54 protein-coding genes, 2 tRNA genes and 1 pseudogene (2 of these 57 running past the window's edge) are annotated in these 56434 nt (G+C 64.8%); 22 read left to right on the forward strand and 35 right to left on the reverse strand.

Going from position 1 to position 56434, the window contains the following annotated elements; genetic code table 11:
• Both zapE and ACIQLF_RS05945 read left to right on the forward strand, forming a co-directional pair.
• On the forward strand, nt 1-463 hold the 3' end of the coding sequence (gene zapE / locus ACIQLF_RS05940; protein ID WP_400295575.1) for a cell division protein ZapE. 800 nt of this gene lie to the left of the window's left edge; 463 of the gene's 1263 nt are visible here — the last part of the coding sequence; its start codon lies off the left edge, out of view; its stop codon occupies nt 461-463.
• Nucleotides 460-1125 carry a peptide deformylase gene (locus ACIQLF_RS05945; RefSeq protein ID WP_400295578.1) on the forward strand — a complete coding sequence of 222 codons (666 nt, stop codon included), beginning with the start codon at nt 460-462 and terminating at the stop codon, nt 1123-1125. The genes zapE and ACIQLF_RS05945 overlap by 4 nt, the downstream gene beginning before the upstream one ends.
• 36 nt (nt 1126-1161) lie before the next feature.
• On the opposite strand, the gene ACIQLF_RS05950 is transcribed toward ACIQLF_RS05945, so the two are convergent.
• Both ACIQLF_RS05950 and ACIQLF_RS05955 read right to left on the reverse strand, forming a co-directional pair.
• The gene (locus ACIQLF_RS05950) at nt 1162-1638 is read right to left on the reverse strand and encodes a hypothetical protein (RefSeq protein ID WP_400295581.1); all 477 of its coding nucleotides are present in this window, start codon (nt 1636-1638) and stop codon (nt 1162-1164) included.
• Nucleotides 1639-1872: 234 nt separating this feature from the next.
• On the reverse strand, nt 1873-3948 hold the full coding sequence (locus tag ACIQLF_RS05955) for a S9 family peptidase (protein ID WP_400295584.1): 2076 nt from the start codon (nt 3946-3948) through the stop codon (nt 1873-1875).
• Nucleotides 3949-3988: 40 nt separating this feature from the next.
• Between ACIQLF_RS05955 and ACIQLF_RS05960 the strand changes: the two genes are divergently transcribed.
• The 4 genes from ACIQLF_RS05960 to ACIQLF_RS05975 all read left to right on the forward strand — a co-directional run bounded on the left by ACIQLF_RS05960 (nt 3989) and on the right by ACIQLF_RS05975 (nt 7016).
• On the forward strand, nt 3989-4852 hold the full coding sequence (locus tag ACIQLF_RS05960) for a putative RNA methyltransferase (protein ID WP_400295586.1): 864 nt from the start codon (nt 3989-3991) through the stop codon (nt 4850-4852).
• Nucleotides 4853-5004: 152 nt separating this feature from the next.
• The gene (locus tag ACIQLF_RS05965) at nt 5005-5472 is read left to right on the forward strand and encodes an NfeD family protein (protein WP_400295589.1); all 468 of its coding nucleotides are present in this window, start codon (nt 5005-5007) and stop codon (nt 5470-5472) included.
• Between the two features lie 70 nt (nt 5473-5542).
• On the forward strand, nt 5543-6475 hold the full coding sequence (locus tag ACIQLF_RS05970; RefSeq protein ID WP_400295591.1) for an SPFH domain-containing protein: 933 nt from the start codon (nt 5543-5545) through the stop codon (nt 6473-6475).
• A 181-nt stretch (nt 6476-6656) separates the two neighbouring features.
• Nucleotides 6657-7016 (forward strand): RNA polymerase-binding protein RbpA, encoded by a 360-nt coding sequence (locus ACIQLF_RS05975; RefSeq protein ID WP_400295594.1) that lies wholly within the window; start codon nt 6657-6659, stop codon nt 7014-7016.
• An 86-nt stretch (nt 7017-7102) separates the two neighbouring features.
• Here the strand turns inward: ACIQLF_RS05975 and ACIQLF_RS05980 are convergent, their stop codons facing one another.
• From ACIQLF_RS05980 to ACIQLF_RS06065, 18 genes are all read right to left on the reverse strand, one after another.
• Nucleotides 7103-7834, reverse strand: coding sequence for a polyprenol monophosphomannose synthase (locus tag ACIQLF_RS05980; RefSeq protein ID WP_400295596.1), 732 nt, complete (start codon nt 7832-7834; stop codon nt 7103-7105).
• Between the two features lie 456 nt (nt 7835-8290).
• Nucleotides 8291-9907, reverse strand: coding sequence for an amidohydrolase (locus tag ACIQLF_RS05985; protein WP_400295599.1), 1617 nt, complete (start codon nt 9905-9907; stop codon nt 8291-8293).
• 73 nt (nt 9908-9980) lie between these two features.
• Complete coding sequence (locus ACIQLF_RS05990; protein ID WP_400295602.1) at nt 9981-12785, reverse strand: DEAD/DEAH box helicase; 2805 nt, start codon at nt 12783-12785, stop codon at nt 9981-9983.
• Between the two features lie 63 nt (nt 12786-12848).
• On the reverse strand, nt 12849-13685 hold the full coding sequence (gene tatC, locus ACIQLF_RS05995) for a twin-arginine translocase subunit TatC (protein WP_400295605.1): 837 nt from the start codon (nt 13683-13685) through the stop codon (nt 12849-12851).
• Nucleotides 13686-13691: 6 nt separating this feature from the next.
• Nucleotides 13692-13919: a Sec-independent protein translocase subunit TatA gene (tatA, locus tag ACIQLF_RS06000; RefSeq protein ID WP_400295608.1), complete on the reverse strand. Its 228-nt coding sequence runs from the start codon at nt 13917-13919 to the stop codon at nt 13692-13694.
• A 34-nt stretch (nt 13920-13953) separates the two neighbouring features.
• Nucleotides 13954-14319 (reverse strand): hypothetical protein, encoded by a 366-nt coding sequence (locus ACIQLF_RS06005; protein ID WP_400295611.1) that lies wholly within the window; start codon nt 14317-14319, stop codon nt 13954-13956.
• The gene (locus ACIQLF_RS06010) at nt 14316-16271 is read right to left on the reverse strand and encodes a helix-turn-helix transcriptional regulator (RefSeq protein ID WP_400295614.1); all 1956 of its coding nucleotides are present in this window, start codon (nt 16269-16271) and stop codon (nt 14316-14318) included. The genes ACIQLF_RS06005 and ACIQLF_RS06010 overlap by 4 nt, the downstream gene beginning before the upstream one ends.
• Nucleotides 16272-16397: 126 nt before the next feature.
• On the reverse strand, nt 16398-16793 hold the full coding sequence (locus ACIQLF_RS06015) for an FKBP-type peptidyl-prolyl cis-trans isomerase (protein ID WP_400295617.1): 396 nt from the start codon (nt 16791-16793) through the stop codon (nt 16398-16400).
• 38 nt (nt 16794-16831) lie between these two features.
• Nucleotides 16832-17791: an FKBP-type peptidyl-prolyl cis-trans isomerase gene (locus ACIQLF_RS06020; RefSeq protein ID WP_400295620.1), complete on the reverse strand. Its 960-nt coding sequence runs from the start codon at nt 17789-17791 to the stop codon at nt 16832-16834.
• 138 nt (nt 17792-17929) lie between these two features.
• On the reverse strand, nt 17930-19291 hold the full coding sequence (pafA, locus tag ACIQLF_RS06025; RefSeq protein ID WP_400295623.1) for a Pup--protein ligase: 1362 nt from the start codon (nt 19289-19291) through the stop codon (nt 17930-17932).
• Between the two features lie 7 nt (nt 19292-19298).
• On the reverse strand, nt 19299-20009 hold the full coding sequence (gene prcA, locus ACIQLF_RS06030; RefSeq protein WP_400295626.1) for a proteasome subunit alpha: 711 nt from the start codon (nt 20007-20009) through the stop codon (nt 19299-19301).
• Nucleotides 20010-20786, reverse strand: a complete 777-nt coding sequence (gene prcB / locus ACIQLF_RS06035; protein WP_400295628.1) for a proteasome subunit beta — start codon at nt 20784-20786, stop codon at nt 20010-20012.
• Nucleotides 20783-20968 (reverse strand): ubiquitin-like protein Pup, encoded by a 186-nt coding sequence (locus tag ACIQLF_RS06040; protein ID WP_400295631.1) that lies wholly within the window; start codon nt 20966-20968, stop codon nt 20783-20785. The genes prcB and ACIQLF_RS06040 overlap by 4 nt, the downstream gene beginning before the upstream one ends.
• A 131-nt stretch (nt 20969-21099) precedes the next feature.
• Nucleotides 21100-22680, reverse strand: coding sequence for a depupylase/deamidase Dop (gene dop, locus ACIQLF_RS06045; protein ID WP_400296383.1), 1581 nt, complete (start codon nt 22678-22680; stop codon nt 21100-21102).
• 14 nt (nt 22681-22694) lie between these two features.
• Complete coding sequence (gene arc, locus ACIQLF_RS06050) at nt 22695-24422, reverse strand: proteasome ATPase (RefSeq protein ID WP_400295633.1); 1728 nt, start codon at nt 24420-24422, stop codon at nt 22695-22697.
• Between the two features lie 128 nt (nt 24423-24550).
• Entirely contained in the window at nt 24551-25621 is a 1071-nt protein-coding gene (locus tag ACIQLF_RS06055) for a tRNA (adenine-N1)-methyltransferase (protein WP_400295636.1), read from the reverse strand.
• Between the two features lie 98 nt (nt 25622-25719).
• Complete coding sequence (locus ACIQLF_RS06060; RefSeq protein WP_400295639.1) at nt 25720-26862, reverse strand: site-2 protease family protein; 1143 nt, start codon at nt 26860-26862, stop codon at nt 25720-25722.
• A complete protein-coding gene (locus ACIQLF_RS06065; protein WP_400295640.1) occupies nt 26863-27579 on the reverse strand; it encodes an HAD family hydrolase in 717 nt (238 codons plus the stop codon).
• A gap of 61 nt (nt 27580-27640) precedes the next feature.
• Here ACIQLF_RS06065 and ACIQLF_RS06070 point away from each other — a divergent pair, with 61 nt between their 5' ends.
• Nucleotides 27641-28597 carry a PAC2 family protein gene (locus tag ACIQLF_RS06070; protein ID WP_400295643.1) on the forward strand — a complete coding sequence of 319 codons (957 nt, stop codon included), beginning with the start codon at nt 27641-27643 and terminating at the stop codon, nt 28595-28597.
• 229 nt (nt 28598-28826) lie between these two features.
• Nucleotides 28827-29477 carry a GNAT family N-acetyltransferase gene (locus ACIQLF_RS06075; RefSeq protein WP_400295645.1) on the forward strand — a complete coding sequence of 217 codons (651 nt, stop codon included), beginning with the start codon at nt 28827-28829 and terminating at the stop codon, nt 29475-29477.
• 56 nt (nt 29478-29533) lie between these two features.
• Here the strand turns inward: ACIQLF_RS06075 and ACIQLF_RS06080 are convergent, their stop codons facing one another.
• A complete protein-coding gene (locus tag ACIQLF_RS06080) occupies nt 29534-30391 on the reverse strand; it encodes a hypothetical protein (protein ID WP_400295648.1) in 858 nt (285 codons plus the stop codon).
• A 160-nt stretch (nt 30392-30551) separates the two neighbouring features.
• Here ACIQLF_RS06080 and ACIQLF_RS06085 point away from each other — a divergent pair, with 160 nt between their 5' ends.
• The gene (locus ACIQLF_RS06085; RefSeq protein WP_400296412.1) at nt 30552-30749 is read left to right on the forward strand and encodes a hypothetical protein; all 198 of its coding nucleotides are present in this window, start codon (nt 30552-30554) and stop codon (nt 30747-30749) included.
• A 100-nt stretch (nt 30750-30849) separates the two neighbouring features.
• Here ACIQLF_RS06085 and ACIQLF_RS06090 read toward each other — a convergent pair.
• From ACIQLF_RS06090 to ACIQLF_RS06105, 4 genes and pseudogenes are all read right to left on the reverse strand, one after another.
• A pseudogene (locus ACIQLF_RS06090) lies at nt 30850-31182 on the reverse strand (sulfatase-like hydrolase/transferase); the annotation flags it as partial.
• 635 nt (nt 31183-31817) lie between these two features.
• Nucleotides 31818-33095 (reverse strand): cysteine--1-D-myo-inosityl 2-amino-2-deoxy-alpha-D-glucopyranoside ligase, encoded by a 1278-nt coding sequence (gene mshC / locus ACIQLF_RS06095; RefSeq protein ID WP_400295650.1) that lies wholly within the window; start codon nt 33093-33095, stop codon nt 31818-31820.
• Nucleotides 33096-33211: 116 nt separating this feature from the next.
• Entirely contained in the window at nt 33212-34036 is an 825-nt protein-coding gene (locus tag ACIQLF_RS06100; protein WP_400295653.1) for an undecaprenyl-diphosphate phosphatase, read from the reverse strand.
• 121 nt (nt 34037-34157) lie between these two features.
• Nucleotides 34158-34409 carry a hypothetical protein gene (locus tag ACIQLF_RS06105; protein ID WP_400295655.1) on the reverse strand — a complete coding sequence of 84 codons (252 nt, stop codon included), beginning with the start codon at nt 34407-34409 and terminating at the stop codon, nt 34158-34160.
• Between the two features lie 41 nt (nt 34410-34450).
• On the opposite strand from ACIQLF_RS06105, the gene ACIQLF_RS06110 reads away from it, so the two are divergent.
• On the forward strand, nt 34451-34705 hold the full coding sequence (locus ACIQLF_RS06110; protein ID WP_400295657.1) for a DUF5703 family protein: 255 nt from the start codon (nt 34451-34453) through the stop codon (nt 34703-34705).
• Nucleotides 34706-34795: 90 nt separating this feature from the next.
• Here ACIQLF_RS06110 and ACIQLF_RS06115 read toward each other — a convergent pair whose 3' ends face one another.
• From ACIQLF_RS06115 to ACIQLF_RS06130, 4 genes are all read right to left on the reverse strand, one after another.
• The gene (locus ACIQLF_RS06115) at nt 34796-35962 is read right to left on the reverse strand and encodes an acyl-CoA dehydrogenase family protein (RefSeq protein ID WP_400295659.1); all 1167 of its coding nucleotides are present in this window, start codon (nt 35960-35962) and stop codon (nt 34796-34798) included.
• A gap of 70 nt (nt 35963-36032) precedes the next feature.
• A complete protein-coding gene (locus ACIQLF_RS06120; protein WP_400295661.1) occupies nt 36033-37358 on the reverse strand; it encodes a M20/M25/M40 family metallo-hydrolase in 1326 nt (441 codons plus the stop codon).
• 145 nt (nt 37359-37503) lie between these two features.
• Nucleotides 37504-37586: transfer RNA gene (locus tag ACIQLF_RS06125), tRNA-Leu, on the reverse strand.
• Between the two features lie 195 nt (nt 37587-37781).
• Nucleotides 37782-37864: transfer RNA gene (locus tag ACIQLF_RS06130), tRNA-Leu, on the reverse strand.
• A gap of 356 nt (nt 37865-38220) precedes the next feature.
• Between ACIQLF_RS06130 and ACIQLF_RS06135 the strand changes: the two genes are divergently transcribed.
• The 4 genes from ACIQLF_RS06135 to crcB are packed head-to-tail and all read left to right on the forward strand — an operon-like array spanning nt 38221 to nt 40831.
• Entirely contained in the window at nt 38221-39471 is a 1251-nt protein-coding gene (locus ACIQLF_RS06135) for a glycosyltransferase (protein ID WP_400295664.1), read from the forward strand.
• A gap of 33 nt (nt 39472-39504) precedes the next feature.
• Nucleotides 39505-40020 carry a universal stress protein gene (locus ACIQLF_RS06140; protein ID WP_400295666.1) on the forward strand — a complete coding sequence of 172 codons (516 nt, stop codon included), beginning with the start codon at nt 39505-39507 and terminating at the stop codon, nt 40018-40020.
• A complete protein-coding gene (locus tag ACIQLF_RS06145) occupies nt 40020-40457 on the forward strand; it encodes a fluoride efflux transporter FluC (RefSeq protein WP_400295669.1) in 438 nt (145 codons plus the stop codon). Before ACIQLF_RS06140 ends, ACIQLF_RS06145 begins: the two co-directional genes overlap by 1 nt.
• The gene (gene crcB / locus ACIQLF_RS06150; RefSeq protein ID WP_400295671.1) at nt 40454-40831 is read left to right on the forward strand and encodes a fluoride efflux transporter CrcB; all 378 of its coding nucleotides are present in this window, start codon (nt 40454-40456) and stop codon (nt 40829-40831) included. Before ACIQLF_RS06145 ends, crcB begins: the two co-directional genes overlap by 4 nt.
• Before the next feature lie 34 nt (nt 40832-40865).
• Here crcB and ACIQLF_RS06155 read toward each other — a convergent pair whose 3' ends face one another.
• From ACIQLF_RS06155 to ACIQLF_RS06170, 4 genes are all read right to left on the reverse strand, one after another.
• On the reverse strand, nt 40866-41948 hold the full coding sequence (locus tag ACIQLF_RS06155) for a HoxN/HupN/NixA family nickel/cobalt transporter (protein WP_400295674.1): 1083 nt from the start codon (nt 41946-41948) through the stop codon (nt 40866-40868).
• Nucleotides 41949-42339: 391 nt separating this feature from the next.
• On the reverse strand, nt 42340-43218 hold the full coding sequence (locus tag ACIQLF_RS06160) for a MaoC family dehydratase (protein WP_400295676.1): 879 nt from the start codon (nt 43216-43218) through the stop codon (nt 42340-42342).
• A gap of 2 nt (nt 43219-43220) precedes the next feature.
• Complete coding sequence (locus ACIQLF_RS06165; RefSeq protein WP_400295679.1) at nt 43221-44558, reverse strand: 3-oxoacyl-ACP reductase; 1338 nt, start codon at nt 44556-44558, stop codon at nt 43221-43223.
• Nucleotides 44559-44560: 2 nt separating this feature from the next.
• The gene (locus ACIQLF_RS06170; protein WP_400295681.1) at nt 44561-45865 is read right to left on the reverse strand and encodes an acetyl-CoA C-acetyltransferase; all 1305 of its coding nucleotides are present in this window, start codon (nt 45863-45865) and stop codon (nt 44561-44563) included.
• Between the two features lie 69 nt (nt 45866-45934).
• On the opposite strand from ACIQLF_RS06170, the gene ACIQLF_RS06175 reads away from it, so the two are divergent.
• From ACIQLF_RS06175 to ACIQLF_RS06185, 3 genes are all read left to right on the forward strand, one after another.
• A complete protein-coding gene (locus ACIQLF_RS06175) occupies nt 45935-46648 on the forward strand; it encodes a TetR/AcrR family transcriptional regulator (protein ID WP_400295684.1) in 714 nt (237 codons plus the stop codon).
• Nucleotides 46649-46796: 148 nt separating this feature from the next.
• The gene (locus tag ACIQLF_RS06180; protein ID WP_400296385.1) at nt 46797-48860 is read left to right on the forward strand and encodes an acyl-CoA dehydrogenase; all 2064 of its coding nucleotides are present in this window, start codon (nt 46797-46799) and stop codon (nt 48858-48860) included.
• Between the two features lie 212 nt (nt 48861-49072).
• Nucleotides 49073-49897, forward strand: coding sequence for a PspA/IM30 family protein (locus ACIQLF_RS06185; RefSeq protein ID WP_400295687.1), 825 nt, complete (start codon nt 49073-49075; stop codon nt 49895-49897).
• A 115-nt stretch (nt 49898-50012) separates the two neighbouring features.
• On the opposite strand, the gene ACIQLF_RS06190 is transcribed toward ACIQLF_RS06185, so the two are convergent.
• Together ACIQLF_RS06190 and ACIQLF_RS06195 are read right to left on the reverse strand one after the other, a co-directional pair.
• Nucleotides 50013-50996: an aldo/keto reductase gene (locus ACIQLF_RS06190; protein WP_400295689.1), complete on the reverse strand. Its 984-nt coding sequence runs from the start codon at nt 50994-50996 to the stop codon at nt 50013-50015.
• Nucleotides 50997-51253: 257 nt separating this feature from the next.
• Nucleotides 51254-51724 (reverse strand): hypothetical protein, encoded by a 471-nt coding sequence (locus tag ACIQLF_RS06195; protein ID WP_400295690.1) that lies wholly within the window; start codon nt 51722-51724, stop codon nt 51254-51256.
• A gap of 410 nt (nt 51725-52134) precedes the next feature.
• Between ACIQLF_RS06195 and ACIQLF_RS06200 the strand changes: the two genes are divergently transcribed.
• The 5 genes from ACIQLF_RS06200 to ACIQLF_RS06220 form a co-directional block, all read left to right on the forward strand.
• Entirely contained in the window at nt 52135-52476 is a 342-nt protein-coding gene (locus ACIQLF_RS06200) for an ArsR/SmtB family transcription factor (RefSeq protein WP_400295692.1), read from the forward strand.
• The gene (locus tag ACIQLF_RS06205) at nt 52466-53443 is read left to right on the forward strand and encodes a TIGR03086 family metal-binding protein (protein ID WP_400295695.1); all 978 of its coding nucleotides are present in this window, start codon (nt 52466-52468) and stop codon (nt 53441-53443) included. The genes ACIQLF_RS06200 and ACIQLF_RS06205 overlap by 11 nt, the downstream gene beginning before the upstream one ends.
• A 23-nt stretch (nt 53444-53466) precedes the next feature.
• Entirely contained in the window at nt 53467-53619 is a 153-nt protein-coding gene (locus tag ACIQLF_RS06210; protein ID WP_400295697.1) for a hypothetical protein, read from the forward strand.
• Between the two features lie 977 nt (nt 53620-54596).
• On the forward strand, nt 54597-55628 hold the full coding sequence (locus ACIQLF_RS06215; protein WP_400295700.1) for an NADP-dependent oxidoreductase: 1032 nt from the start codon (nt 54597-54599) through the stop codon (nt 55626-55628).
• 32 nt (nt 55629-55660) lie between these two features.
• A protein-coding gene (locus tag ACIQLF_RS06220) for an alpha/beta fold hydrolase (RefSeq protein WP_400295702.1) crosses the window boundary here: on the forward strand, nt 55661-56434 show its 5' portion. 129 nt of this gene lie beyond the right edge of the window; only the first 774 of its 903 coding nucleotides appear in the window; its start codon is at nt 55661-55663; its stop codon lies beyond the right edge, outside the window.

Raw genomic sequence — 56434 nt, forward strand, 5'->3', positions numbered from 1 at the left:
CACGCTGGCACTCGCTCCATCGGAATCGGAACTTCGCACACTCGGCATCACGCAGCCTGAACCGTGGGAATCGGCACTGCTCAAACCCACCAGCCATGAGATCCGGGCCCTGCGGGTTGCCGGCGACCAGGTTTGGTTTGATTTCCGCGATCTCTGCGAGGCGTTGACGTCCACGTTGGACTACCTCGAGCTGGCCAAGGACCACCGCCACTGGGTTGTTTCTGGCGTCCCGGGTTCCGCCGAGATGACGCCCTTCGGGCTTCGCCGTTTGGCCAACGCCATCGATGTTCTCTACGATCACGGTATCCGGCTCGATCTTTTGATTGACGGCGACTTTGCTGATTCGTTGTCGCTGCTACCCGAACTTGATGCATCGCGGCTGAAAAGCAGGCTGAACGCACTGCGGCCTTACGTCCCTGGCAAAGAAGCCACTGAACCACTAGCGGAAGGTGTCAATGCATGATCCAGAACCCGGAATACGCAGAAGAGGACTTCCTCTCCCCCGATTGGATCCGTGGAGAGGTCACCCGACTCGTGCAGCTTCATGAATCGGGCACGGTTCCATCCATAGTCCAGCTCGGACACCCGGTGCTTCGCATGGCGGCACAGGATTTCAGCGCCCAGTTGGATGCGACGCTGCTTCGGGCTTTCCTCGACACCATGAAAGCCGTCATGCGCGACGCGCCAGGCGTCGGACTTGCCGCACCACAACTAGGCATTCCCTTGCGGATTGCCGTGCTCGAGGACATGTACCCCACCAACGACGACGTCGCCGCCGTTCGTGAACGCATGCCACTGGAGTACTTCGAGGTCCTGAACCCGACCTATGTTGCCGGCAGCGAGCGAACTGCAGCCTTCTACGAGGGATGCCTTTCCTTCAACGGCTACCAGGGGGTCGTTGACCGCCCGGCCGACATCGACACCACCTACATGGATGCCGACGGCGTGGCCCACAAGCGCTCGTTCAGCGGCTGGCAGGCACGGATCTTCCAGCATGAAACGGACCACCTGGGCGGAACCGTCTACATCGACAAGGCACTGACACGTTCGTTGTGCGCCAGCCACGAGTACGTTCGCTGGGCGAATCCCGGCATCGAGGAAGCCCGGGTCGGGCTGAATTTCTGAGCAGCCGCGTATTTCCCGCGGCACCGGCCCGTCCTGCTAACCTGCAGGTTTCTTCGTGAGAACGGCAACTGATTCGGCAAGTTGTTCGATGGTGGTGACTGCCGCCGGGAACAAGTCCTCCCCAAGCCCGCCCAGCACCGTCGGGAGCTTGCCGTCGGAGGTGCTTCCGATGATGCCGTCACGCGCCGTTGCGTACATGATTCCCGGCACTTCACTGGGCGTCAGGTACCAAACCAGCTGATCCGCGGGCATCAAGGCCGCCGGGGCGTCGTTGACCGATCGATTGGTGCTGGAGATCCACACCTTGACCCGTTCTGTCGCGGGTCCCGCAAGGACCTCGCCCACCCCAAAGGTCAGGATCGTGGTTCCGTTTTGGTCGGTCGTTCCGTCGTCCAGACGAACCGGGTTGGATGGTCCGGGCTCGGCGTCGATGACGGAACCAAGCACGATCAGTTCGGATCGCTCGTACAGGTCCGAGAGGGACTGCGCTGGATCTACTTCAAGCGCGGCCATCCGGTAATTGCCCCAGAACTCGGCAGCGGCATAGTCCGTGGTGGGTGACGACCCGGTTCCCCCGGCTGACCGGTCCCGTGTCCGGTCAACCGGCACATCCCGCGAGAGCAACGGTCGCGATTGCGCCCGTAAGCAGGCGCGCCTTGTGGTTGGTCGTCACTTCAATCCCCTTGAGCATGCGCCCAACCTTCCCGAACTTCGGGAGCATGCTCAAGGGCCCGCCACAAATTGTTATCAACGAACGGGTTTCACCGTGTCGGGGCTTTCCTGTGTCGCTGCATCGGCGGTGCGTCCGGTGTCCACCGGCAGGTACCGGTTGAACCACTCGAGGATCGCCTCGAACCGTTGGCGCCGGTGCCACGGGGAACCCCCGCGGCTAAGTCCGTGGCTTTCGCCCGGGAACAGCACGAACTCGGTCGGGACGCCGCGCTGCTTGAGGCCCACGTAGTAGCGTTGGGCCTGCTCGAGCGGGCACCGGTAGTCGCCCTCCGAATGCATGACGAGCGTCGGCGTGCACACCCGGTCCAGCCTGGCCATGGGAGATTGGCCGGCCATGTGTGCCGGATCGGACCCTGTGTAGGCGTCGGCAAAGAACCACCCGATGTCCGAGGTACCCACGAACGAAGCCGGATCCAGGAAGCCGCGCTCCACCATCGCCGCCGCGAAGCGGTGCTCGTGGGCGATCGTCCAAGCCGTCAGGTAGCCCCCGTAGGACCCGCCCAACACGCCCGTCCGCGTGGCGTCCAGGTCCGCGTGTGCCGCGCAGGCGCCGTCGAGGAAGGCCATCACGTCGAGCAGGTCGACGGTGCCCATGGCGTGCCGGATCGCCAGCCCGTGCTCGCGCCCGTAGCTGGAGCTGCCCCGCGGGTTGCACTGCAGCACCGCATACCCGGCGGCCGTGTAGACCTGCGCCTCGTCGAAGTAGCCGGGACCGTACTGCGAGAACGGGCCTCCGTGGATGTTCAACAGCACGGGGTGCGGGCCAGGCCCGGACGGCAGGTGGATCCAGCCGTGCACCGGATATCCGTCGGGCGAGGCGAAGGTCGCCTCCCGTGGCAGGCTGACACCGCTCTGTTCCCGCAAGGGCGCCGCGAAATCGGTGAGCCGGCGCAGTCCGCCGCCTTCCAGCACTGAGCACTCCCCCGGCGAAGCCTCGGAAACATGGGAAACGACGACCGTTCCGCCCCGGGATGCGGCACCGTGGATGATGCGCGGCCCCGAGCTGAGCACGTCTGCCGTGCCGTCGGCGGCGATCCGGTGCAGTTCGCCGGTGCCACGCACGCGCGCACAGGCCAGCACCGCATCGCCGCCGTACGGCACCAGGGACTCGGTTTCGGTGTAGTCGGCCTGCTGCAAATCGGCAGGGGCAGGCGTGCTTGCCGCGGGCAGCGCGGCGGCCGGCATCGAAACCACCACCGTGTGCTTGGCCAGGAAGTCGGTCCCGGGTTCCCCCACATGCTGCGCCAGCGCAAATAGCGTAGATCCGTCCGTGCTCCAGCAAGCCGAACGGTAGGCCCATTCCCCCGCCGGGTCGCCCAGCACCAGCTCGGGTTCGACCGGCTCCCGAGCGCCGGCCGGAACACGGTGGATCATCGATCGCAGGTCCGAATCATGGTTTTCATGCAGTGCTGAGGTGAAGTAGATCCACGCACCGTCGGGGCCGTAGGCGGGTTCGTCGATGTCCTGGGCTGCCACCGCAAGCTCACGGACGACGGGCAGACCCGTGGGCAGCGGGTTCACCCCGTGGGCTTCACGTCCGCGCGGCATGACGAACGGCTCTGCATCGGGCCCGGGCACGTCCAGGCTGAACAGGCCCTGGACCTTGTCGCGGCCGAAGCCCACCCCGTCGCCGCGGTAGTTGAGGGTGGTGATGCGCCGGGGCGCCTCGTCGCCTGCCCCGACCCCCCTGATGGATCCGTAGCGTCCGGGCTCGGCCGTGCGCGAGGTGAAGGCGATCGCCATCGAATCGGGAGACCAGGTGAAACCGCTGACTCCCATCGAACGGTCGGTGAGCACCCGGGGCTCGCCGCCGGCGGCCTCGACCACCGCAAGCTGCGCCTTGCCCTTGGCGTCGGGGCGCAGGAAGGCAATGGTCAATCCGTCGGGCGAGTAACAAGGCTGGCGATCCGACTCCCCTCGCGTGAGGCGCCGCGGCGGCACGGATCCGTCCACACGGACTTCCCACAGCTGGCCGACATAGGTGTCGCTGGCGAAACTCGGCCGCGAGGAAGCCACCACGGCACGGGTGGAATCGGGGCTGAGGCTTGGCGCCGATACAGTAGTGAGTAGTTCTAGTTGCACTGGTTTCACCGCGCTAGCCTATCCAAAGCCCCCAACCTGAAGGAAGCACGTGGCGCAGCCGACAAACCTGGATCTGGGACTGGTCTGTCCCGTTTGCCGACTCGAGCTGCGTTTGCGCACCCGGCCGGGCCGACCGGCCCAGCTTTCCTGCCCCGAGCTGCACGCATTCGACGCGGCCAAACAGGGGTACTTCAACCTGCTGACCGGCAAGGGAACCGCATTCCGCGAGGACGGCTCCGCAATGGTCGCAGCCCGGGCCGCCTTCCTGGACGCGGGCCACTACGGGCCGCTGGCCGCCGCCCTCACCGAATCGATTGCCGCCGCGGTCGAGGGAAACCCCTCACCACGTATCCTTGATGCGGGCGCCGGCACCGGCTACTACCTCGGCCGGGTCCTTCGCGGCCTGCCGGAATCGGCGACCGCCATTGCCATGGACATTTCCAAGTTCGCCATGAGGCGGGCCGCAAAGCTTCCGGGCACCCTCGCGTTGGTCTGGGACCTGTGGCGCGAGCTGCCGATGGCTGCGGCCACCTTTGACGCGCTGATCAACGTCTTCTCCCCGCACAACGGGCAGGAATTCGCGAGGGTGCTTCGTCCGGGCGGTGTTTCCTTGGTGGTCACTCCCCTGCCCGAGCACTTGGCCGACGGCGCGCAGCTGCTTGGCCTGCTGGGCATCGCAGGCGACAAGGCGGCTGGAGTCGTCGCATCCATGGGCGAATCGTTCACGCTGGAGGGCACCCGGGAAATCCGCGTGCCGCTGGAGCTCTCCCCCGAGCAGGCTTTTGACCTGGCGATGATGGGACCGGCCGGCCACCACCTGGATCCCGCAGTGCTTCGGGAACGCATCGAGGCCCATCCAGGGGCCATCGAGCTTGTGGCCGCCTTCAGGGTCCAGGAGTTCAGACGCCGCTGATTCCTGCTGCCAATCCGCGGCTTGACACCTGAATGATGAGACTCAACGGCCGGAACATACTCCCTTGTGCTGATTCGATTTGGGTACCCCGTCGGGCAAAATGGAAGCACGAGTTGGTGTGGATCCAACGCATCAAGCCTTGAGGGGAAAAAATGATTGAGTGGGCAGTATCAAATGCCTGGGTGGTTTGGCTGGCGCTCTTCCTGTTGCTGGCCATCATCGAGATGATCTCCCTTGATCTGTACTTCATCATGCTGGGCGTTGGGGCGCTCGGCGGTGTAGCCGTCGCATTGGTCGGCGGGGAGACTTGGCTGCAGGTCGTCGTCTTCTGCATGACGTCGCTGGCCATGATCCTGCTGGTCAGGCCGATCGCACTAAAACACCTGCGCAAGGACCCGGAAGGCCTTCGCACCAACGTGGATCGCCTCATCGGCGAGGACGCCTTGGTGCTGGAACCGACGAACAGGATGAACGGCCGGGCAAAAATCGGCGGGGAAACCTGGTCCGTCCGCACGGACGATGAGGTTGCGCTGCAACCGGGAACCTACGGTTCGGTGGTGCGCATCGAGGGAGCCACCGCCTACATCACCCGGCGGACCCGCATGACCGGGTTGGACTAGGTCTTGTTCCACCCGCACGTTTAGGATTATTGGCGCCCGTTTCCGGGTGCCCCAACGAAAGAGAGAAGAGATGCAAACATCGGGTCTGGGCTTAACGGTCGTCCTGGTTGTACTGGCAGTCTTCGTGATCATCGTGCTTTTGCGCGCCGTGCGGATCATTCCGCAGGCACGAGCCGGGATCGTGGAGCGATTGGGCAAATACCACCGCACCCTTCTACCGGGATTGACCCTACTGATTCCGTTCGTGGATCGCCTGCTCCCGATCTTGGACCTGCGCGAACAGGTCGTCAGCTTCCCGCCGCAGCCGGTGATCACCGAGGACAACCTGGTTGTCTCGATCGACACCGTCGTGTACTTCCAGATCACGGAGCCCCGCGCGGCGACGTACGAGATCGCGAACTACATCCAGGCCGTTGAGCAGCTGACCACCACCACTCTCCGCAACGTCGTGGGTGGCTTGAACCTGGAAGAGGCGCTGACCAGCCGCGACCAGATCAACGGACAGCTTCGCGGGGTGTTGGACGAGGCCACCGGCAAGTGGGGCATCCGTGTCTCCCGTGTCGAGCTCAAGGCCATCGATCCACCCCTGTCGATCCAGGACTCGATGGAAAAGCAGATGCGCGCCGAGCGTGACCGCCGGGCAGCCATCCTGACCGCCGAGGGCACCAAGCAGTCTGCGATCCTGACGGCCGAAGGCCAGCGCCAAGCTTCGATCCTGAAGGCCGAAGGCGACGCCAAGGCCGCAATCCTGCGGGCCGACGGCGAGGCACAGGCCATCCAGAAGGTCTTCGACGCAATCCACGCGGGCAAGCCGGACCAGAAGCTGCTGGCCTACCAGTACCTGCAGATGCTGCCCAAGATCGCCGAGGGAACGTCCAACAAGCTGTGGATCATCCCGAGCGAAGTGGGCGAGGCCTTGAAGGGAATCGGCGGCGCACTGGGCAACTTCGGTGCCCCGAGCGAGGACGAGAAGCCGCCGGCCGGCGGCAGCACCCTGATGTAATCACTGGCCAGAACGGCCAGATTTTCGGGCGGGCGACCTCACAAACGAGGTTACCCGCCCGAAGCCTTGTCGGGGCCGTATAATAGAAACTTCGAGACTTGCGCCCCGCGGGAATTTTATGTTGAACCGGGACGTTGAAATCGGTAGCCGAACCCGTTTGTAATCGCAGTAGGGAGACAACATGAGCGATCGCAGCCTGCGTGGAATGCGCCTTGGCGCACAGAGCATGGAAACTGAGGCTGGCGTCGAGCCAGCAGCGCGCCAGCGCGTTGAATACCGTTGCGAGGACGGCGAACAGGTGTTTGTGATCTTTGCCGCCGAGGCAGATATCCCGCAGACCTGGACCTCCAAGACCGGTAAGGAAGCAACGCTGGTCAATGGTGAGAAGCAGGTCGAGGAGTCGACCGAGAAGCCGGTCCGCACTCACTGGGACATGCTCCTTGAGCGTCGTACCCCGGAAGAACTTGAAACGATCCTCCAGGATCGCTTGGACAAGTTGCGTGCCACCCGTGGCGCAGCCCAGGCAGCAGCCAAGTCCTAAGCAACAACAGCATTAAAAGCCTGCGGGGCCCGGTGGATTTCCACCGGGCCCCGCAGGCTTTTAATGCTTGTGGCTGAGCCGAGTGCCTACTTCTTGCCGCCGGTCAGCTTCTTCCAGCGTGCGCCAAGTCCCCACTTGGTGACGTTGAGCATCGCCTCGACAACGATGTTGCCGCTCATCTTCGAGACGCCGAGTTCGCGCTCCACGAAGGTGATGGGAACCTCGACGATGTTCTTGCCCAGCTGGGCCACGCGGAAGGTCATGTCAACCTGGAAACCGTAGCCGACGGACTCGACCGCGTTGAAATCGAGCGCCTCGAGGGTTTCGCGGCGGAACGCGCGGTAGCCTGCTGTGATGTCGCGAAGGTTTACGCCCAGCATCATGCGGGAGTAGAAGCTGCCCACGCGCGAAATCGCCTTGCGGTGCAGCGGCCAGTTCACGACGGAACCGCCCTTGACCCAGCGCGAGCCAATGACAAGGTCGGCGCCCTTGGGGATTTCGGCCAGCAGCAGCGGCAGCTGCTCGGGCTTGTGGGAACCGTCGGCGTCCATCTCAACGAGCACGTCGTAGCCGGCGTCAAGAGCCCAACGGAAGCCCGCGAGGTATGCGGCACCCAGGCCTTCCTTGCCGGTGCGGTGCATGACGTGGATGGCACTGTCTTCGCTGGCCATCTTGTCGGCCAGGTCGCCGGTGCCGTCCGGGCTGTTGTCATCGACGATCAAAACATCCGAGTCAGGGACTGCGGCACGTAGGCGACCCACGGTGATCGGCAACGATTCAAGCTCGTTGTAGGTCGGAATGATCGTGACTACGCGCACGCGAAAGTCCCTTTCTGCTGAAGAGGTGATCCACATGGAGGCGGGAGCTAAGCGCTTCACCGCAATTGTTCCGAACACGGTTAAGTGTCAGGACCATGAATGTCAGGATCATGTTGAGGTCAAGCCACAATTATACGCGCGCTTTTGGGACCCGGGATGATCGGCTCGTGTGATGCCCAAGACCCCGGCGGGAGATCCGCCACAAGACACAGATTTGCCCCCGGAGCTTCGGTCCATTCCTCGGCGGCAAGCGCCGAGGTGTTATCTAGTGCTCCGGGGGCCAACCCGTCAACGCGCGCCGGAAAACCAGCAAGTCCGAGCCTAAAACCGGACAATGATTACAGCCTACCGCCACCGGCCGCGCTGTCAACCGTTTCAAGGGCATAAATCTTCAAAGAGTATGAGGTCAGATGCCGTTTATGGGGCAATTTCGACGCTCACGCCGGCATGCGGCCGCTAAACGCCCATGCCGTCGAAGATGACGCGTCCGGCGCGGACGGTGCGAAGACACGTCGGCATCTCTTCTTCGAGCACCGGCAGCATTGGCGTTCCCGCCCGGGCGTCGGTGCTCCAGGAGGAAACCCGGACATCGGGAGTCTGGACGGTGAGTTCCGAGGCGTTCCAGATCGCGAACGTCGCCTCGGCACCCGTCACCAATTGGCCGGCCAGCGGGTTCGACTCCCCCAGTGCACGGAACCCTGAGCGCGTGTGCGCCATGAATGCGGCCTTGGCGGAAATTCGCGCCTGGGCATCGTTGAGCTCAAGGCAGGCCTTGATGGTTGCCCAGGGGTTCGTTGGCGTCACGGGGGCATCCGAACCCACCGTCACGGGTACTCCGGCGGAAAGGAACTTCCCGATCGCGTTCATTCCGGTGGCCCGCTCGGCTCCCAGACGCTGCTCGTAGAGTTCACCCGGTCCACCCCACAGGGCATCAAATTGCGGTTGCAGCGAAGCTGTCAGGGAGAAGTTGAGCATCTTGGTGCGCGCCTGCTCATCAACCATTTCGACGTGCTCCAGGCGGTGGCGACCGGCCTGCACCGCTGCAAGGCCGACGGTTTCCGCGGCCTTGGCGAAGCCCTCCAAGGCCGCATCCAATCCGGCGTCCCCGATCACATGGAACGAGGCCTGGATGCCGGCAAGCGAACAGGCGCCGACATGCGCACTGATCTGGTCGACGGACAGGTACGAGGTACCGCGGTTTCCCGGGGCATCCGCGTAGTCGGAACGCAAAAGTGCGGTGCGTGAACCGATGGAACCATCGATGTTCAAGTCGCCGCCGAGTCCGACGACTGCCGGGGAACCAAAGGAAGCCAGCAATTCACGGGCTTCCGATTCCTCGGACACGGCCTGCGCCCAGTAGGCGTAGACATTGGGGCTGAGGGCGGCTTCTTCTTCGCCTCGGGTCAGCAGGGCCTGCAGGTCGCTGCGTCCTGAGATGTGCTCGGCCGCCATCTCCACCACGGTGCCGTGGCCGGTGGCTGCCAAATGTGACAGTGCGCGCTCTCGATGCGCCGCGTTCACCGATTCGTCATAGGCGAAAACAGATGCGCGAACCTGGGCGTGGATGCTGCCGCGCACCAAGGCTCCGGAGAATTCCGAACCGGCCACGAGCCCGAGGCGCTGGGCCAGCTGCGGGCTGACCAGCGCCGAGTGGACGTCGATTCGGGACAGGTAGACCTCGCGGCCCGGGGCCGCGCGCTCCAGCTCTTCGAGTGTTGGAATGGATGCATCGGCAAACTTGGTTTCGTCCCAGCCGAACCCCTGGATGATTCCGGCTCCCGTGCCTGCTGCGGAGGACACCAGGTCAAGGATGTCCGCGGAACTCGAGGCACCGCCGAGGTCCAGGCCTGCTAGGTTTGCGCCGAGGGCACCGAGGTGTACGTGGGAATCCACGAAGGCCGGGGCGACAAGTGCACCTTGGAGGTCGATCTCGGTCATCCGCGCATCCAGCAGCGCACCTGCAGCCGATTCGGAACCGATCCAGGCAACGGTGCCGTTTTCCACGAGCATCGCCGTCGCAAACGGGTCCGCGGGCGAGTAAATGGATCCGTTACGATACAAATCAAGAGACATTGTTTACCTTTACTTTTAGAACCGCGCACAGGAAACCAGGGCGCTGAAAGCCGAAACGGCAAGACTCGGTCGGTTAGTCGACAACGTTCGAATAGGCCACGACACCGCGCCGGATCCGGTCGACGGCGCGATTGCAGGAACGGGCCAGGCCGCTGTTCAGGTCGGGAATCTTGGCCAATTGGTCAAGGACGTCGATAACCTGCTTGGCCCACCGCACGAAGTCACCGGCTGCAAGGTCGGTGCCGCGCAGGCACTCGCGCAGGTCGGAACCCTTGGTCCATTTGTACATCGGCCAGATGAGCCCGGAATCCGGGGCCACCGTTTCGGGAAGCCGTGCAATGACTTCCGCATCGCTGAGCCGGGACCACAGGTTGACCGATGCTTCCCAGGCCAGCTGCACCTTGGCGCTGGGCATACGTGGCTCGTCGGAGTTGTCCTCGCGGCGCGCCTGGAAGACCAGGGATGAGATGAATCCGGCCAATTCTTCCGCATTCATCTCGTTCAGGACTCCCGATTCCATGACCAGTGAAGTCAGGAGGTCGCGTTCGCCGTAGATACGCCTCAGGCGCTGGCCGGCCTCGGTGATTTGGGCCTGGTCGTTGTCGTTCGAGGCGGGAATCATGTACTCGAACTGCTCGAGCACGGATGCCACCCGGTCAAAGGTCTTCGCGATGGTGTTGGTGCGCCCGCTGATCTGTGAGCGCAACTTGTTGGTGTCCTTCAACAGCTTCGTGTAGCGCTCGCCCCATCGTGCGTGGTCTTCACGCTCGGAGCAGCCGTGGCAAGGATGAGCCTTCAAGGCAGCACGCAACTCGGCAATCTTGGCCTCTTGCTCCTGGCTCCCGGAGAAATTAAAGCCCGCGGCGCCGCGCCGCGGCGGCCTGGAATCGGCGATCGCGTTGTGCAGTGATGCCGCAAGGTCCTTGCGTTCCTTGGGGCTTCGACCCGTGAACCCCTTGGGGATGCGGATTTGCGAGATGATCTCGACGGGACCGTCCAGGTCCTGCACGCCGATGCGTCGGATCTGCTTTTCCTCGGTGAGCACCGTGGGGCGCGGATCGTTCCACGCCGTGTCCAGTTCAACGACCACGCAGCGTCCCAGCCTGCGCGGGCCGTGGACCTCGATGATGTCGCCGAGCATCAACGACTCGAGCGATTCACTTGCCGCAGAGCGCCGTTGCCGGGAGATGGTCTTCGACGCCTCCTTTTCGGCCTCGGACAGCGCGTTTCGCATTGCCGCATATTCGCTGAAGTCACCTAGGTGGCACGTCATGGCCTTCTTGTAGCCTTCAAGCGACTCCTCGCGGGAGCGAACTTGGCGAGCCAGGCCGACGACCGAGCGGTCGGCCTGGAACTGCGCGAATGACGTCTCTAGAATGCTCCGGGCACGGTCGCGCCCGAACTGCGAGGTCAGGTTCAGCGACATGTTGTAGGTCGGACGGAAGCTGGAATTCAGCGGGTACGTGCGCTTGGACGCCAAACCGGCGACAGCCGCCGGATCGGTGTCGGCCTGCCAGAGCACGACGGCGTGGCCTTCCACGTCGATGCCGCGGCGCCCGGCGCGACCGGTCAGCTGCGTGTATTCACCGGCTGTGATTGATACGTGGGATTCGCCGTTGAACTTTTCGAGTTTCTCCATGACAACGGAGCGTGCCGGCATGTTGACGCCGAGCGCCAAGGTTTCTGTGGCGAAAACGGCCTTGACCAGGCCGCGGGCGAAGAGGTCTTCGACGACTTCCTTGAAGATCGGAAGCAGCCCCGCGTGGTGGGCGGCGAATCCGCGCATGAGCCCTTCGCGCCAGGGCCAGAAGCCGAGGATATCGAGGTCGTCGGCCGGGAGTTTGTAGGCGACCATGTCGATCGCCTGCTCGATCTCCGTTGCCTCGGCCGTGGTGGTTAGCGCAAGGCCGGAGCGCACGCATTGGGCAACCGCTGCGTCGCAGCCGTTGCGGGAAAAGATGAAGACCAGCGAGGGTAGCAATCCGGCTCGGTCCAGGGCCATGATCATGTCCGGCCGCGAGACCTTGGTGCTTAGCTGTTCCCGCTGGCGGCCCCCGTTGCCGTTGCCTCCGCGCCGTCCGCCGCGCTGGGACGAGCGTGAACGGGGGCCTTGGAATCCCCGCTGCGCGAGCTTGCTCAGTTCGGGGTTTACCGCTGCGGAACGTTCGGGGGTTTCGGCAACCTGATCAAACGCAACGTCCTCGGCGAAGAGGTCCATGAGCTTGCCGCCGACCATCACATGCTGGAAGAGCGGGATCGGGCGGTGTTCCGAGACAATGATTCGGGTGTCGCCGCGCACCGTGTCCAGCCACCCGCCGAATTCCTCGGCGTTAGAGACCGTTGCGGAAAGCGAGATCACCTGCACGTCCTCGCGCAGATGGATGATAACTTCCTCCCACACCGCACCGCGGAACTTGTCGGCAAGGTAGTGGACCTCGTCCATCACCACATAGCCCAGTCCCTGGAGGGTGTCGGAGTCCGCGTACAGCATGTTGCGGAGGACTTCGGTGGTCATGACGACCACATCGGCTTCGCCGTTGATCGTCACGTCGCCGGTCAACAGTCCGACGCGTTCCGGGCCGTACGTGGCAACAAGGTCGCTGTACTTTTGGTTGCTAAGCGCCTTGATGGGGGTCGTGTAGAACGCCTTTCGACCGGATCGAAGGGCCTCGAAGATCGCGAACTCCCCCACCACCGTCTTGCCTGCACCGGTGGGTGCAGCAACCAGAACGCCGCTGCCGGAGGCAACAGCCCGGCATGCTTCTTCCTGGAATGGGTCTAGGTCAAAGCCAAGTGTGGCCCGGAATTCCGGAAGGCCGGTGTCGGCTTCCCTTGTCCGTTCCTTGGCTGCGGCGTAACGCTCGGCCGGCGTGTTCACGCTGCGACCCCTTTCAAGATGGTGGTAAGTGGTCCCGCGTTGGTGCGCTGTATTGGGCGCTGCTTATGGAAGATCCGGCACCTCGGGAAGGGATGAACCCTGTCCGGCATTCGCTGCATTCTCCGCTTCCATGGCAGCGAGCTTCTTGTTGCGCTTGCGATCGTTGAGATGGCAAACCAGCGTGGCCGCCGCGAAGGTAAGGAAGAGTGGACCGGCCAAAGCGAACATGGTGATCGCGTCGCCGCCGGGTGCCGCCATGGCAGCCACCAACGCGATGAGGAACACCGTGATCCGCCAGTGCTTCATGATCGTCTTCGCCTTCAGCACGCCAACCATGTTCAACCCGACCATCAACACGGGAACAAGCATGGCCAAGCCGAAGGCAATCAACAACCGGAAGACAAACGGAAGGTAGTTGTCGGAAGAGATCAATGCTTGCGTGTTTGCCGGCGTCAACGAGATGAGGAACTTCAGGGCATGCGGCAGGACCCAATAGGCCATTGCGACACCCATGACAAACAGCGGGGCTGCCGCCGCGGCAAAGGCAAGGGCGGTATTCCGTTCGTTCTTCTTCAACCCGGGCACGATGAAGGCCCACAGCTGGTAGATCCAGACAGGAGCCGAGAAGACCAGACCCAAGAGCAACGAAGTCTTGAGCATGAGGTCGAACGGAGCCATCACCGAAGTGAAGTTGACTCCGCCCCCGTACTCGCGCACCGGGGCAACGAGAAGGCCAAGGACGTCGTTGTACAGGAAGAACCCGCCGATTGTGCCCAACACCAGAGCAATCAGTGAAATGAAAAGGCGGTTACGCGCCTCCACGAGGTGTGCCTTGAGGGCCATGCGGCCCTCTGGATTGTCCTTCCGCCCCTTTTGCTGGGCAGTTCCCTTGTCGCTCACGAAATATTAAGCGTTGTTCTCACGACGGTCGGGATCAACGATCTTACCCTCAACGGTTTCATCCGCTGCAGAAGGGTTCTTCTCATCGTCCTTCATCTGACGCACTTCCGACTTGAAGATACGCAGGGACTGTCCCACGGAACGGGCCAAGCCCGGAAGCTTTGGGGCGCCGAAGAGCAACAAAGCCAAAATAATGATGATGACCAGGTGCCATCCTTGCAGTCCACCGAGCATGGGGAACCTACCTTTCAATTGGTTTAATTCTACGTTAGAACAGGTCGAGATCGGCCACGCGTTGCGCTTGTCCGCGCAGAGCTTTACGCTCCACGCGGCGCACGCGCCGAACTTCGACGCGTCGGGCCTTTCCGGCTTCCAATGATGCGCGTGCATCCTCGGGGTCTTGGAAGAGCGCGGCAACACCGCTCGGTCCTCGATCGGGGAAAACCCCGTAATCGATGGGCCCTGCAGGTGTCTCCATTGCCATTCCTATCCGGTCGCCGGCTTCGCCCACTTCATCCATGAGTTTCATGAATCCGCGGAAGAGCCTGATGCCGGAAAGAACCAGAAAAAGCAGCATTCCAAGAATAAGGACTATCCAAAGCAATACCCAAAACCACCACGGCAACATGCTCAAGCCACCTCCGCGATCGACAAAGCGTTCCGCAGCCAGGATTCGACTTCTTCACGCACATTGTCCGGGGCGAGCACCCGCAGGTCCCCGCCGTGGTAGGCGATCATGCCTGGCAGGACGGCCGTGGAGGACATGCGGATTTCGGCGATCAGTTCATCGCCGACCTTTGCCCACTGCTCCGGAGAGTACTCGTCGGCCACCAGGGCCAGACGCTTGCCGAAACCAAGAACCACTTGCACGTCGTCGGCACCAGGGGTGAAGAAGATGTCCTCGGTGTCCTCGTGCTTGCTGTGGTCCACTTCGAAAACCGCACCTGTTGTTTTGGCTGCCTGGATGCGGTCGACACGGAAACTGCGGAGCTGTTCATTGCGTTGGCTCCAGGCCCGCAAGTATTGCCGGCCTGCGTGTTCCACGAGGCGGATGGGTTCCACGAGCCGTTCGCTGACTGCGTCGCTGGAGGCGCTGTAGTACTTCAGGTTGATGACCTGGTTTTCGCGGATCGCGTGAAGCAATACGGCGTAGTTCTCGTTCTCCTCGGTGGAGCGCAGCGCGATCGACAGCACCGATTCGAGCCCCTCGAATCCGACTGCCGCCTGTTGCAGCTTGGCGAAGGCACCCTGGATCGACGCCGAGTGCTCAAAATCGGGCAGCTGGCGCAGGGAAGCGAGCCCAGCGAGCATCGCCGCCGCTTCTTGGAGGCCCAGTCGGATCGGGGCATTCAGGGCCTCGGCGTTGTTGATGCTGATCTCACCGGTTTCCCATTCCACATCGATCAGCTCGTCCGGGAGGCCATTGGGCACGCCGCACATCATGATCGTCTGCAGGTGCTCCAGCAACTGCTTCTCACTCAGCCCGAAGTGCGCGGCAGTCTGGGCCACCGTTGGTGACCCGATCTTGGCGACGTAGGAAATGATGTCGAGGTTGCGGGCAACCGCGTCGGTGGACGGCGGCCGGCCAAGGTTGCGCCGCTTGCTGAGTTTGAAGACGGGCACCGAATCACGCTGTTTCACCAGGGCATCGGCGAGCTTTCGCTGCACCGCGTCAAGCAGCCCTGCGGGCTCGATGACCTTTGCGTTCGGGCCGAGCTTGGCGATGTCGGCAGCGAGGGTCACCAGGTCGTGGAATTGGAGAAGGATTTCGTCGTGCTCTTCACCAGGGATGATGGTTGTCGCGCGGGATCGCAGGGACCAACCGGTGTCCTTGACCAGGGAAACCCTGGCCGTTTCCCCGGCAATGTACGGGTCGAGCCGGTCCAGGGCTTCGGCCATCTTGAATCCGGCCGGACGCGATGAATGGACCTTGCCGGGCGTCACGTCGCTGAGGATCCGTGAAAGGCGGAACATCCGGATGTCTTGGCGGTTGTGGTCAAAGCCCACCAGGTACCAGTTGCCGAAGCGCGAGCCTATCCCCCAGGCGTCCACGGTTCGTTCGCTGGCCTGCCCTTGGGCATCCAGATACTCGAAGCGGACGATCTCTTGGGACCATACGGCGTGCAGGCAGGCGCCGAAGGAAGGACCCGAGGCATGCAGGCGAGGCACATACTCGGTGAATTGCGCTTCCTCGCCTACGTCACGGTTTCCGACGGCAAGCCGACCGGTGGCGCGGGCGGCAAAGGACTCAAGCTCGGTGTCTTTCCAAAGCTGTGCGGCCAACCCGAGGACCGCGGATTCCTCGGTGGTGAACCGGACTTCCGGAAGCCTGTAGCTTTCGGGCGGGATGAGGTAGCGTTCCTCGCCCCCTTCGCCAATGGTCTTCAGGGGAATGCCCATGTCCCTGAGGTCCTTTTTGTCCCTGTCGAACTTCCGGTCGAATGCAGCCTCGGAGAGCCCCCTGTAGTCATCGACGATCTTGCGCAGCTGGCGCTTGGAATAGCCGTGGGGCGTATTGATCAGGGCATAGGTGAGACTGACAAGCTTCTCGGCCCGGGAGGGGCCGCCGGAGTTAATTTGAGCCACGCTCGCAAGATTACCCCGTGGCCGTCACCGCGTGCCAATGCAACGCCGGTTAAACGGACTTTGGCCGTGTTTGCCCTGTTGAAAAGGGAAAACACGGCCAAAGGGCGACTCGGAAGTCGCGAATGTTTAGCGTACGGCTACGAGGTCGACCACGAAGATCAGTGCTTCGTTCGGGCCGATGGCTCCACCGGCGCCACGGGAACCGTAGGCAAGCTCGGAAGGGATGTCGAGGCGGCGACGGCCGCCGACCTTCATGCCGATCAGGCCCTGGTCCCAGCCCTGGATGACCTGGCCGACGCCTGCACGGAAGTCCAGCGGGGTGCCGCGGTTCCAGGAGGAGTCGAATTCTTCGCCGGTCGACCAGGCAACGCCCACGTAGTGGGTCGAAACGGTCGAACCGGGAACAACCTCGGCGCCGTCGCCGACGACGATGTCCTCGATCTTCAGCTCGGTCGGGGCATCGGTGCCCGGGAATTCAATTTCCGGCTTGGTGCGGTCGTATTCACGCTGTCCAAATGACATGCTTGAATCCTTTCGGTTGATTGCTTGTAGCGTCGTAGCTACTTTACTTCCTTGAGTTCAACGAAGAACACCAGGGTGCCGGCGGGGCGCCCCTGTGAGGCGGCATCCGGGCCGTAGGCCATGTCGGTCGGAATGGTCAGCATGACCTGGGTTCCGGCCTTCAGACCGGACAGGCCCTGCGTCCAGCCCTTGATGACCTGCGACAGATTGAAATCGGACGCTGCGCCACGGTCGTAGCTGGAATCGAACTGCTTGCCGTCTTCCCAGCGCACGCCGGTGTAGTTGGCAGAAACATCCGAGGTTGCGGTGGCGACCTTGCCGGTGCCTTCCTTGACGATGTCAACGACCAGGCCCGCGGGTTCGGTCTTGTCCTTCGGGATGGTGATGGCCGGCTTGCCGTCCTTCATCTCGAACGTCGGCAGGGCACCGGAGTCCTTGAGCTTCTTGACCTCGTCCGGGCCGAGCTTCTCGGAAGCCGGAGGAATGGCTTCGGCGGAGATGACCTTGAGAACCACAAGGGTCTTGGCCGCTGCGGGCGATGCCGAAGGCGACGCCGATTCACTTGGGGTTGCGGCTGCCTCGGCTGCCGGCTCGACGAATGCGATCCAGGATCCGACCTTTGCCGCCAGGAAGGTGTCGTAGAGCGCAGGCATCTGGGTCTTCATCTCGCCGGTGGTCGGCAGGGTCAAGGGAGCCTGGCTGAAGCCGGAACCGATCAGGCTGCCGTCCTCCGCGTTGTAGGCGACCGACTTGAACTTGACGTTCTGGTTCTCCTTGATCGTCTCGCCCTTGCCCTCGACGACGACCTTTGCGGCGGTCTCGGTGGCTACCAGCGGACTGTCAAAGGTGACGGTTGGATCCGATGAATCGTCCTTCCCGGGCGTGACCTTGAGTGACGCGAACGGGGCGGTATCACCGCTGGAAGCGGGGGCGGCTGAACCACAGGCGGAAAGCAGCAGCAGTGAAGCCGCCGCGGCGAGTGCCATAACTTTGCGCACGAAATCAACTTTCAGTTGGGGCATGGAGACAAGGCAAACCCACACACGGTGGTGAGTAGATGTCAAAGTATTTGTCCAGCTTAAACGCTGATTCTGTGAAATTCCTTATCGAACGGTGTATTCGAGCCGCATGTCGGCTCAGATGCTCTGGATCAGCGCCGCCACCCGTGGATCCTCGTTCAGGAACGGATCCTTGCACAGCACGGTTTGGCCGGGGTGGTCGTTGAGTTTCAAGTGCACCCAGTCGACGGTGAAATCGCATTCGGCGTCCTTGGCCGCACGCACGAAGTCGCCGCGCAGCTTGGCCCGGGTGCTCTGCGGCGGGTTGTCCACGGCGTAGGCGATGTCCTTGGCGTCGACGACGCTGGCTGCCTGCCCCCGGTTGCGCAGCAGGTGGAAGATCCCGCGCTTGGTGTCGATGTCGTGGTAGGTCAGGTCCAGCTGGGCCAGCCGGTGTGAATCGAGGCCCAGGCCGTGGCGCGCGGCGTAGGAGGAAATGAGCTTGTGCTTGATGGCCCAGTCGATTTCCGTGTCGATCGTCGAGGAGTCCCCCGACTCCACCGCATCCAGGGTCCGCTCCCACAGGTCCAGCACCTGGGGAACCCGCTCGTGGTGTGCGCCCTCGCGGGCGACGAAATCGGTGGCCAGCGCCAGGAACTGGCGTTGCAGTTCCAGCGCCGTCATTTCCTTGCCGTTGGCCAGCTTCACGACGGTCCGGCCGTTGAAGTCGTGTGAAATGTCCCGGATGCTGCGGATCGGGTTTTCCAGCCGCAGGTCCGTCATGATCTTGCCGGATTCGATGATCCGCAGCATCAGGTCGGTGGCGCCGAGCTTCACCAGCTGCGTGGTCTCGCTCATGTTCGAGTCCCCGACGATCACGTGCAGGCGCCGGTAGTACTCGGCGTCCGCGTGCGGCTCGTCGCGAGTGTTGATGATCGGGCGCGAACGCGTGGTGGCCGAGGAAACGCCTTCCCACACGTGGTCCGCGCGCTGCGAGAACGCGTAGAGCGACTCGCCCTCGACGTTGACGATCTTGCCGGCCCCGGCGACCAACTGCCGGGTCACCAGGAAGGGGATCAGGATTTCGGCCAGGCGCGCGAACTCGAGCCTGCGCGGAATCAGGAAGTTCTCGTGGCAGCCGTAGGAATTGCCGGCTGTGTCGGTGTTGTTCTTGAAGAGGTAGAGCTTGCCGTTGAAACCGTCGGCGGCCATGCGCCGTTCGGCGCTGGCAACCAGGTCGTTGAGGATGGATTCCCCGGCACGGTCGTGGGCGATGAGCTGGGCCAGGTCGTCGCATTCGGCCGTGGCGTATTCGGGGTGCGACCCGACGTCCAGGTAGAGCCGCGACCCGTTGGTCAGGAAGACGTTGGAGCTTCGACCCCAGGCCACCACGCGGCGGAAAAGATAGCGGGCCGATTCCTCGGGGGTGAGGGGGCGCCCGGTCGGGTCCGAATAGTTGATTCCGTACTCGGTCTCTATGCCGAAAATCCTGCGGTCCATGAACCCGTTATTCTCCTGAACTCAATATCGCTGCAATGGTTGGCTTGTCTAGCCGGCGGAAATGCCGGTGGGTGCCCCGCGTGTTGATCCGCTCCAGCACCGCGACCTCCAGGAACCCGGCGCCGTCCGGTCCCTCGCCGACGCCGGGAAGGACGGCGGCGGCGGCACGGATCACGGCGGCGGCACTCGACTCGGCCAGGACGCGCTCGCCCCAGGCGGCGGCCCACGCGGCCCGGAGTGCGGGGGTGTCGCCGCCCATGATGATCAGGCCGGGCTGTTCGGCGATCGAACCGTCGAAGTTCAGCGAGAACAGCGTGTCCTCCTCCTGGGTCTCCCCCAGTTCCAGGACGGCGAGCTCCACCTCGAAGGGCTTGGCCTCGGCCGTGAAGACCGCGCCGAGGGACTGCGCGTACACGCTGGCCAGACCGCGTCCGGTGACGTCCTGGCGGGCGTAGGAGTACCCGCGGGTGTCCGCGTAGCGCACGCCCGCCTGGCGGAGGGACTCGAACTCGTTGTACTTTCCCACCGCCGCGAACGCGATCCTGTCATAGATTTCGCCGATCTTGTGCAGCGAGCCGGAGGGGTTCTCCGCGATGAGCGCGATTCCCTCGGCGCAGGAGGCCACGATGACGGCACGCCCGCGGGCGATGCCCTTCCGGGCGAAATCCGCCCGGTCCTTCATCAGCTGTTCCGGGGAAACGTAATACTGTGCGCTCATCTAGGCCTCCATTCCCTGGCTGGTTCGTTCGTCGATGATCTGCTGGGCCATGGCCGCGAGCACAGGTTCGGCGACGCGCGTGGCGCCCTCCGCGGTGACCGTGTAGACCACGGGCCACAGCTTACGCACCGTGTCCGGGCCGCCGGTGGCCGAATCGTCGTCGGCGGCATCGTAGAGGGCCTCCATGGCCACGCGGATGGCGCGCATGGAGTCCATCTCCGGCTGCCACAGCTTCTTGAGAGAGCCGCGGGCGAACACCGACCCGGAACCGATGCTGTGGTGCTCGACCTCTTCGTAGAGGCCGCCGGTGATATCGAAGGAGAAGAGTCTGCCGGTCTCCTTGGCCGTGTCGTAGCCGGCGAACAGCGGCACCACGCTCATGCCCTGCATGGCCATGGCGAGGTTGGAGCGGATCATCGAGGCCAGCCGGTTGGCCTTGCCCTCCAGGGAAAGCAGCGTTCCCTCGATCTTCTCGTAGTGCTCGAGCTCGACCTGGAAGAGCTTGGCGATGTCGATGGCCAGGCCCGCGGCGCCGGCGATGCCGACCACGGAGTACCTGTCGGTTTCGAAGACCTTCTCGATGTGGCGGCTGGCGATCACGTTGCCCATGGTCGCTCGTCTGTCCCCGGCCATCACGATGCCGTCGGCGTAGCCCAGCGCCACGATGGTGGTGGCATGCGGAACGCCCGCCGCGGGGGCGCTGGTGTGGGGAAGCAGGTCGGGACGGTCCCGGTTCAGGTACTCCAGAAAGGAAGGTCCGGGACCGAGCTCAATCACTGCCCGCCCTTTTGCACGAAGCCGCGCACGAATTCCTCCGCGTTTTGTTCCAGCACTCCGTCGATCTCGTCGAGCAGGTCATCCACGCCGGCGTCCTGCGTGGTGGCCTTGACTACCTCGGTTTCCTGCTCCTGCTCGGTGGTTTCCTCGGTGCGTCGTGCCGAAAAGCTTTCCTGCGTCATGGTCCTGCCCCTTTGTCGTCTATCCGGATGGAACGTGGCTGGCACGTGCCGTGGTCGGGGGGGCCGAATGCCGGTGGCGGCACCCGGCCCGAAATTCAGTTATGCGTCCATAGTGCCACTGCCAAGGCGCTTTAGCGCTTCAACGTTCCAATGAACTCGCTGATCGAAAGTTCGGCGTCAAACAGCCCGCCGACCAGCTTCTTGGTGCCGCGCAGCGGCTCCAGGGTGGAGATCCGTTCCAGCTTGCGCGCCCCGGGGACGCTGAAGGAGACCGAGTCCCAGCTGGCGGCCACCACGTGCTCGGGGTACTGGCTGAGCACCCGGCCGCGGAAGTACGCCCGGGTGTCCTCCGGCGGGGTGGTGGCGGCGGCGGCGATCTGCGCCGGGGTGTAGATGGTCTCCATCAGGCCGCGCTCGGCCAGCCGGTAGTACAGGCCCTTTTCCGGGCGGATGTCCGCCCACTGCAGGTCCATGAGCGCGATCTTCGGGTCGGTGAAGTCCAGCCCGTGGCGCTGCGCGTAGCCGCTCATCAGCTTGTACTTGGCCACCCAGTCCACGGTGTCCGCGGCGGCAAAAAGGTCGGTGCCCAGCGTGGCGAGGGTGTCTTCCCAGCGGCGCAGGATCTCGGTGGTGGCCTCGTCGTCGGCGCCGGTGCGCGCGCAGTGCGCGACGGCCGCGTCCAGGTAGATGCGCTGGATCTCCAGCGCCGTGAGCCGGCGCCCGTCGGCCAGCTCCACCTTGACCTTCAGCGTCGGGTCGTGGCTGATGGCCTGCAGCGCCGCGACGGGTTCGCGCAGCGCGGGTTCCGGGGCGGTGCCGGCCTCGATCATCGACAGCACCAGGGCCGTGGTGCCGGTGCGCAGCAGCGTGGACACCTGGCCGAGGTTCGCGTCCCCGATGATCACGTGCAGACGCCGGTACTTCTCCCAGTGGGCGTGCGGCTCGTCGCGGGTGTTGATGATCGGCCGGCGGATGGTGGTTTCGAGGCCGACCTGCGCCTCGAAGAAGTCGGCGCGCTGGGAGACCTGGAAGCCGTCGTACTGGCCCAGCATGCCCCGGCCCACCCGGCCGGAGGCGCAGATGACCTGCCGGCTCACGAAGAACGGGATCAGGTGCGTGGCGATCGCGTCGAAGGGAACGCTGCGCGGCATGAGGTAGTTCTCGTGCGCACCGTAGGACACCGACTTGTTGTCGGTGTTGTTCTTGTACAGGTGCACCGGCACGAAGCCGTTGGTGGCCTCGATGCGCCGGGCGGCGGTGAGCACCACGTGGTCCCCGGCCTGGTCGTAGAGCACCGCGTCGAAGGGGTTGGTGGTTTCCGGGGAGGAATACTCAGGGTGCGCGTGGTCGACGTAGAGGCGCGCCCCGTTGCCCAGCACCATGTTCATGAGGACCTCCTGGCCCTCGTCCGGCTCGTCGTAGAGCGTGGAGCCGATGGTCGTGTCTCCCCCGGACAGGGCCACCTGCTCGGCATCGAGCTCCGGTTCCACGTCGGTGAGCTGGGAGGGGTCGGCCTGGGCGCGCGGCTGGGTGAAGCCGCGCGCGTCGTTCAGCGGGGACTCGTCGGAGTAGTCCCAGCGGGTGCCGGCCAGGTGCCCGTACCCGGCGCGGACGGAGGCAGCATAGGCGTTGATGACCTGGGCCGAGAGCATGGTGGCGTTGGCGCCGGGCATCGCCGGGGCCAGCACGCCGTATTCGGTTTCCAGGCCCATGACACGGTTCACGCTCACAGGTACTGCCCCGTCTCTTCGCCGGCCAGGGACTTCCCGCGCCCGTTCTTGTCCGCGACGATGGTGCGGATGAAGGTGATGCGTTCGCCCTTGCGCCCGGAGATCCGTGCCCAGTCGTCCGGGTTGGTGGTGTTGGGCATGTCCTCGTGCTCCTGGAACTCCTCCACGACCGCGGCCAGCAGGTAGTCCATGCGCACGCCGCGCTCCCCGTTGGTGAGGAACGCCTTGATGGCGGACTTCTTGGCGCGGTCCACCACGTTGCGGATCACCGCGCCGGAGGAGAAGTCCTTGAAGTAGAGGATCTCGTTTTCACCGTTGGCGTAGGTGACCTCAAGGAACTGGTTCTCGGCCCCGGTGGAGTACATCGAGTCGACCGTGGCCTGGATCATGGCGCGCACGCAGGCGGTGGCGTCGTTGCCGTGCTCGGCCAGGTCCGCGGGGTGCAGCGGCAGGTCGTCGGTGAGGTACTTGGCGAAGATCTCGGCCGCGCCCTGGGCGTCGGGCCGGCGGATCTTGATCTTCACGTCAAGGCGCCCGGGGCGCAGGATGGCCGGGTCGATCATGTCCTCGCGGTTTGAGGCGCCGATGACGATGACGTTGTCCAGGCGCTCGACGCCGTCGATCTCTGCAAGCAGCTGCGGCACGATCGTGGTTTCCACGTCGGAGGACACGCCGGTGCCGCGGGTGCGGAAGAGCGAGTCCATCTCGTCGAAGAAGACGACGACGGGGCTGCCGCCGGCCGCCTTTTCCCGGGCTCGGGCGAAGATCAGCCGGATGTGGCGCTCGGTTTCGCCGACGTACTTGTCAAGCAGCTCCGGGCCCTTGATGTTCAGGAAGAAGCTGCGCGCGGTGTCGCCGTTTCCGTTGCGCTCGTTGGTGCGCTCGGCCAGCGAGTGCGCCACTGCCTTGGCGATCAGCGTCTTGCCGCAGCCCGGGGGGCCGTAGAGCAGGATGCCCTTGGGGGCCGTGAGCCCGTGTTCGCGGTAGAGGTCCGGGTGCAGGAAGGGCAGCTCGACGGCGTCGCGAATGGCCTCGATCTGGTCCGACAGCCCGCCGATGTCCGCGTAGGAGATGTCCGGGACCTCCTCCAACACCAGGGACTGCATGTCGCTCAGGTGGATCTTTTCCATGCCGAGCCCGGTGCGCGAGTCGAGCGAGAGCACGTCCCCCACCCGGACCTTGTCCAGGAGAAGCGGGTCCGCGAGGCGGATGACGCGCTGGTCGTCGGTCCGTCCCATGGCCACGACGCGGTGGTCCTCGAGGACTTCCTTGACCGTGACCAGTTCCCCGGCCTGTTCGTAGCCGAGGCCCGCGACGACCACGAGGGATTCGTTGAGCAGGACTTCCTGCCCGACGTGGAGCTTGTCGAAGTCGAGCAGCGGGCTGATCGCCACGCGGAGCTTGCGCCCGCCCTGCAGGATGTCGACCGACTGCACGCCGGTGGCTGAGATCGCCACGCCGCCCTGCGGGTGGCTGCGCGGGTGCTTCTCGACGATGGTGCCGTGGCTGAAGGGTGTGTCGCCGTCCTTTTCCAGCCCGGCCTTGAGGTTGATGATTTCCTCGCGGGTGCGTTCCAGCATGGCCACCAGGCGCGAGTTGTTGGTCCCGGCCGAGGCAAGCTGGCGGTCTAGTTGGCGGTTCTTGTCACGCAGCACGTTCAATTGCCGTTCGGCGGCCGTTACTTGGCCCTCTAACCGTGTGCGATCTGTATCTTCGCTCATCATCAACCCGTTTCGCATTCTCTGAGGTCTGCGTCCGCCGGCACCGCCGGCGTCCGCAACTACACACTCATACTATGCATGCCCCCGCGTGATCCGGCGGTTTGTGACCGACGGACCACGCGGGGCGGGGGTTACTCGCCCGAGGGCTCTTCTTCCTCGAGCTCCGTCTCGCCCTGCGGCAGCGAGCCGCGCTGGGTCATCGACTTGGCGTCCTTGGCGGCGCGGCGCAGCTTGCGTGCGGAGACGCCGCGTTCGCCCAGTGCCTCGTGGTTCCAGTCCTCCGGGGTCTCGGAGCGGGTCCAGGTGGCCAGGTCCTCGGCGGAGTAGGTGTGCTCCTTCACGCGCTTGGCGCCCGGGATGCCCACGGCGCCGTCTGCAAGCCGGCGGCAGGTGATCAGGAAGGCGGTGTGCGCGACCATGCGGTGGTCCGGGCGCACGGCCAGGCCCTCCACGTGCCAGCCGCGGACCATGGTCTCGAAGGACTCCGGCTCGGTGTACAGGCCGGTGGCGCGGATGGCCTCGACGGTGCGGGACATCTGGGTCACGGTGGCCACGTAGTTGACCCACACGCCGCCCGGTGCCAGCACGGTGGACACGGCGTCCACGCACTCCCACGGGGAGAGCATGTCGAGGACCACGCGGTCCACGGAGCCGGGTTCCTCGGTCTCCAGGACCTTCTCCTGGAAGTCGCCGATGGAGATCTGCCAGGCCGGGTGCGGGCCGCCGAAGACTGTGTCCACGTTGCCGCGGGCGATCTCCGCGAATTCCTCGCGGCGCTCAAAGGAGTGCAGGTAGCCGTGGTCGCCCACCGCGCGCAGCAGCGACATCGACAGCGCGCCGGAACCCACGCCGGCCTCGACCACGCGGGCGCCCGGGTAGATGTCGCCCATCTGGATGATCTGGGCCGCGTCCTTGGGGTAGACCACGGTGGCGCCGCGCGGCATCGAGAGCACGAAGTCCTTCAGCAGCGGGCGCAGCGCCTGGTAGCGGACCTCGTTGGTGTTCTCGACGATCGAGCCCTCGGGCTGGCCGATCAAGTCGTCGTGGAAGAGCACGCCCTTGTGGGTGTGGAACTCGCCGCCCGGGGTCAGGGTGATGGTGCTGATGCGGCGCTTCTGGTCGGTGAGCTGGACTCGGTCGCCGGGACGGAAGGGGCCGCGGCGGTTCGTTGCGCCGTGCGGCGCTGCTGGCATGTCACTCATGTGTTGCTGGGTGTCCTTTGTGCTTGGGGATCTTGTCGTTTGTTTGCCTGCTTCGCCCTGCCCTTCCGGGACGGCGGCGCGGCACAGGTGTTGGGCGCCTAGTGCGCGTGGGGTTGCTGCGGCTTGCCGGTGATCGCGGCGACGATGTTCGCCTGGTCGAGCAGCCCGATGATGCGGTTCTGCTCGTCGATCACCGCGTATTCGCTGCCTTCAAGTGTTGCAAGGTAGCCGATCAGGGCGCGGCCGTCGGCGGTGTCGCTGACCACCGCGCCGGGGCTCAGCGCCCGGGCCGCGGAGAGCGCCGGGCTTCCGGCCAGCAGGCCCGGATCGACCTGGCCCAGGGTGAATTCGTCGATGACGCCCTGCGGGGTGCCGGCCTGGTCGATCAGGATGACGCGCCCGCCGCGGCTGGCGATGCGCGCGGAGACGTCGGCCAGCGTGGAGTCCACGGCCAGGGCCGTTGCCGGCTCCATGAGTGCCCGCACCGACACCAGCGGCAGGCGCAGGCGCAGCTTCGCGTGGGCGATGATCTGGGACGCGCCGGTCCACATGAAGCCGCCAATGAGGATCGCCACCAGCAGCACCTGGAAATCCAGCGGTTCGTTGCGGGTCAGCGGGCTGATCACGAAGTAGCCGACGATCAGCACCACGAGCACGCGCCCGGCCCAGCCGGCGGCAACGGTGCCGCGGTCCTGCGAGCCGGTGGCCTTCCAGACGGCCGATTCGACGAGCCGTCCGCCGTCCAGCGGCAGGCCCGGCAGGATGTTGAACAGCGCCACCAGGAGGTTCGCCCAGACCAGGATGTCCCACAGGAGGAAGGTGACGCCGGTGGGGTTGACCAGGTGCAGCAGCACGTAGCCGACTCCCGCGATCACGAAGTTTGCGGCGGGTCCGGCCATGGCCACGGCCAGCGAGCGTCCCGGCGTGGCGTTGAACGACGAGAACTGGGTGTGCCCGCCCCACAGGTTCAGCACGATCCGGGCGCCGGGCCAGCCGAAGCCCTTGGCGGTCACCGCGTGGGCCAGTTCGTGCACCAGCACCGAGAGCGCCAGCAGCACCGCATAGGCGAAGGCGACGACGTAGGCGCCGTAGCCGAGCCCCGGGATGGCCCGGTCGACCTGCGGCCCGAAGACCACGACGATGAACGCCGCGATCAGGAACCACGACCAGGCCAGCGACACCGGGACGCCAAAGAAGGACCCCAGCGGGATGCCCTCGCGCTTGGCTGGTGTTTCAGTCATTTAGCGTGCTCCGATGCCGATCAGGGACGAAAGTGTAGGGAGCCCGACCTGTTCCAGCGAGTCGATGCTGTGCCACAGGTCCGATTCGGGGACGTGGCCGAGGTGCGGGACCAGCACGGCCGTCAGGCCAGCCGCGGCCGCCGCGGTGATGCCCGGGGCCGAATCCTCGATCCCGACGATACGGTGGGATTCGAGGTCGGGGACCAGCTCCGTAAGTTTCTCGAGGCCCAGCAGGTACGGGTCCGGGTGCGGCTTGCCGCGCACCACCTGGTCCCCGGTGACCTGGAAGGCGAAGTACTTCTTGGGCAGCAGCGACAGCACCAGCGTGGCCATGGGGCCCTCCGACATGGTGACAAGGCCGCAGGGAATGCCCGCCTGGTGCAGTTCCTCGAGCAATTCCAGCGCACCGGGCCGCCACTGGACATGGTTGCTGATTCCCGCCATCACGCGCTCGTTGAGCAAGTCGATGATTTCGCGTGTGCCGAGGTCAACCCCGGCACGTTGCAGCACCGCGGCGGAGTCGGGCAGCGCGCTGCCAACCAGCGACAGCGCGTCCTCATGCGACCACCGGCCGCCGTGCTCGGCCACCAGGTCGCCTTCGGCGGCCATCCAATACGGCTCGGTGTCCAAGAGGGTCCCGTCCATGTCCCAGAGCACACCCTGGACGGCAGTGTTGCGGGCAGTCGCGGGCAAAACGGCTAGATTCGCGGTTGGCATGAGCCAATTCTAATCGGCTTGGGGTTCACATGCTGACGACTTCGCGCGCTAGTGTGTGGTTGTGAGCGAAGATATGAACGATCCGGTGACACTTTCGTCCCTCGCGGCCTCCGCCCCCGGGGACGGAACAGTTCGTCCCGCCATCATGATCGTGGCGTTTGAGGGCTGGAACGATGCCGGCGATGCAGCCAGTGAGGCACTGCGGCTCATCCGCCGCGCCAGCGGAGCCAAGAAGATCCCCGGCATCAGCGACGACGACTTCTACGACTACCAATTCTCCAGGCCGCAGGTGCGTCGCACCGCATCCGGCAAACGCGTCATCAAGTGGCCGACCACGCACATGTACCGCACGGAGCTGGAAGACAGCCCCGTCGACCTGGTGCTGCTGCGCGGCGTGGAACCGACCTACCGCTGGAAGGCCTTCATCGCCGAAATCCTCACCCGGGCCGAGGAGGAAAACGTGCAGGCGGTCATGGCCCTTGGCGCCCTGCTCGCCGACGTCCCGCACACCCGCCCCATCCAGGCGTCGGTGACCAGCGGCGATCCCGGGGTCCGCAAAGCCCTCGGCGTCCAGGAATCCGGCTATGAGGGTCCCACCGGCATCCTCGGGGTGCTGGCACAGGTTGCCGAGGCCTCGGGCTTGCCGACGTTGAGCATCTGGTCGGCGGTTCCGCACTATGTGGCACAAGCGCCCTCACCCAAGGCCGAACTGGCGTTGCTGCACAGGGTGGAGGAGTTCTTCCCGTTGACGATCGACCTGGAAGAACTCACCGAGGACGCCCTGGCCTGGGAGCGCGGGGTCAACGAACTTGCCAAGGGCGACAGCGACATTGCCGCCTATGTGCGCCAGCTGGAGAAGGCGCAGGACGAAACCGAGCTGCCCGAGGCCACCGGCGAGGCAATCGCCAGGGAGTTCGAACGCTATCTGAAGCGCCGCAACCGCCCGGACTCCCCCGACGTCGACTCCCCCGATGAGCCCGGCGGGCAGGAAAACCCGGAGAGCCCGGAAAGCCCATAGGTCCCGGGCCTCCGCATGCATGTCGGCCGGACACCGGATTCCCGCACCGTCCTGACACTGTTTCTGGCAGAGTCGGGGTTTCTGGCAGAGTCGGGACGGTGCGGCCGTTAGGGGTCCAGCGGCTCCTTGCGAACCGCGACCGGGCCATGGGCCGCCGGTTACGTCTCAACTGCAACCTGTATGTGACTTGCTGCTTTGCATGAAAGGTGCACAAGGATAGGTTGGGGTAATGCTTGAATTAACCGATGGGTGGCCGCTCTTTGGCCTCACGATCAACAGCCCACGGCTGGAACTCCGGCTGGTCCGGGACGAAGATCTGCCCGGGATCATCGAAGCAGCCCTCGGCGGGATCCATGACCCCGCCGTCATGCCCTTCTCTACGCCTTGGACCGATGCGCCCTGGGAAGAACTCATGCGAAACACCGCCAGGCACCAATGGCACGTCCGCTCCGGTATTTCCCCGGACAACTGGACGTTGAACCCGGTTGTGAGTCACGAAGGAATCCCGGTCGGCATGCAGGACATCGGTGCCCGCGATTTTTCAATCCGCAAGACCGTGACCACTGGTTCATGGCTTTCATGCCGGCACCAGGGACTCGGTTTTGGGAAGGAAATGCGAGCTGCAGTGCTGCTTTTTGCCTTCGACCACCTCGGTGCGGAAGTGGCCGAATCCTCGGCGGCGGTCTGGAACCATTCGTCTTTGGGGGTCTCACGCAGCCTCGGATACTCCTGGGGCAGCGTCAAACGCGTGGTCACGCGCCCCGGCGAACTGGCGGAGCAGCAGGAAGTGAGCGTCACGCCGGGCGATTTCAAGCGTCCCCGGTGGACGGTTGGCGTCTCCGGTCTCGAGGCTGCGCGGAAGGACCTGCTGGGACAGTAGGACCAAATTGCATTCTGCGTGGGAATCGTGGAAGCGGTCGTGACACTGGCGGCATCTCATGGCCCGTATTCGACCCTCACAGTGCCGTTATTGGGCAGCACCACCACGGTTCCGCTTCCTGCTTTCCACCCGTCCGGCAGAAAAAACAAGTTCCCGCCACTGAGGTCCAGCAGGCGGAGCCCGGCGTAACGGTACAGCGGGGCGGTGCTGGTGCCCAGAGCTTCTTCGGTGACTCCCTCGGCGCCGATCGCCAACCGCTCGGTGCTGTATAGCTCCACCTCAGGCAGCGAGTTCACGTGCTGTTCCAGGTCCGAGGCGATGCGTTGGCCCACGGCCTGCGCATGGTCCGCGGCACCCCAGAACAGCAACACCGTCACCAATCCGAGCAGCAGCACCGCCTCGCCCGCGCGCTGTTCGATGGACACCGGCGGCGCCGGAACGGCCTGTGCCAGACGACGCAACCGCGCCGCCCATGCGGCTAGCAATACCCCCGCTGCCACCACATACGGAGCGAACAAGACAGTCTGATCGGGGTCCAAAAGCACCAGCAACAGTGTGCCACCGGCCAGCACGAATCCGGCGACGGCTGCGACCCCGGCGATGCGCCGTACCTTGGGCCAGGCGCGGCCGTCCCTCAGCCGTTCGGACAGTCTCCGGTCCAGGCCCAGCCAGAAGAGACCGACAACCAACAAACAGACCAGCGGGATGGCAGCGTGCATCGTGCTGAAGCGGACGTAGTCCTGGGTGGTGTACCCGAACAGCGCCACGTTCAGGCCCAGTGATTTGGCCTCGGCATCGGCCTTGACCCAGCCGAAATAGACCAGTACCGAGCCAATCACCGTGATCGGTGGGCCGATAGTGGCAATAATGGCCAGCAACCGGGCCTTGGACGGGCCGCTGGCCGCCTGAGTCATGGCGCTTCCCTTCTTACTGTCGTGCCACGGCCAACTTCGGCCGGTTCTCGGCGGTGATGAAGTGGTCGTTGCTGCCATCTGCAGATTCGATCTGCGCCCATTCGATCTCCCCGCTGAAGCTGCAGTCGGAATCTGGCTACCGGTCTGAGACTGGCAATCCGTGACCGATGCCGATGCCAGCCGTTTCGTCCCCGCAGAAGATCATCGATTGAGTGTGATCGATGTGACCAGTTGCTACCGGGCTGTCGTCCACGACCGCTGTGACGCCCGCACCCTGGCCCAGTCCGCTTCCGTCGTCGACGAAGAGTGCCCGCCCGCCGTCCCGAGCCATGACGATGCCACGAATCCGACTGGGTGATGGCAACTGCGTCGGCGATGGCGCGTGACTTGTTCTTGGTGCCAAAGACCGAGTGCACGTTCAGGCCCGTCAAACCGCGGAGGAATCGCTGGGTTGTCCCTCCTATCTCGACCCTACGGTGGTTTCGCCCTGTCAAAATAGCGGCTCGCGTCGGCGAGCTAAGCGCAGTGGTGTGGGAGCGGATGAATCTCAGGCCAGCGGCGGCAGGCCGGTCTGCGGTCGAGGTGGCGCAGGGTTCCCCGTAGGTGCTGGCGGTACCGAAGCCGACTTCGTCCAACAAGACGATGAGTACGTTTGGCGCTCCGGGCGGTGGCAACGTTGGCCGGATTGGCGAGAAATGCGAATGCGGATCCGTGGCATCGCCGGCCAGGAAACCGCAAAACCTCTGATCCGGAACACGAAGGGAGGCGGCAGCTGTTCGGTCGTTTTCCATGTCGGTGACCTCGATAGGCTAGGACGAGCCCAAAACTAAGGATCATCATAGGCTCGGGGCCGAATCCTGTCTACGCAAAGGGAGCCCCTGATACGTCTTGTTCCTTGCCTTCCATGAGGAACATTTGCTCACGCCATTCGGCATGACGGCCGCCGTCCGAGTGACCAAAGTGCGTCGACGGTCGGCCGTGGTCCTGTTGAACACATATGCGTCGAGATTCGCCATAGTGCCCTCGGTTTCCCTGGTCCTGGCGTTGCTGCCGAGACGTTGCACTGCTTGGTACTTCAATCCAGATTGATGCAGCCAGGAAAGACATTCCTCCGATTGAGGAGCCCAAGCGATTGCGGGCCAAGGTTCGGCACCCGACGAAATCCAAAGAGCTCCTGAAACTGGCTTCGGTTCTTTTCGCGAAGGAGTTCGCCACTCGCCGCCGCGACTACTGCAGCTGGCAACTACGATGCCTTGCCCGGTTGAGAGCACTCTCGAAATTGGGGTTTCGAGTTCGCGAAGCGGAACTTGGTTGCAACGCAAAGGGGCGCGCTCCGCGAACCGCAACCCTTCCCGCGATCGGCGGGGTCGGCGGCGGCACGCGAAACGCGCCCCTTGGGCTATCCGGCATGCGGCCGGATGCAGACCTAGAAGAGCTTGAGTCCCAGCAGGGCGTCAAGCGCATCGGCCAGCAGTTTCCCGCCAGCGCCCTGCGAATCGTCCTGCGCCGCCGGTTCCTGGACGCTGAAGGCGTCAAGCACGGCAAGGGCCGCAGGTGCGTTCAGGTCGTTGGCCAGTCTGGCACGGATCCGGGTGATCACGGCGGTGGCCTCGGACAGCGTGGTGCCCGGGATGCGCTTGCGCCAACGCTCGACGCGGCGCTGGCCCTCGATGAGCAGTTCGTCGGTCCAGAACCAGTCCGAACGGTAGTGCTGGCCCAGTAGCACGGCGCGAATGGCAACGGGCTCCACGCCGGCTGCACGCAGCTTGGAGACCAGCACCAGGTTGCCCAGCGACTTGCTCATCTTTTCGCCGTCTAGGCCCACCATGCCGGTGTGCACGTAGGTTTCAGCCAGCGGCTTGCCGTCCAAGGCGGACGCGTGGCCCGCGGAGAATTCGTGGTGCGGGAAGATCAGGTCGGATCCACCGCCCTGGACCGTGAATGGCGCCGGCAGCAGGTGGCGGGCGATGACCGAACATTCGATGTGCCAGCCCGGGCGTCCCTCGCCGAGGCTTGCGCCGTCCCAGCGTGGTTCACCCTCGCGTGCGACGCGCCACAGCAGCGGGTCGAGGGCGTCGCGCTTGCCGGCGCGCTTCGGGTCCCCGCCGCGTTCGGCGAAGAAGCCCATCATGGTCTCGCGGTCATAGCCGCTCACGGTGCCGAGTTCCCAGGCGCCGTTTGCCGAGCCGATGGCGTCGAAGTAGACGTCCCCGTCGGGTTCGCCGTTCTCGCCGGGGACCCGGTAGGCAAGGTCCTTGGCGACCAGCTCTTCGATGAGCGGGACCAGCCAGGAGATCGATTCGACGGCACCGATGTAGTGCTGCGGCGGAATCACGTTGAGTGCTTCCATGTCGGCGCGGAACAGGTCTGTCTGTTCCTCGGCCAGCGCCACCCAGTCAACGCCGGTGGCCGCCGCGCGCTCGAGCAGCGGGTCGTCGATGTCGGTGACGTTCTGCACGTAGGTGACTTCGCGGCCGGCATCGCGCCAAGTGCGCTGCAACAGGTCGAAGGCAACATAGGTGGCTGCGTGCCCCATGTGGGTCGCGTCGTACGGGGTGATGCCGCAGACGTACATGCTCGCCGGCGCATTGGACTTCTCCGCCGGGGCGGTGTCCACGAGCGAATGGCTGGAGGTGTTGTGTACCTCAAGAATCGGTGCGTTTCCCGGAATATGCGGGATGGTGGGCGCGGACCATGCAAGCACGGGGCGTCCTTTCTCTTGGGAGTTGTCCCATGTGGATGGGGAGTACTTACTTTCAACAAGCCTGTTCGGGGCTCAGTTATTCCACCGGAGATCGGTTTCCGGCGGGATCGCCGGAATCAGGCGTGGATGACGCCGAATCCCAGGCCCAGGTACAGGGCCAGGCCCAGGGCAATGCGGTACCAGACGAAGAGCCGGTAGCTGTGGGTGGAAACGTACTTCAGGAACCAGCCGACAATGACAAATCCGACGACAAACGCGATGACGGTTGCCAAGCCGGTCTGCGGCAGCGTGTAGACGCCGGGCTCGTCCAGCGACTTCACGAGCTTGTAGAGCCCCGAGGAGAACACCGCCGGGATGGCCAGCAGGAAGGAATAGCGTGCTGCCGCTTCGCGGGTGTAGCCCATGAACAGGCCGGCGGTGATGGTGCCGCCGGAGCGGGAAACACCGGGGATCAGGGCCATGGCCTGGGCGAACCCGAAGATGATGCCGTGCTTGGGGGTTAGTTCGCTGAGCTCGCGGTTCTGCCGGCCGTAGTGGTCCGCGACGGCAAGAATCAGGCCGAAGACGATCAGGGTTGTTGCAACGATCCACAGGGAACGGAGGGTCGTGTCGATCTGTTCCTCGAAGAGCAGGCCAAGCACCGCGATAGGCAGCGAGCCGACAATGATGAGCCAGCCCATCTTGGCGTCGGGGTCGCTGTGCGGGACCTTTCCGCGCAGGGCGTTGAACCAAGCGCCGATGATGCGGACGATGTCTTTCCAGAAGAACACCAAGACGGCCGTTTCCGTGCCGAGCTGGGTAATGGCGGTAAATGCCGCCCCCGGATCTGCCGCATTGGGCAGTAATTCCCCGACGATGCGCAGGTGCGCACTCGAGGAGATGGGGAGAAATTCTGTCAGACCCTGGATCAGCCCAAGGAAGGCTGCTTCAAACCAATTCACGTACCGACATTACTTCACCGAGGCACCTTGGGCCTTACCGGCGCCCCTTGCAAGGCCAAAGTTAATACCAGGGAACTACCTTTTGCGGGCGGAACCGCACCCCGTAACGGCCCTACTCGCGCTACGCATCGGGGCCGGATTCGAAGTCCCTGAAACCCTCGTCATCGTCGTCTTCATCAACTACGCTCAACGGTAAGAATTCTTCGTAGGCTTCATAGAGTGCATCCTCATATTCCTCGAAGGCATCTGCCACAGCAAGAAATGCGGAGCTGAGATTCGCATCCTCGGCACCGCGTTTCGAAGCCACGGCGGCCAGGTGCTCTTCAAGGCAGCTAATCAAAACGCTGAGGGCAACACGCGGGTCTGTACTCATGGGCTAGACGTTACAGGCACAGCCACACGATGGACAGGGACATGATCGAAAAGATAATTCCGCCGCAACAAATCATTGCCGGTTCACCAGACGCGGCAACCCAGAGATATGAATACCTGGTGATCACCACGCTTCCCCATGAGCAGAGGTCGATGGTGCGCGGCGCCTTGCGCGAACACGCGGAGTACGGGAAATGGGAGCTCATGCGAAGCTGCCTCTACCAAGGCGGCGGGCAAAAGTACTGGATGCGGCGCCGGGTGATGCGCGTGACCCCGACCCTGAACATTCGCGCCTAGAACCGCTGACGTGGTCGGGCAGCCGTCCCTACCGAGACGGTCACAACTCACCCGGATCGTGTGCTTCCCACACGAGGCTGCTGCTTGGCCCTACGACTGCACTGGACCCAACAGCCAAGATGCGACGGTAGAGTGCGCGGATTCCGCGTTCGAGGGATGGTAAAGGCTGGCCAGCGCGTCACGGTAGAGGCGCTCAAGTTCGGAGCCCCTGAAATACTGGCCGCCGCCGGAGACCTTTGCCGCGATCTCGACGCAGGCCCGGGCAGCGTCCCCCGCCTGCGTGCGCAGGGTGACCAGCCGCGGGAACCACGCCGGACCATGGTCGACCAGGTCGTCCAGGTCGCGGGTGGTCATCCGCAGCATCGCATCCAGCTGCAGGACCTTCATGCCGGCGTCGGCCACCTGCCAGCGGATGTCCGGGTCCTGGTCGTAGGTTCGCCCGTCGTTCTTGAGCGATTTCCGTTTGGCGGGCTGGGCTGCGGCCAATTGCATGCCGCGTTCGGCCAGTCCCACGTAGACCGAGGCCGTTAATGACAGGAACGCCGCGAAGATGCCGAACATCAGCGGATCCGCCACCGGGCCCACGGGCAGCACCGTGTGGATCTGTTCGGCGGGAACCCGTGCGGCGCTGAGGATGGTGGTGTTCGATTGCGTGGCCCGCATCCCCAGCGTGTTCCAGTTCTCGGGGATCTCGATGCCCGGGGTTCCCCTGTCGAGGAAGCCGTGGACCAAGGACGGTGCCTCGCCGCCGGAGTCCTTCCCGAACACCCCGAGCTTGGTCCAGACCGGCGCCAGGGAGGTAAAGACCTTGACCCCGGTGTAGGCGTAGGAACCGTCGTCCGCGGGAACGGCGGCGGTGACCGAGTCGAAGAGCACCTCGTCGTTCCCGGCCTCCGACACGCCAAAGGCCATCACTTCCCCGGCGGCGACCCAGTCGAGCACCATGTCCAGCCGGTTGTCCCCGCGTGCGGCAAGCAGCGTGGCCACGCCCGTCCACACCAGGTGCATGTTCACCGCCAGGGCGGTGGCGGGCGCGTGGGAGCCCAGAAGCCGCTGGGCGGCCGTCATGGTTTCCATGCCCCAGCCGAATCCGCCGCGCTCCATCGGCAGCATCGCCTTGAGGTAGCCGGCCGCCTTCAGCTCGTTGAAGTCCTCGCTGCAGAAGGTGTTCTCTGCATCAAAGGTGGCGGCTCGCGCCCGGAATCGCTCAAGCATCTGCGTGTCGAGCACGTCGGCAATGGTTTTCACCTGGGTCATGTTCGCTTTCAATGAAGAAGGCGGGGTCGCACCGCACCTTGGCGTGCTGTGCGACCCCGGCCGGTTGGTCCTAGTAGGTGGTCAGCAGGTCGCGCAGGACCCGGGTCCCGAACTTCAGCGAATCGACGGGCACACGCTCGTCGACGCCATGGAACATTCCGGTGAAGTCCAGCTCCTCGGGCAGGCGCAGCGGTGCAAAGCCGTAGCCGGTGATGCCCAGGCGCGAGAGCGACTTGTTGTCGGTGCCGCCGGAGAGCATGTACGGAAGCACCACGGCCTCGGGATCCTCGCGGCCCAGCGCCGCAACCATCTGGTCGACCAGGTTTCCGGCGAAGGGAACCTCCAGGGCGCGATCCTGGTGGACCGAGCTCAGGTGCACGTCGGGGCCGGCAAGCTCACGCAACTTGGCGATGACTTCCTCGTGCTGTCCCGGAAGCGTCCGGACGTCGATCAGCGCCTCGGCGCCCCCCGGAATCACGTTGTGCTTGTACCCGGCGCTCAGCGCGGTGGGGTTGGAGGTGTTTTGCAGCGTCGCACCGACGAACCTGGCCACGTTGCCCAATTCGTCCAGCAGCACCTGCGGGTTGTCCTCGGTGAATTCGATCCCCGTCATGGCGGAGACGCCCTCGAGGAAGGCGCGCGTGGTGTCGGTGTAGGAAATGGGCCAATCGTGTTCGCCGATCCGGGTGACGGCGGCGGCGAGCCGGGTGACGGCATTCGCGTCGTTGATCTGCGAACCGTGGCCGGCGCGTCCCGCGGCCGTGAGCTTGAGCCAGGCGATGCCCTTCTCGGCGGTTTGCAGCAGGTAGGCGCGCTTGCCGTCGATGGTCGCGGAGAAACCGCCGACCTCGCTGATCGCCTCGGTGGCCCCCTCGAAGAGTTCGGGGTGGGTCTCCGCCATCCAGCGGGCACCGTAGTCTCCCCCGGCCTCCTCGTCGGCGAAGAACGCAAAGATCAGGTCCCGGCGCGGGCGGATGCCGTCGCGCTGCATTTCGCGCAGGACCGAAAGGATCATCGCGTCCATGTCCTTCATATCCACGGCACCGCGTCCCCAGATCATGCCGTCCTTGATTTCGGCACCGAACGGGTCAACCGACCATTCGTCCTTGAAGGCGGGAACCACGTCGAGGTGGCCGTGGACGATCAGCGCCGGCAGGGACTCGTCGGTGCCTTCCATGCGGGCCACGACGTTGGCGCGTCCCGGGGCTGATTCAAGAACGGTGGTTTCCAGACCCACCTCGGAGATGAGTCCTGCAACGTACTCGGCCGCGCTGCGCTCCCCCGCGCCCTCGTTGTTGCCGAAGTTGCTGGTGTCGATGCGGATCAGCGCTTGGCAGATGCCCGCCACTTCATCCTCGGCGGCGATTCGGGCCGGGGCGCTCTCTTCAGCTGACATGGTGTGATCTGCCTTTCGCGGGGTGGCTAACGGGTTCAACCATATCGAGTTTCCTGCTCGAAGTGCGAGGGCACGACGCGGGTCGGACCGCGGTTAATACAAGAAAACCCCTGATCAGATTCTCATCTGATCAGGGGTTGATCTGTGCGAAGGAGGGGACTTGAACCCCCACCCACATAAGTGGACTAGCACCTCAAGCTAGCGCGTCTACCATTCCGCCACCCTCGCTGGTGACTGTCGAACCGGCCAAGTTCCGAAGAACTTTTTTTCCGTTGTTCGCAGCGAGATAAAATACTAGCACGGTTTTGGAGCGTCTGCGTCCACCCCGCATTGCGCGCGAAACGAGGCCGGCGGCAAGGCGCCCTTGCACAAAAATACAAGAAAACCCCTGATCAGATTCTCATCTGATCAGGGGTTGATCTGTGCGAAGGAGGGGACTTGAACCCCCACCCACATAAGTGGACTAGCACCTCAAGCTAGCGCGTCTACCATTCCGCCACCCTCGCTGGTGACTGTCGAACCGGCCAAGTTCCGAAGAACTTTTTTTCCGTTGTTCGCAGCGAGATAAGACTCTAGCACGGCTTTGGCGCACACTCCAATTCGATGCCTCTTGCGGCCAAAAATGCCGTATTCACAAGGAATTTCATGGCATTTGCTGAACAAAGAATCGGGATTGCGCACAAAGTGTGGGGAGCGTCATAGTTGACGGGCCGTTTTCACTTTGACGGCCAGGAACGGGCATCAATTTCCGTTCCCCGGTGTTAATTAGGATTAGTAGTGTTGCACCCGTCCAGGGCCTCCGTCCCTGGCCCGGGCGCAACCACCCGATTCCCCCATACACATTCAGTAGGCGGCCGCACCAATGTTCGATCCAACGACCAATCCCCGTCGCATCGCGATGGTCTCCCTGCATACTTCCCCGTTGGAGCAACCCGGCTCCGGGGACGCGGGTGGGATGAACGTGTACATCCGCCATCTTGCCCTTTCGTTGGCGAAGGACGGCGCAATCGTCGACGTCTTCACGCGAGGCGCCGCCGAATCCCGCGCCACGGCCATGGCACCCGGCGTCACCTGCCACGAGGTGCAGGGCGGGCCGCCGGGCAAGCTCACCAAGGAGGAACTAGGCAACCACCTCGATGCGTGTGCAGAGGCAATCCTCGACTACGCCACGGACTTCGCCGCCTACGACGTGATCCATTCGCACTATTGGATGTCGGGGATCGTGGGCCTTCGACTGCGCGAAACCTGGGGCGTTCCGCTGGTGCACACCATGCACACCATGGGCAAGGTCAAGAAGGCGTCGGCCAAGACCGATGAATCGGGGGCACGGATCGCCGGGGAAATGCTGATTTGCGCGCAGGCCGACCGCCTGACAGCCAACACCCCGGCCGAGGTTGCCGAACTGATCGACCTGTACGGCGCGAAGGCCGGCCGGGTCGACGTGGCGGCGCCGGGCGTCGACCTCGAGACGTTCCATCCCCGGGTCTGCGCCGAGCGCACCGGCGCACCGGATTCCTTGCGCGTGGTGTTTGCCGGCCGGATCCAAAAGCTGAAGGGCCCGCAGATCCTGGTCCGCGCCCTGGGCATCCTTGCCCGCGAACGACCGGAACTGGACGTGAAGCTCTCGGTGATCGGCGCACGGTCCGGCGCCAAGGAGCTGAACCTGCAAAAGCTCGTGGAAGCCGAGTCAGTTGAGCATTTGGTGCGGTTCTCGCTGCCCATGCCCGCCGGGCACCTGGCGCGCGCGTTTCGGTGCGCCGACGTCGTTGCCGTCCCGTCCTACAGCGAGTCATTCGGCTTGGTGGCGCTCGAGGCCCAGGCCTGCGCAACGCCTGTGCTCGCGCACCGGGTGGGCGGCCTGCCCTACGCGGTGCAAGACGGGGTGACGGGAATCCTGATCGATGACACCGAACCGGAGTCCTGGGCGCGCGAACTGGCCAGGCTGGCGGAAGACCCGGGGCTGCGCCGGACCCTGGGCGGGCAGGCCGCGACCTTCGCTGCCGCGCATGGGTGGGAACAGACGGCCGCGGCGTCGATGGTCTCCTACGACAGGGCCGTGCACGGCATCACCCGGGTGGGGCCGCGCGAACTGCACTCCCCGCCGGCCGCATAGGACATGCCCCGGAGGAACGGATAGGCTCCACCTATGACCCAGAATCCGAATCCGCCACGTCCGGTCATCGTCGGCGTGGCACCCGGGCAGTATCCCCGCATCCTGGAGCAGGCCGCAGAATTCGCCCTGCGCTTCGGGGCCGAATTGGTGTGCGTGTTCGTCGACCAGGCCCGCCTGCCGCTGTCGGAAGGCCCCGACGGATCCGTGAGGTCCGCATCGATCGATCCCGACCTTGCCGACGACACCGAGGAAACCTTCGACGCCGGGCTGGCCGCGGAACTGGAACACGTCCTGAAGGACTCGGGCGTCACGTGGCGCACCCTGGCGCTGGCGGGCGAAGTATCGGCGGCACTGGGGCGCCTTGCGGAACGACTCGATGCGGCCATGATCGTGGTCGGAACGCACGAACATTCCGTGGGAGGAAGCATCCAGGAATTCTTCAACCGTTCCGTCGCCACGCATCTGGCCCACCGGCAGGGCAGGCCCGTGGTCGTCATCCCGGCCCGTTCGCCCGGCGTGCAATTGCGGCTGCCACGGCGGGAGGCCTGATGGGCGGCGCGGACCGCCCCAACCACCTGAAGTGGCGCATGTGGGCGGTCGTCGCCGTCGGCGGCACCTTCGGGGCAGTCTCCCGCGAGGCGTTTTCCCTGTTTATCCCCGCGGTGGGTGACCTGCCCGTCGCCATAGCCATCGTCAACATCCTCGGCGCGTTCCTCCTTGGCTTCCTCTACGAGGCCCTGACCCGCCCCGGAATCTCAGGCGACCGGGCAAGCCGCCTGAAGTTGCTCCTTGGCACGGGCTTTTGCGGCGGGTTCACCACCTACAGTTCCCTTGCCGTGGACACGGCCCTGCTCGGCATCAACGGGCGCTCCGGGACCGCCCTGTTCTATGTGCTGGGGACCGTGGTTTTGGGCGCCTGCGCCACCTGGGCGGGCCTCGTTGCCGGCTCCCGGTCGGCCAGGACCGTTCCGGAGAGCAGCCGATGACGCCCCTGCTGTTTCTTGCCCTTGCCCTGGCCGGCGGCGTGGGTGCCTCCGTGCGCTACGTGGCCGACGGTTTCATCCGGTCCAAGGCGCCGGCCGGCTACCCCTGGCCGACGACCCTCATCAACGTTTCGGGTTCCTTGGTCCTCGGGTTCCTGACCGGCCTGGCCATGGGTTCCCGCCTTTCGACCGAGCTCCTGGTCGTCCTGGGCACGGGTTTCCTTGGCGGATACACCACGTTCAGCACGGCCAGCTACGAAACCGTTCAGCTGATACGGGACCGCCGGTATGCAGCGGCCCTCGGCAACGGCCTGGCGCTGGCGGTTGCGGCCGTCGCCGCCGCCTGGCTGGGCCTGTGGCTGGGCGTCTCGCTCTAGCCAGGGCCTCGCCCGGCCGCCGCGCCGCGAGTCGCTAGCCGCGCTCTCCCACAACCGCTCCGGGTTCGTTCTTGCGGGCCCAGCGTTCCTCGACGCGCCCGAACTTCCAAAAAGCAGTGGATCCCAGCCAGGCCGCCACGAGCACGCCCACCACCAGGTATCCGATGTTTTCGAGGTCGAACCCGGCAATCCGCAGGGTGAAGGGATCGCTCAGGCCGAGCTTTTCATTGAGCAGGCCGATCAGTTCCACCCCGCCGATCGCCACGGCCACCATGACCGAGATGCCGGTGACGGTCAAGCTGTAGTACACCTTGCGAACCGGGTTGATGGCCGCCCAGGAGTACGCCTTGACCATGACCGCGGAATCGAGCGTGTCAAAAAGGCTCATGCCGGCAGCGAAGATCAGCGGCAGGCACAGCACCGCATACCAGGGCAGGCCGCTGGCGGCCCCGGTGCCGGCCAGGACCAGCAGGGCGATCTCGCTGGCGGTGTCGAATCCGAGCCCAAAGAGGAATCCGACGCCATACATCTTTGCGGGGCGGTCGACGGACTTGACCAGCGGCCGCAGCAGCCGGTTGATGAAGCCGCGCCCGTCCAGCTGCCTTTCCAGCTCCTTTTCGTTCAGCGTCCCGGTCCGGGCCCGGCGCCACACCTTGAGGATGCCGACGAAGGACACCGCGTTGATCAGGCCAATCAGGATCAGGAACACGCCGGAGACCAGCGTGCCGAAAACGCCCAGGCCGGTGCGTATGCCGTTGCCGTCATCAGCCAGCCCGACCGCCCAGGAAACCCCGAGCGCGAGCATCGCCGCCATGAGGAAGACGACGCTGGAGTGGCCCAGGGAAAAGCACAGTCCAACACCCGCGGCCGGCTTCTTCATGTCCACCAGCTTGCGCGTGGTGTTGTCGATCGCGGCGATGTGGTCGGCGTCGAAGGCATGCTTGACGCCGAGGATGTAGGCCGTGACGGCCACACCCACGCCGAAAACAGATGACCCCCATTGGATGTGCTGGGGATAGACCACCACGAAGAAAGTTCCCAGGCCAAGGACGTGCAGCAGGACCACGGGGATGAAGACCCTGATGACCTCGCGCGCGTAGGGGGTTGGGGAAGCCATGGCGTCAGCTCTTTCGAATCGGGGGCCGCGGCGTGGGCCAGGTGTTGGTGCACAACAGCCCGGGCCGTGGTGTTTACCTTGGCAAATATCGTGGGGTTTTCCCCCATGATACTCAGCCTCATGCCCGGTCCCTACGCCAAGACCCAGACACCAAAACACCATACATTCCCCCGCAAGGTATCCCCGGAACTCCGCATGGATCCCTCCGCCACGCTCCCCATCCGGCACCTAGCCCCTGACCACAAGCAACATCGCAAAATGTCGCGCCGGCCCATGATGGCCGACATGCACCGGACCACCGGCGATTGACGTGGCGGACACGTCCAAACATGACACGGGTGTCCGGCCCCCCGATGGGACCGGACACCCTTGCCGCAGTGGATCGTCCTTGCTAGGTGCGGACGATCGATCCGGCAAAATGCGGCTTGCCGCTGCGCGCACCCCAGCCGCTGAACTCCGTCCTCCGCCCCTCGTCGCTGAATGCGACGTCAACTGTCGAGGGCAGGAACACGGGGGTGGAGAACTCGATGCTCCACGAGTACCCCGCACCGTGCGGGGCGGCTCCGGCCAGCGCCCGGCCGGCCAGGTACATGCCGTGGGCGATGGCCCGCTTCATGCCCAACGCCTTGGCCGCGGGGGCCCAGAGGTGGATGGGGTTGTAGTCGCCCATGACGGCAGCGTAGGCGCGCCCCGCAGTGGCCGGCAACACCCAGGATCCGGTGCGCGTCGGCGGCACGAACGGATCCCGCGGGGCATGCTCCGCGGCAGGCTTGGTTCCCGTCCAGACGCCGCGGGCCAGGTAGGTCGACACCCCGCGCCAGACAAGTTCCGGGCCTTCGCGCACCTCGGAGACAAGGTCCAGCTGGGTCCCCGCTCTGTGCTCGCGCAGGTCCGTCGCATAGGCAAGCACGCTGAGCTCCGCCGCCGGGGAAATCGGGCGCAGGTGCTCCGCCGAATTGGCCAGGTGCACCATGCCCAGCAACGGGAGCGGGAAGTCCCCACGCACCATCACCGACATGGCCACAGGGAAGGCCAGTCCGTGCACAAAGACACTGGGCAGCTCCTCGCGCACCGTGTCGCCCACCAACCGCTGGTAGGCGACCAAACGGTCCCGATCCACGCGCAGCCCGGCCACCCGGTGTTCAACCCGGGGCAGGACAGGTAGCGGCGAGTCCTTGCCCGGGAGCAGGCCCTTGGCCTGCATGCCAAGAGCCTTGGCGTAGAGGGCGCCCAGCGACGGGACCTGGGCCAGTTCCAGGGTGCTGCGCATGGTCAGGCACCAACCAGGGACTGGCCGCACACGCGCAGCGTGGACCCGTTGATGCCCGATGCCGCATCCGACGCCAGGAAGCCGATGGCCTCGGCGACGTCCACCGGCAGGCCGCCCTGCATCAGCGAGGGCATGAGCATGCGGGCCACGGTGCGGGTCGCCACCGGGATCCTGGCCGTCATGTCCGTCTCGATGAAGCCGGGAGCCACCGCATTGATGCCACCGCCCTGCGCCGCAAAGGCCCCGGCGCTGGCGCGCACCATGCCAATTACACCGCCCTTGGAGGCCGCATAGTTGGTCTGGCCGCGGTTCCCGGCAATGCCGGAGGTCGAGGCCAGCGACACGACCCGCAGGCCCGGAAGCCCCGCCGCCAGGAACGCCTCGTTCATCCGCAGCTGGGACTCCAGGTTCACCGCAATGACCGAGTCCCACTTGGCCGCGTCCATGTTGGCCAGCAGCTTGTCGCGGGTGATTCCCGCATTGTGGATCACGATGTCCAGCTTCCCGTGCCTGGACGTCGCATGCTCGATGATCACGGCCCCGGCGTCCTCGCGGGTGATGTCCAGCTGCAGCGCCGTTCCGGAAACCTGGTTGGCCACCTTCGCCAGTGCATCCCCGGCCGCCGGGACGTCGACGACGACGACCGTCGCGCCGTCGCGCCGCAGCGTCTTGGCGATCGCAGCGCCGATCCCCCGCGCTGCACCGGTCACCACGGCCACCTTCCCGGCCAGCGGCTTCTCGAAGTCCGCGGGAAGTACGCCGTCGTTGGAAGAAACGTGCAGGAACTGTCCGTCGACGTAGGCGCTGCGCCCCGAGAGCAGGAAACGCAAAGCGGCCAGCGCCGAGGGGGCTGTGGCGTCGACGCGCTCGCCGAGCACCACGCCGTTGGCCGTCGCCCCGCCGCGCAGCTCGCGTCCCAGGGAACGCACGGACCCGTCGATGCCCTGGCGGGCCGCGGCCCGGGCCGGCACGTCGGTGGCCAGGGCCGGGCGGCTGAAGGAGACAACGCGGCCGCCCGGGGCCAGCTGGCGCAGGGCGTGCCCGGCGGCGAGCATGGGCCCGGAGAGTTGGCCCGGTGTGGCAACGTCGTCGAGCATCAGGATGATCGCGCCGATCTTGCCTTCGCCGACGGCGTGCCGGCGCACATCAAGGCCCCAGCCGAGCAGCGTGTCGGAGAGTCCCTGCGCGGCCGGGGAGTTGCCGATCAGCAACACGGGGCCGGGCACCAGCGGAGACCCGGCGGCGTGGCGGCGCAGGATCGAGGGGCGCGGCAGGCCCAGGGTCTTGGCGAGGTTCTTGGTGAAGCCGGAGTTCACGAGTTCAAGGTACTTGTCGGCCATGGTCAGCGCGCCTCCAGGATCGCAACGACGCCCTGCCCGCCGGCGGCGCACACCGAGACGAGTCCGCGGCCGGACCCCTTTTCATGCAGCATCTTCGCCAGCGTGGCGACGATGCGTCCGCCGGTGGCGGCAAAGGGGTGACCGGCAGCCAGCGAGGAGCCGTTGACGTTGAGCTTGGAGCGGTCGATGGCGCCCAGCGGCTCGTCCAGGCCGAGCTTGTTCTTGCAGAAATCCGCATCCTCCCAGGCCGCGAGGGTGGCGAGCACGGTGCCGGCGAATGCCTCGTGGATCTCGTAGAAGTCGAAGTCCTGCAGCGTGAGGTTGTTGCGCTTGAGCATGCGGGCCACCGCGTAGGCGGGTGCCATGAGCAGGCCCTCGGCCCCGTGCACGAAGTCCACGGCTGCGGCTTCGAAGTCCACGAAGTTGGCGAGCATCGGCAGGTCGTTGGCGCGCGCGTAGTCTTCGCTGCCCAACAGGACCACGGAGGCACCGTCGGTCAGCGGCGTGGAGTTGCCGGCGGTCATGGTGGCGGCCTCGCCCAGGTTCTTGCCGAAGGCGGGCTTCAGGCTCGCGAGCTTCTCCAGCGTCGAATCGCCGCGCAGGTTGGTGTCGCGGCTGACCCCGGCAAACGGGGTGATCAGGTCGTCGAAGAAGTTGCGGTCGTAGGCCGCGGCAAGGTTCTTGTGGCTGGCCAGCGCCAGTTCGTCCTGGGCCTCGCGGCTGATGTCCCACGCCTTGGTCGTCAGCGCCTGGTGGTTTCCCATCGACAGGCCGGTGCGCGGCTCGCCGGTGCCTGGCGCATTGGGGGCAAGATGGCGGGGGCGGAACTTGCTCATGGCCTTGAGCTTGGCGCCGGTGGTACGGGCCCGGGAGAGTTCCAAGAGCATGGAGCGCAGGCCCTCGGAGACGGCAATCGGTGCATCCGAGGTCGTGTCCACGCCGCCGCCGATGGCCGAGTCGATCTGCCCGAGCTTGATCTTGTTTGCCAGCGAGCCGATGGCTTCCATGCCGGTGGCGCAGGCCATCTGCACGTCGTAGGCGGGGGTGTCGGGGGAAAGCGAGGTTCCGAGCACGCATTCACGCACCAGGTTGAAGTCCTTGGAGTGCTTCAGCACGGCGCCTCCGGCCACGGCGCCCAGACGCTGCCCCTGCAATCCGAAGCGTGCCACCAGGCCGTCGATCGCCGCGGTGAGCATGTCCTGGTTGCTTGCCTTGGAGTAGGCGCCGTTCGAACGTGCAAAGGGAATCCGGTTGCCGCCGATGACGACGGCCGGGCGGACCAGTTGGATGTCGGACTGTGCAGACATGTAGAAACTCCTCGAGGAGAAATGTGAGATGCATTACTGATACCCAGCGTACCTGATACGCTGGGTATCGTGAACAACCAACCCGCCGACGTGACAACGTCGCAACAGCTCGAATCCAGTGGCGATGGCCGCTCCGCCCGCTGGGACGCCCACCGTGCCGCCCGCCGGCTGGAGCTCATCAAGCTGGCGCGACGCGCAATCCATGAGCTGGGGCCCAACGCCTCGATGGATGACATCGCGGCGCAGGCCAACACCAGCAAGTCGGTGTTCTACCGATACTTCGGGGACAAGGACGGACTGCGGCACGCCGTCGGCGAATACGTCATCAAGAAATTCCGAGCCGGGGTGATCGCCGCCGGACGCAAGTCCAGCAACAACGGGGATGCGCTCCACGCCATGATGCTCGCCTACCTGCAGATGGCGGCAAACTCGCCGAACATCTACTTCTTTGTCACGGCGGGCCCCGCCACCGACGTGCTCACCGATCCCGCCGGCGCGGGCGGAAAGGTGCGCGAGGGCGCCCTGAACGACTTCTTCGAGGAACTCACCTCGATGATGCGGGAGCGCATGCACTCCTACATGGCCATCGCCCCGGGAGAGCTGGCCAGCCCGGCGCTGGAACTCTGGCCGCGCGCCTCGATCGGCATGGTCCGTGCAGCCGGTGAATTGTGGCTGCGGGCACCCGACACCAGCCAGCGCCCGTCCATCGAAGAACTGGCCCGGAGCCTCACCGGATGGCTGACCCACGGGGTCGCCCACCAGGCCTCCGCGGAAAGCCATTAGTCGCCTCCGGGACTTGCCAGAAGCGGCAAACACCAGGCGAAACACCAGATAGAACACCAACGAAACACTTCACCGATCCGACAAGAGTTACCCCGCAAGGCGAGGGCAGCACAACCGAAAGGCAAGAAAGCCAGTGACCCAGGAACAAATGACCCTAGACACCGCCGACGCCACCATCGACGTGGCGGCACTCGGCGAACAGCTGCTCGGCCGCTGGGCCGACATCCGCAAGCAGTCGCGCGCGCTGGCCGGCACCGAGGCCGTGCGCGGCACCCCGGGCCTGGGCATGGACGAGCACCGCGAACGCGTCTTCGGCCAGCTCAAGGTGCTCGTGGATTCGGGCGCCGTGCACCGTGCCTTCCCCAAGCGCCTCGGGGGCGAAGACAACCACGGCGGATCCATCGCCAGCTTCGAGGAACTCGTCGTGGCCGACCCGTCGCTGCAGATCAAGGCCGGCGTCCAGTGGGGACTCTTCGGCTGCGCGGTGCTGCACCTTGGTACGCAGGAGCACCAGGACAAGTGGCTGCCGGGCATCATGAGCCTGGAGATCCCCGGCGCCTTCGCGATGACGGAGATCGGACACGGCTCGGACGTCGCCTCCATCGGCACCACCGCCACCTACGACGAAGATGCCCGGGAATTCGTCATCAACACCCCGTTCAAGGCCGCCTGGAAGGAATTCCTCGGCAATGCCGGCGTACACGGCAGGGCCGCAGTGGTCTTCGCGCAGCTGATCACCCGCGGTGTGAACCACGGTGTGCACGCCTTCTACGTGGACATCCGCGACGAGAACGGCTTCCTGCCGGGCGTCGGCGGCCAGGATGACGGGCTCAAGGGCGGTCTCAACGGCATCGACAACGGCCGGCTGCACTTCACCAACGTGCGGATCCCCCGCACCAACCTGCTCAACCGCTACGGCAACGTCACCGAGGACGGCACCTACTCCTCCCCGATCCATTCCCCGGGGCGCCGCTTCTTCACCATGCTCGGCACCCTGGTCCAGGGCCGGGTCTCGCTGGACGGCGCCGCAACCGCAGCCTCGAAGGTTGCCCTGCAGATCGCCGTGACCTATGCGAACCAGCGCCGCCAGTTCAACGCGTCCTCGGACACCGTCGAGGAAACGCTGATGGATTACCAGCGCCACCAGCGCCGGCTCATCCCCCGCCTGGCCCGGACCTACGCCGCGTCCTTCGCCCACGAGGAACTGCTGGCCAAGTTCGACGGGGTCTTCTCAGGCGCGACCGACACCGACGAAGACCGCCAGGACCTTGAAACCTTCGCCGCGGCGCTGAAGTCGCTGAGCACCTGGGATGCACTGGACACCCTGCAGGAATGCCGCGAGGCCTGCGGCGGCTCAGGTTTCATCGCGGAGAACCGCTTCACCCAGCTCCGTGCGGACCTGGACATCTACGTCACCTTCGAGGGCGACAACAACGTGTTGCTGCAGCTTGTCGGCAAGCGCCTGCTCACCGACTACGGGCAGGAATTCCGCGAACTGAACGCAGGCGTGCTGGCCCGCTACGTGGTCAAGCACGCGGAAAAAGTCGCGCTGAACCGCTCGGGGTTGCGCTCGGTGGCCCAGGCCGTCGCCGACACCGGATCGGAACGCAAGAGCGCGAACTTCTTCAAGGACGAAGCCAACCAGCGCGCCCTGCTCACCGACCGCGTCAACGCCATGGTCGGCGAAATCGCGGACTCCTTGCGCGGGGTCTCCACCAAGGACCGTGCCAAGAGCGCCGCGGCCTTCAACTCGCACCAGGACGAGCTGATCGCCGCTGCCAAGGCCCACGGCGAACTGCTGCGATGGGAGGCATTCACGCGGGCCATCGCGGAGACCACCGACACTGGCACCCGCACCGTGTTGACCTGGTTGCGCGACGTGTTCGCGCTGACCCTCATCGAGGAAAACCTCGGCTGGTACCTGATGAACGGACGCCTCTCGATGCAGCGCGCCCGCACCCTCTCGGGCTACGTCAACATCCTGCTGGACCGTCTGCGACCGCACGCCCAGGACCTTGTCGACGCCTTCGGCTACGGCCCGGAGCACCTGCGAGCCGCCATCGCCGGCGGCGGGGAGAACGAGCGCCAGGACGAGGCCATGGAGTACTACCGCCGCCTGCGCGCCAGCGCCGATGCCCCGCTGGATGAAAAGGTGCTCATCGCCCGCGAAAAGGCAGCCAAGAAAGCGGCCCACCACGGCGCAAAGAAGTAGCATCCGAAAAGGGATGGAACGCCGTGGGGGCGTGTGTTGTGAACCTTTGTCGCAAGACGCCGGATTGCACCACACGCCCCCCGCGGTTTTTTGGCGGGGTGCCTGAGACGCGGATTTGGCAAGATGCGCGCACGGCACACCGCAACACCGTTTATTCCGCGGCCCTTCCGTCGCATAGAGTTAATGGCTGCGGCACTTGAAAGGGAGCACCCATGGCGAAGAACTCAATTTTTTCTCGACTGTTTCGAATCGGCAAATCAAACGCCAATGCGGCGTTGGACGCAATCGAGGACCCACAAAAGATGTTGGACCAGGCGGTGCGCGACTACACCGACAACATAGCCGAGGCCGAAACGGCGGTTGCCCAGACGATCGGCAACCTGCGCATGCAGGAGGACGACTACAAGAAGGCCCTCCAGGAAGCCCAGCAGTGGGGCGGCAAGGCGCTTGCGGCATCCAACAAGGCCGAGAAATTCGTTGCGGACGGCGATACGGCAAACGCCCAGAAGTTCAACCAGCTCGCCACCCTCGCCATTCAGCGCCAGATGGCCAGCGAAAAGACCGCGCGCAACCTGGAACCTGCCATCACCTCGCAGCGCCAGGTCGTCGAGCAGCTCAAAACCGGCCTGACCACCATGCAAACCAAGCGCCAGGAGCTCATCTCCAAGCGCGACGAGCTGGTTGCCCGCGCCCGCAACGCCAAGACCCAGGGCCAGATGATGGAGGCCGTCAAGGCGCTCGACCTCAGCGACCCGACCTCCGAAATCGGCCGCTTCGAGTCCAAGATCCGCGCCGACGAGGCAAAGGTGCGCGGAGCCGCCGAAATCGCGGCGTCTTCCCTCGACTCGCAGTTCGCCGCCCTCGAGGATCTCGGCGAAGGCACCGAGATCGAAGCCCGCCTGGCCGCCATGAAGACCAGCAGCAACATCCTTGACGAAGCCCCGGCGACCCCGGCCGTTGAGGCCGCCGCACCCGAGGTTTCGGAGATTGAAGCCCGTTTGGCGGCCATGAAGAAGAACAACGCACAGGGCGTCTAACCACGCCGCCGCTGCCTGCGCGGTCGCAACGATTCGCGCGGCGCACGCACCACGGATCCCCGTCCCCGGTCTTCACCCGGAGGCGGGGATCCGCCCTTCCCGTGGTCCCGACCGGTCACAGGTAGGTTGATTTCATGCCCGCCTCGTCGTATCGGGCACCGCGGACCGCGGACCCCGGAATGATCGATGACAGCTCGGCGATCTCGGCGCCGTCCAGCTCGACATCCGCGTCCGCCACGTTTTCTTCCAGATGGCGTCGGCGCTTCGTGCCGGGGATCGACACCACGCCCTGGGCCTGGAGCCAGTCCAGGGCCAGTTGCGACGGAGTGACGCTCTTGTCCACGGCCATGGCGCGAACGAGGTCCACCAGTTTGAGGTTCTCCCCGAAATTCTCTTTGCTGAAGCGCGGGGAATGCCGCCGGAAGTCGTCCTCGGCGAAGTCCGAGATCTTGGTGATGGCCCCCGAGAGGAATCCGCGGGACAACGGCGAATAGGCCACAAACCCGATCCCCAGCTCGCGCACCGTCTGGAGCACGCCGTTCGCTTCCGGGGAACGCTCGAAGAGCGAGTACTCGGTCTGCACGGCCGTCACCGGATGCACTGCGTGCGCGCGCCTGATCGTTTCGGGCGCAGCCTCGGACAGCCCGATGTAGCGGATTTTTCCTTCGTGCACGAACTCGGAGAGTGCACCCATGGTTTCCTCGATCGGGATCTTCGGGTCCATCCGGTGCATGTAATAGAGGTCGATGACGTCGGTCCCGAGGGTCACCAGCGACCGCTCGAGCGCCTTGCGAGCATAGGCGGGGCTTCCATTGACGGGCCCGAAGGTGCCGTCGTCGAAAATCTGCCGCGCGAACTTCGAGGCGACGGTGATCTCCCCGCGCCGCGGGCCAAGCACCCGGCCGATCAGCTGCTCGTTGAGGAAGGGTCCGTAGATCTCGGCAGTATCTATCAGGGTCACCCCAAGATCCACCGCCCGCTGCAGCGTGGCGGCGGATTCGGCGTCGTCCCTCCCGCCGTAGAACGCACTCATCCCCATCGCCCCGAGCCCTTGAACGGGAACAGCCAATCCCTGACTGCCCAAAGCGACCTGCTTCATGACCTGTCCGCTTTCACGTTGGTGGGAAAATCCATCGGGCTGCCCGGCCCCGCGAATCCACATCATCCGGGTTCACCGAGAACTGATAGCAAGATTCCGCGTGCGACGCGGCGAGACGGCGATGGATTTGCCGACTGTCCGATGCGGATTGGGCACCATCCAGCATGAGCGCTGGAACACGCCCGATGTCAAGGTTTTGATGCGAGGTTATCGTTTCGGGAACGCGGGCCTCCCCTCCCGAAACGGCTTGGCCGCAACTATCCGCGCACAGCGACTTCGTCCACGAAGGGCACCTTGGCGACGTACTGCTGGTAGAGCTTGACGGCCTCCGGGAGAGGCAGCTGCCCGAATTCCAGCAGCGTTTCCAGACCCTCCAGCTCGGCGTTGCAGGTTTCGGCCGCGGTGACGCGCCCGTTCAGGTCACGGGAATTGCTCAGGTTCGTGGCCACGGCCGCCGCAACCGATAGCAACATGGCGGCAAGACATAGGACCCGCCAAACGGTCGAGCTGTCCTCGATGCCCAGGCTGCTTTGCACGCTGGCGGTGAAGGACTGGCCACCCAGCGCCGGACCGGCGGTCATCACCGCGGCAATGGCGCTGCCAACGATGCTGAGGTTGGCCAAGCGGTTTCGCCGAGGTCGCGCGTGCAATAGGAATCGCGAAATATTCGCCCGCCTGGCCTCGATGCGCGCCGAAAGTTGTTGCCGCACGACCGATTCGTCGTCCATGACTGTTCTCCTGCCGGTCCGCGGCAGGCGTCCGGCGGCGCGTCCGCCATCCTCCCCTGACCGCTACTGCCCCAAGCATAAGCCCGTCATTTCCGCGTCTCTAGGCGTTCCGACTCGGCCATCCGGCATTCCGGTCCCCGGGCCGCCCGACCGCGGCGCTCCCCCTCACCCGAAAACCAGCAGCATGGAAGCTCGCGACGCAACGGGCTCCGCAGCCACGTTCGTGGCGCCCCGGCCAGATCGACGCCTCCGGATACGCGCCACGTCGTTGTGGCATCGGCAAAAGCAGAGGTGCACGGCCGCATCGGAAACACTTCGCACGGCGCCCAAACGGCCCCTGGACGGTTCGCCAAACCGGCAAGGACGCGCGGCTATTGCAATATGCGTTAGTCACAGCTAACGTATTTTTCATGCTCGATCTCCTGGAAACCGCAGCCGAACCCAATAGGCGACGCCTGTTGCAACTGCTGGGTCGCGGGGAAACGAGCGTGAACGAATTGGCGGAGAATTTTCCTGTCAGCCGGTCCGCCATCTCCCAGCACCTGAAACTGCTGGCCGACGTCGGACTGGTCCGGGCAAGGAAGGACGGCCGGAGACGGCTCTACAGCCTGGAGCCGCACGGAATGGCCCGGCTTCGCGACTCGCTGGAATCGTTTTGGAACACCGAGCTGGACCAGCTTGCGACGGACGCCGCGGCGATCCGGCCTTCCCGATCAGCACCCCATCCCAAGGAGAATTCCAATGACCATTGACAAAACCGTCTTCATTCCCGTCGATCCGGACACCGCGTTTGCACTCGTCACTAAACCCGAACGCCTCCGCCGCTGGCAAACCGTGGCAGCCCGCGTGGACCTGAGGGTGGGCGGAGAATACCGGTGGACCGTCACGCCGGGGCATTCGGCCGCCGGCACATATACGGAGATCGATCCCGGCAAGCGCGTCGTGTTCACTTGGGGCTGGCAGGGCCAAGATGCGCCGGAAGCCAACCCCTCCACCGTCGCCATCACCCTTGAACCGGTGGAGGGCGGCACAAATGTCCGGCTCGTGCACGAGGGCCTCGCCGGCGAGCAAGTCGCCGCCCACACCGAAGGATGGAACCACTTCCTGGGCCGCCTCGAAGCCTTGGCCACCACGGGCGATGCCGGCGCCGACGACTGGGCAGCCGCGCCGGATCCGATCAACGAGTTGATCAGCGCCGAAGCCACCCTCGCCATTGCCCAGCGCACCCTGGCTGCCTTGGAGTCGTCGGACATGGGCCTGCAAACGCCCTGCGAGGATTTCACGGTGGAGGCTCTCGTCGCGCACCTGGTGGGGTCCGTCCTCAGCATCGGCAAGGCATTGGGCCTCGAAATCAACGACAATGCCGGCGCATCTCCCGAAGTCCGCGTGGCCGATGCCGCGGCCGCCACGTTGGAGGCCTTCAACGCCCGCGGCCTGGAAGGCACCATCGACATGGGCTTCGCCGTGCTGCCTGCCAGCATCGTGGCCAACATCCTGAACATTGAATTCCTGATCCACGCCTGGGATTTCGCCTCCGCGAAGGGAGAGGCCCTCGATGTTGCGCCGGCCCTTTCCGACTACGTCCTGGGGCTGGCCCGGAACACCATCGCCCCGGGCATGCGCGGCCACACCTTCGCTGAGGAAACCCTCGTCGAGGAATCCGCCGAGAGCCTGGACAGGCTCGTTGCATTCACCGGCAGGCAGGTCACCAAGGCCTGAGCCTGCGTCCTAAAGGAATAGATGTGGTCGAGGTCCAGAACAAAATCCAGATCCGCGTCCCGCGCGCGGACGTCGCGGCTTATTCGGGCGACGCGGGCGACGCGGGCGACGCGGGCATTGCCACGCGGTGGCAGGGCAACATCGATTCCGCCACGTGGCTGACCGGACCACCCTAGGTTGTGGGAACCAGATGGCGTTCAGAGCACGTTTCCTGGGCTGGACGTCGACCTACACCCCTGAGTGGTGACCCGTGCTTGCCGGGCTTGATCTGGTCGGCGCGTGGCCAACCGCAACGCTCTCTGCGACGGACACATCGATACTCTGTGCTTTCATCCTGCGCCACTCCCCCCCAGATGAACGACGGGAACAACTCCTCATCGGGCACCAAAAAACAGGTCCTGCGATGTTTGCCTAAATCTTAGCGACGAACATTTCACTTTTTTACAAGTCTCCCCTCATTCTCCGCACCGGTCCTGCGGAACCTCATACAAGCCGATGCGCGCCGACCGTCGTGCTCCCGGCTGATCCCAGGTTTCCTTAGCCCGAGTCGAGTCCACGCTCTTCAGCCGGAAACACCAAACCGGCCCATCTCCCACCAGCTAAGCAGGACTCGCCATCGGTAGCGCAAAGAGTTCCGTACAGATTTGCGATTCAACCGCCAAACGGAATTAGCAGTCACAGATACATTCGGCTGGCGACCGCTTTGAGACGCTGGCCCCGATCGACCTCGGACCAGAGGCGATCAACTCACCATCATGAATGAACCGCAAGCGGAGTCCAGAGCCTCAATCCAACCAGGGCAGACAAGAGCCCCCTTTCCGCACAAATTTATGAGTATACTCAATTATGAGTAGACTCGAATATCGTCAAATGTGGGAATTGGGACACTGCCGGGCTGAAACAAAACCAGGTCAGTGGTAGCCCGGAAGTACCGACATGAACGAAAAGGTCAGCGGTCCGTCTGCTGTTTCAATGCCTATGGCCAACGCGCCGGGCAAGACTTCGCCCGCGGCCGCTTCTCCACATGTCCCAATTCCACTCAAGGTGCCGTCGCGCAACACCATCAGCCATCTACCGTCGCGCCCGAGGTTCACCGCCAATAGACCGGGCGTCCGCGGCTGGTACCCATCATCGAACATGCAGGAGGCACACTATGAAAGCATTCGCTATCAGTCGGTACAAGGGTCCGTTGGAGGCAATGGACGTACCCGAGCCCCTGGTTGGAGAGTATGACGTCCTCATTCAAGTGCGAGCCGCAGGACTCAATCAACTGGATGAGAAGATCCGGACCGGTGAGTTCAAGCAGATACTTCCATACAGATTGCCGCTGGTCCTCGGCCACGACGTAGCTGGTGTCGTCCTCGGGGTGGGCGCGAAGGTGCAGGCGTTCAAGGTCGGTGATGAGGTCTATGGGAGGCCACGCACGGACAGCATTGGCTCATTTGCCGAGCGGATCACTGTGCCCGAGGCAGATCTGGCCATGAAGCCGGCCTCGATCGGCTTCGAGGAGGCGGGTTCACTGCCGCTGGTGGCCTTGACCGCGTGGCAGGCCCTCGTCGAGCGGGGCAATGTCCAGCCCGGGCAGAAAGTCCTCATCCACGCCGGGGCCGGTGGGGTGGGTTCGATTGCCATCCAGTTGGCCAAACACCTCGGAGCGAGCGTCGCGACCACGGTTAGCGCCTCCAACATTGACTTCGTTCGTGAGCTTGGCGCCGACACCCTCATTGATTACCGAAACGAGGACTTCGAGCAGCGCATTTCCGATTATGATTTGGTGCTGGACAGTCTGGGTGGGGAAAATCTCACAAAGTCCCTGCGGGTCCTGAAGCCGGGCGGCAAGGCCATCGGCATCTCCGGGCCCCCGGACCCTGCCTTTGCCCGAGAAGCAGGCCTCAACCCCGTGCTGCGCCTGGCGATCACCGGGCTCAGTGCCGGCGTCCGGCGCCAGGCCAAGAAGCTTGGAGTGAGCTACGAGTTCTTGTTCATGCGCGCCAGCGGCGAACAGCTGGGCCGGATAGCCTCCTTGGTTGATGGTGGCACAGTGCGCCCGATCGTCGGACGGGTCGTCCCCTTCGAGCAGACCGCACAGGCCCTCCAAGACATCGACAAGGGCGGCATCCGCGGCAAGACCGTGATCAGCGGGCCTGATCGCGTGCATCTGCCGGGCCCCGTCCAGGCCCGCTGAAACCGCTCGATGCCACCACACAGGAAGACACCATGAGCACGAACGATCATGCCTCACATTGCGCAGGCGCCTCATACAAGCAGGAGCCTAACCGCACTCTCACCGTCGACGGCGTCACCTACGCCTACCGCGAGTTGGGCCCCAAAGGTGGCATCCCCGTCATCTTCTTCGTCCATCTGGCCGCTACCCTGGACAACTGGGATCCACTGATCATTGACCCCATCGCCAAGAACCACCACGTCATCGCTTTCGACAACCGCGGTGTGGGAGCTTCCACCGGAGAGGTGCCCGGCAGCATCGAGGAAATGGCCGACGACGCGCGTTCCTTCATCAGGGCTCTCGGCTTCGACCTGGTCGACGTCTTCGCGCTGTCCCTCGGAGGAATGGTGGCCCAAGGCCTGGTGGCCAGGCACCCTGATCTGGTTCGCAAACTGGTCCTCATCGGGACGGGCCCCCGGGGCGGCAATAGCACGGACAAGGTTGCCGCAACCACCTACCTCGACATGGTGCGGGCGGCTTTGGGCAGGTCGGATCCCAAGGAGTTCCTGTTCTTCAACCGCGACACCGAGGGCAAGCGGTCCGCGAAGGAGTTTGTGAAACGCCTCGAGGAGCGCACCGTGGACCGGGATGCCCCCATCTCATTCAAGGCGTTTCGGTCGCAGCTGAAGGCCATCAAGGACTGGGGGCGGGCAGCCCCCATGGACCTGGCCCGGATCACCCAGCCCACCCTGATCGTCAACGGTGACAACGACCGCATGGTGCCGACCAGGTTTTCCAAGGATCTGCACCGCCGCATCAACGGCTCC

Source organism: Paeniglutamicibacter sp. NPDC091659, from assembly GCF_044756805.1.
In the GTDB taxonomy this organism is placed as follows: Bacteria; Actinomycetota; Actinomycetes; order Actinomycetales; family Micrococcaceae; genus Paeniglutamicibacter.

Excerpts from the sequence above, each read along its gene's own strand:
- ACIQLF_RS06170 (WP_400295681.1), bottom strand. The coding sequence starts at position 45,865 with ATGTCTGCACAGTCCGACATCCAACTGGTCCGCCCGGCCGTCGTCATC.
- ACIQLF_RS06080 (WP_400295648.1), bottom strand. The coding sequence starts at position 30,391 with ATGACTCAGGCGGCCAGCGGCCCGTCCAAGGCCCGGTTGCTGGCCATT.
- ACIQLF_RS06120 (WP_400295661.1), bottom strand. The coding sequence starts at position 37,358 with ATGTCAGCTGAAGAGAGCGCCCCGGCCCGAATCGCCGCCGAGGATGAA.
- ACIQLF_RS06180 (WP_400296385.1), top strand. The coding sequence starts at position 46,797 with ATGACCCTAGACACCGCCGACGCCACCATCGACGTGGCGGCACTCGGC.
- ACIQLF_RS05975 (WP_400295594.1), top strand. The coding sequence starts at position 6,657 with ATGAGCGATCGCAGCCTGCGTGGAATGCGCCTTGGCGCACAGAGCATG.
- ACIQLF_RS05970 (WP_400295591.1), top strand. The coding sequence starts at position 5,543 with ATGCAAACATCGGGTCTGGGCTTAACGGTCGTCCTGGTTGTACTGGCA.
- ACIQLF_RS06145 (WP_400295669.1), top strand. The coding sequence starts at position 40,020 with ATGGGCGGCGCGGACCGCCCCAACCACCTGAAGTGGCGCATGTGGGCG.
- ACIQLF_RS05985 (WP_400295599.1), bottom strand. The coding sequence starts at position 9,907 with ATGTCTCTTGATTTGTATCGTAACGGATCCATTTACTCGCCCGCGGAC.
- ACIQLF_RS06115 (WP_400295659.1), bottom strand. The coding sequence starts at position 35,962 with ATGACCCAGGTGAAAACCATTGCCGACGTGCTCGACACGCAGATGCTT.
- ACIQLF_RS06160 (WP_400295676.1), bottom strand. The coding sequence starts at position 43,218 with ATGCGCAGCACCCTGGAACTGGCCCAGGTCCCGTCGCTGGGCGCCCTC.
- ACIQLF_RS06055 (WP_400295636.1), bottom strand. The coding sequence starts at position 25,621 with ATGAGTGACATGCCAGCAGCGCCGCACGGCGCAACGAACCGCCGCGGC.
- ACIQLF_RS06155 (WP_400295674.1), bottom strand. The coding sequence starts at position 41,948 with ATGGCTTCCCCAACCCCCTACGCGCGCGAGGTCATCAGGGTCTTCATC.
- crcB (WP_400295671.1), top strand. The coding sequence starts at position 40,454 with ATGACGCCCCTGCTGTTTCTTGCCCTTGCCCTGGCCGGCGGCGTGGGT.
- pafA (WP_400295623.1), bottom strand. The coding sequence starts at position 19,291 with ATGGACCGCAGGATTTTCGGCATAGAGACCGAGTACGGAATCAACTAT.
- ACIQLF_RS06215 (WP_400295700.1), top strand. The coding sequence starts at position 54,597 with ATGAAAGCATTCGCTATCAGTCGGTACAAGGGTCCGTTGGAGGCAATG.
- ACIQLF_RS06140 (WP_400295666.1), top strand. The coding sequence starts at position 39,505 with ATGACCCAGAATCCGAATCCGCCACGTCCGGTCATCGTCGGCGTGGCA.
- dop (WP_400296383.1), bottom strand. The coding sequence starts at position 22,680 with ATGGGCCTGGAAACCGAATACGGCGTGCTGGCCCCGGCGATGCCCGGC.
- ACIQLF_RS06105 (WP_400295655.1), bottom strand. The coding sequence starts at position 34,409 with ATGAGTACAGACCCGCGTGTTGCCCTCAGCGTTTTGATTAGCTGCCTT.
- ACIQLF_RS06190 (WP_400295689.1), bottom strand. The coding sequence starts at position 50,996 with ATGAAGCAGGTCGCTTTGGGCAGTCAGGGATTGGCTGTTCCCGTTCAA.
- ACIQLF_RS06195 (WP_400295690.1), bottom strand. The coding sequence starts at position 51,724 with ATGGACGACGAATCGGTCGTGCGGCAACAACTTTCGGCGCGCATCGAG.
- ACIQLF_RS06165 (WP_400295679.1), bottom strand. The coding sequence starts at position 44,558 with ATGGCCGACAAGTACCTTGAACTCGTGAACTCCGGCTTCACCAAGAAC.
- ACIQLF_RS06200 (WP_400295692.1), top strand. The coding sequence starts at position 52,135 with ATGCTCGATCTCCTGGAAACCGCAGCCGAACCCAATAGGCGACGCCTG.
- ACIQLF_RS06015 (WP_400295617.1), bottom strand. The coding sequence starts at position 16,793 with ATGTCATTTGGACAGCGTGAATACGACCGCACCAAGCCGGAAATTGAA.
- ACIQLF_RS05950 (WP_400295581.1), bottom strand. The coding sequence starts at position 1,638 with ATGGCCGCGCTTGAAGTAGATCCAGCGCAGTCCCTCTCGGACCTGTAC.
- ACIQLF_RS06065 (WP_400295640.1), bottom strand. The coding sequence starts at position 27,579 with ATGCCAACCGCGAATCTAGCCGTTTTGCCCGCGACTGCCCGCAACACT.
- ACIQLF_RS06075 (WP_400295645.1), top strand. The coding sequence starts at position 28,827 with ATGCTTGAATTAACCGATGGGTGGCCGCTCTTTGGCCTCACGATCAAC.
- prcA (WP_400295626.1), bottom strand. The coding sequence starts at position 20,009 with ATGAGCGCACAGTATTACGTTTCCCCGGAACAGCTGATGAAGGACCGG.
- arc (WP_400295633.1), bottom strand. The coding sequence starts at position 24,422 with ATGATGAGCGAAGATACAGATCGCACACGGTTAGAGGGCCAAGTAACG.
- ACIQLF_RS06040 (WP_400295631.1), bottom strand. The coding sequence starts at position 20,968 with ATGACGCAGGAAAGCTTTTCGGCACGACGCACCGAGGAAACCACCGAG.
- ACIQLF_RS05965 (WP_400295589.1), top strand. The coding sequence starts at position 5,005 with ATGATTGAGTGGGCAGTATCAAATGCCTGGGTGGTTTGGCTGGCGCTC.
- ACIQLF_RS05945 (WP_400295578.1), top strand. The coding sequence starts at position 460 with ATGATCCAGAACCCGGAATACGCAGAAGAGGACTTCCTCTCCCCCGAT.
- ACIQLF_RS06060 (WP_400295639.1), bottom strand. The coding sequence starts at position 26,862 with ATGACTGAAACACCAGCCAAGCGCGAGGGCATCCCGCTGGGGTCCTTC.
- ACIQLF_RS06205 (WP_400295695.1), top strand. The coding sequence starts at position 52,466 with ATGACCATTGACAAAACCGTCTTCATTCCCGTCGATCCGGACACCGCG.
- ACIQLF_RS06185 (WP_400295687.1), top strand. The coding sequence starts at position 49,073 with ATGGCGAAGAACTCAATTTTTTCTCGACTGTTTCGAATCGGCAAATCA.
- ACIQLF_RS06110 (WP_400295657.1), top strand. The coding sequence starts at position 34,451 with ATGATCGAAAAGATAATTCCGCCGCAACAAATCATTGCCGGTTCACCA.
- tatA (WP_400295608.1), bottom strand. The coding sequence starts at position 13,919 with ATGCTCGGTGGACTGCAAGGATGGCACCTGGTCATCATCATTATTTTG.
- ACIQLF_RS06135 (WP_400295664.1), top strand. The coding sequence starts at position 38,221 with ATGTTCGATCCAACGACCAATCCCCGTCGCATCGCGATGGTCTCCCTG.